The sequence below is a fragment of the Streptomyces sp. NPDC017993 genome (assembly GCF_044328065.1).
Taxonomy (GTDB): Bacteria; Actinomycetota; Actinomycetes; order Streptomycetales; family Streptomycetaceae; genus Streptomyces.
This window is the reverse complement of sequence record NZ_JBIRGO010000003.1, coordinates 57324-114994: the sequence shown is the minus strand read 5'-3', so window position 1 is coordinate 114994 and position 57671 is coordinate 57324. Positions and strand designations below refer to the sequence as shown.

Annotated in this window: 40 protein-coding genes and 1 pseudogene (2 of these 41 cut by a window edge); 13 read left to right on the top strand and 28 right to left on the bottom strand. The window is 70.7% G+C overall.

Features of this window, described 5'->3' with window-relative positions; translation table 11 throughout:
- Positions 1-343: the beginning of a M16 family metallopeptidase gene (locus tag ACH4FH_RS05835; RefSeq protein ID WP_398554781.1), read on the bottom strand. It extends 1010 nt beyond the left edge of the window; the window shows 343 of its 1353 coding nt (coding positions 1-343); it begins with the start codon at positions 341-343; the stop codon falls past the left edge of the window.
- Between the two features lie 264 nt (positions 344-607).
- On the opposite strand from ACH4FH_RS05835, the gene ACH4FH_RS05830 reads away from it, so the two are divergent.
- Positions 608-3055: a DNA topoisomerase (ATP-hydrolyzing) subunit A gene (locus ACH4FH_RS05830; protein ID WP_398554496.1), complete on the top strand. Its 2448-nt coding sequence runs from the start codon at positions 608-610 to the stop codon at positions 3053-3055.
- A 40-nt stretch (positions 3056-3095) separates the two neighbouring features.
- Here the strand turns inward: ACH4FH_RS05830 and ACH4FH_RS05825 are convergent, their stop codons facing one another.
- Together ACH4FH_RS05825 and ACH4FH_RS05820 are read right to left on the bottom strand one after the other, a co-directional pair.
- On the bottom strand, positions 3096-4274 hold the full coding sequence (locus ACH4FH_RS05825; protein WP_398554495.1) for a CobW family GTP-binding protein: 1179 nt from the start codon (positions 4272-4274) through the stop codon (positions 3096-3098).
- Positions 4275-4698: 424 nt separating this feature from the next.
- Entirely contained in the window at positions 4699-5874 is a 1176-nt protein-coding gene (locus ACH4FH_RS05820) for a citrate synthase/methylcitrate synthase (protein ID WP_398554494.1), read from the bottom strand.
- A 115-nt stretch (positions 5875-5989) separates the two neighbouring features.
- Between ACH4FH_RS05820 and ACH4FH_RS05815 the strand changes: the two genes are divergently transcribed.
- From ACH4FH_RS05815 to ACH4FH_RS05800, 4 genes are all read left to right on the top strand, one after another.
- Complete coding sequence (locus tag ACH4FH_RS05815; protein ID WP_398554493.1) at positions 5990-7237, top strand: citrate/2-methylcitrate synthase; 1248 nt, start codon at positions 5990-5992, stop codon at positions 7235-7237.
- 104 nt (positions 7238-7341) lie between these two features.
- Positions 7342-8349: a sucrase ferredoxin gene (locus tag ACH4FH_RS05810; RefSeq protein ID WP_398554492.1), complete on the top strand. Its 1008-nt coding sequence runs from the start codon at positions 7342-7344 to the stop codon at positions 8347-8349.
- An 800-nt stretch (positions 8350-9149) separates the two neighbouring features.
- Positions 9150-10865, top strand: a complete 1716-nt coding sequence (locus tag ACH4FH_RS05805) for an ATP-binding protein (protein WP_398554491.1) — start codon at positions 9150-9152, stop codon at positions 10863-10865.
- Positions 10862-11536, top strand: coding sequence for a response regulator (locus ACH4FH_RS05800; RefSeq protein ID WP_398554490.1), 675 nt, complete (start codon positions 10862-10864; stop codon positions 11534-11536). Before ACH4FH_RS05805 ends, ACH4FH_RS05800 begins: the two co-directional genes overlap by 4 nt.
- Before the next feature lie 75 nt (positions 11537-11611).
- Here ACH4FH_RS05800 and ACH4FH_RS05795 read toward each other — a convergent pair whose 3' ends face one another.
- From ACH4FH_RS05795 to ACH4FH_RS05785, 3 genes are all read right to left on the bottom strand, one after another.
- Positions 11612-13216: a cation acetate symporter gene (locus ACH4FH_RS05795; protein ID WP_398554489.1), complete on the bottom strand. Its 1605-nt coding sequence runs from the start codon at positions 13214-13216 to the stop codon at positions 11612-11614.
- Positions 13213-13707, bottom strand: coding sequence for a DUF485 domain-containing protein (locus ACH4FH_RS05790; protein ID WP_398554488.1), 495 nt, complete (start codon positions 13705-13707; stop codon positions 13213-13215). The genes ACH4FH_RS05795 and ACH4FH_RS05790 overlap by 4 nt, the downstream gene beginning before the upstream one ends.
- Positions 13708-14004: 297 nt before the next feature.
- Complete coding sequence (locus ACH4FH_RS05785) at positions 14005-16125, bottom strand: type IIA DNA topoisomerase subunit B (protein ID WP_398554487.1); 2121 nt, start codon at positions 16123-16125, stop codon at positions 14005-14007.
- A 445-nt stretch (positions 16126-16570) separates the two neighbouring features.
- On the opposite strand from ACH4FH_RS05785, the gene ACH4FH_RS05780 reads away from it, so the two are divergent.
- Positions 16571-16801, top strand: coding sequence for a hypothetical protein (locus ACH4FH_RS05780; RefSeq protein ID WP_398554486.1), 231 nt, complete (start codon positions 16571-16573; stop codon positions 16799-16801).
- A 120-nt stretch (positions 16802-16921) separates the two neighbouring features.
- On the opposite strand, the gene ACH4FH_RS05775 is transcribed toward ACH4FH_RS05780, so the two are convergent.
- The 7 genes from ACH4FH_RS05775 to ACH4FH_RS05745 all read right to left on the bottom strand — a co-directional run bounded on the left by ACH4FH_RS05775 (position 16922) and on the right by ACH4FH_RS05745 (position 27395).
- A complete protein-coding gene (locus ACH4FH_RS05775) occupies positions 16922-17731 on the bottom strand; it encodes a S1 family peptidase (RefSeq protein WP_398554485.1) in 810 nt (269 codons plus the stop codon).
- A 137-nt stretch (positions 17732-17868) separates the two neighbouring features.
- Positions 17869-19425: an RNA polymerase sigma factor gene (locus ACH4FH_RS05770; RefSeq protein ID WP_398554484.1), complete on the bottom strand. Its 1557-nt coding sequence runs from the start codon at positions 19423-19425 to the stop codon at positions 17869-17871.
- A gap of 396 nt (positions 19426-19821) precedes the next feature.
- Positions 19822-20763, bottom strand: coding sequence for a FadR/GntR family transcriptional regulator (locus ACH4FH_RS05765; RefSeq protein WP_398554483.1), 942 nt, complete (start codon positions 20761-20763; stop codon positions 19822-19824).
- A gap of 174 nt (positions 20764-20937) precedes the next feature.
- A complete protein-coding gene (locus ACH4FH_RS05760; RefSeq protein ID WP_398554482.1) occupies positions 20938-22893 on the bottom strand; it encodes an ATP-binding cassette domain-containing protein in 1956 nt (651 codons plus the stop codon).
- A 186-nt stretch (positions 22894-23079) separates the two neighbouring features.
- The gene (locus ACH4FH_RS05755; protein WP_398554481.1) at positions 23080-23844 is read right to left on the bottom strand and encodes an NUDIX domain-containing protein; all 765 of its coding nucleotides are present in this window, start codon (positions 23842-23844) and stop codon (positions 23080-23082) included.
- Between the two features lie 47 nt (positions 23845-23891).
- On the bottom strand, positions 23892-25898 hold the full coding sequence (locus ACH4FH_RS05750) for a glycogen debranching N-terminal domain-containing protein (protein WP_398554780.1): 2007 nt from the start codon (positions 25896-25898) through the stop codon (positions 23892-23894).
- A gap of 225 nt (positions 25899-26123) precedes the next feature.
- On the bottom strand, positions 26124-27395 hold the full coding sequence (locus ACH4FH_RS05745; protein ID WP_398554779.1) for a DUF4192 domain-containing protein: 1272 nt from the start codon (positions 27393-27395) through the stop codon (positions 26124-26126).
- Between the two features lie 608 nt (positions 27396-28003).
- On the opposite strand from ACH4FH_RS05745, the gene ACH4FH_RS05740 reads away from it, so the two are divergent.
- Both ACH4FH_RS05740 and ACH4FH_RS05735 read left to right on the top strand, forming a co-directional pair.
- Positions 28004-30166 carry a RecQ family ATP-dependent DNA helicase gene (locus ACH4FH_RS05740; RefSeq protein ID WP_398554480.1) on the top strand — a complete coding sequence of 721 codons (2163 nt, stop codon included), beginning with the start codon at positions 28004-28006 and terminating at the stop codon, positions 30164-30166.
- Between the two features lie 247 nt (positions 30167-30413).
- Positions 30414-30965: pseudogene (locus ACH4FH_RS05735) on the top strand (hypothetical protein); the annotation flags it as partial.
- Between the two features lie 893 nt (positions 30966-31858).
- Here the strand turns inward: ACH4FH_RS05735 and ACH4FH_RS05730 are convergent.
- The 5 genes from ACH4FH_RS05730 to abc-f all read right to left on the bottom strand — a co-directional run bounded on the left by ACH4FH_RS05730 (position 31859) and on the right by abc-f (position 37181).
- Positions 31859-32509, bottom strand: coding sequence for a hypothetical protein (locus tag ACH4FH_RS05730; protein WP_398554479.1), 651 nt, complete (start codon positions 32507-32509; stop codon positions 31859-31861).
- Positions 32510-32576: 67 nt separating this feature from the next.
- On the bottom strand, positions 32577-33278 hold the full coding sequence (locus tag ACH4FH_RS05725; RefSeq protein ID WP_398554478.1) for a ribonuclease HII: 702 nt from the start codon (positions 33276-33278) through the stop codon (positions 32577-32579).
- Positions 33279-33835: 557 nt separating this feature from the next.
- Positions 33836-34744, bottom strand: coding sequence for an ADP-ribosylglycohydrolase family protein (locus tag ACH4FH_RS05720; RefSeq protein WP_398554477.1), 909 nt, complete (start codon positions 34742-34744; stop codon positions 33836-33838).
- A gap of 11 nt (positions 34745-34755) precedes the next feature.
- Positions 34756-35415, bottom strand: a complete 660-nt coding sequence (locus ACH4FH_RS05715) for a histidine phosphatase family protein (RefSeq protein ID WP_398554476.1) — start codon at positions 35413-35415, stop codon at positions 34756-34758.
- Between the two features lie 137 nt (positions 35416-35552).
- Positions 35553-37181: a ribosomal protection-like ABC-F family protein gene (gene abc-f, locus ACH4FH_RS05710; RefSeq protein WP_398554475.1), complete on the bottom strand. Its 1629-nt coding sequence runs from the start codon at positions 37179-37181 to the stop codon at positions 35553-35555.
- 293 nt (positions 37182-37474) lie between these two features.
- Between abc-f and ACH4FH_RS05705 the strand changes: the two genes are divergently transcribed.
- Positions 37475-38188, top strand: coding sequence for a TetR/AcrR family transcriptional regulator C-terminal ligand-binding domain-containing protein (locus ACH4FH_RS05705; RefSeq protein WP_398554474.1), 714 nt, complete (start codon positions 37475-37477; stop codon positions 38186-38188).
- A gap of 9 nt (positions 38189-38197) precedes the next feature.
- On the opposite strand, the gene ACH4FH_RS05700 is transcribed toward ACH4FH_RS05705, so the two are convergent.
- Positions 38198-38803: a YdbC family protein gene (locus tag ACH4FH_RS05700; protein WP_398554473.1), complete on the bottom strand. Its 606-nt coding sequence runs from the start codon at positions 38801-38803 to the stop codon at positions 38198-38200.
- An 820-nt stretch (positions 38804-39623) separates the two neighbouring features.
- Between ACH4FH_RS05700 and ACH4FH_RS05695 the strand changes: the two genes are divergently transcribed.
- Positions 39624-40145 carry a TerD family protein gene (locus tag ACH4FH_RS05695; RefSeq protein ID WP_398554472.1) on the top strand — a complete coding sequence of 174 codons (522 nt, stop codon included), beginning with the start codon at positions 39624-39626 and terminating at the stop codon, positions 40143-40145.
- A gap of 302 nt (positions 40146-40447) precedes the next feature.
- On the opposite strand, the gene ACH4FH_RS05690 is transcribed toward ACH4FH_RS05695, so the two are convergent.
- Positions 40448-41020, bottom strand: coding sequence for a CGNR zinc finger domain-containing protein (locus ACH4FH_RS05690; protein ID WP_398554471.1), 573 nt, complete (start codon positions 41018-41020; stop codon positions 40448-40450).
- Positions 41021-41230: 210 nt separating this feature from the next.
- Here ACH4FH_RS05690 and ACH4FH_RS05685 point away from each other — a divergent pair, with 210 nt between their 5' ends.
- Positions 41231-42610: an MFS transporter gene (locus tag ACH4FH_RS05685; protein WP_398554470.1), complete on the top strand. Its 1380-nt coding sequence runs from the start codon at positions 41231-41233 to the stop codon at positions 42608-42610.
- Positions 42611-42667: 57 nt separating this feature from the next.
- On the opposite strand, the gene ACH4FH_RS05680 is transcribed toward ACH4FH_RS05685, so the two are convergent.
- A complete protein-coding gene (locus ACH4FH_RS05680; protein ID WP_398554469.1) occupies positions 42668-45544 on the bottom strand; it encodes a vitamin B12-dependent ribonucleotide reductase in 2877 nt (958 codons plus the stop codon).
- Positions 45545-45665: 121 nt separating this feature from the next.
- Positions 45666-46205 carry a transcriptional regulator NrdR gene (gene nrdR / locus ACH4FH_RS05675; protein WP_398554468.1) on the bottom strand — a complete coding sequence of 180 codons (540 nt, stop codon included), beginning with the start codon at positions 46203-46205 and terminating at the stop codon, positions 45666-45668.
- A gap of 531 nt (positions 46206-46736) precedes the next feature.
- Between nrdR and lexA the strand changes: the two genes are divergently transcribed.
- Complete coding sequence (lexA, locus tag ACH4FH_RS05670) at positions 46737-47537, top strand: transcriptional repressor LexA (protein WP_398554467.1); 801 nt, start codon at positions 46737-46739, stop codon at positions 47535-47537.
- 190 nt (positions 47538-47727) lie between these two features.
- Here lexA and ACH4FH_RS05665 read toward each other — a convergent pair whose 3' ends face one another.
- The 5 genes from ACH4FH_RS05665 to ACH4FH_RS05645 form a co-directional block, all read right to left on the bottom strand.
- Positions 47728-49758, bottom strand: coding sequence for an ATP-dependent DNA helicase (locus ACH4FH_RS05665; protein WP_398554466.1), 2031 nt, complete (start codon positions 49756-49758; stop codon positions 47728-47730).
- Between the two features lie 41 nt (positions 49759-49799).
- Positions 49800-51566: an IucA/IucC family protein gene (locus ACH4FH_RS05660; protein WP_398554465.1), complete on the bottom strand. Its 1767-nt coding sequence runs from the start codon at positions 51564-51566 to the stop codon at positions 49800-49802.
- Between the two features lie 188 nt (positions 51567-51754).
- On the bottom strand, positions 51755-52456 hold the full coding sequence (locus ACH4FH_RS05655; protein ID WP_398554464.1) for a GNAT family N-acetyltransferase: 702 nt from the start codon (positions 52454-52456) through the stop codon (positions 51755-51757).
- 120 nt (positions 52457-52576) lie between these two features.
- Positions 52577-54610 carry an IucA/IucC family protein gene (locus ACH4FH_RS05650; protein WP_398554463.1) on the bottom strand — a complete coding sequence of 678 codons (2034 nt, stop codon included), beginning with the start codon at positions 54608-54610 and terminating at the stop codon, positions 52577-52579.
- Entirely contained in the window at positions 54607-56001 is a 1395-nt protein-coding gene (locus tag ACH4FH_RS05645) for a diaminobutyrate--2-oxoglutarate transaminase family protein (protein WP_398554462.1), read from the bottom strand. The genes ACH4FH_RS05650 and ACH4FH_RS05645 overlap by 4 nt, the downstream gene beginning before the upstream one ends.
- A gap of 278 nt (positions 56002-56279) precedes the next feature.
- Here ACH4FH_RS05645 and ACH4FH_RS05640 point away from each other — a divergent pair, with 278 nt between their 5' ends.
- Positions 56280-57470 carry a trypsin-like serine peptidase gene (locus ACH4FH_RS05640; protein WP_398554461.1) on the top strand — a complete coding sequence of 397 codons (1191 nt, stop codon included), beginning with the start codon at positions 56280-56282 and terminating at the stop codon, positions 57468-57470.
- A gap of 137 nt (positions 57471-57607) precedes the next feature.
- On the opposite strand, the gene hflX is transcribed toward ACH4FH_RS05640, so the two are convergent.
- A protein-coding gene (hflX, locus tag ACH4FH_RS05635; RefSeq protein ID WP_398554460.1) for a GTPase HflX crosses the window boundary here: on the bottom strand, positions 57608-57671 show its 3' end. It continues 1424 nt past the right edge of the window; the window shows 64 of its 1488 coding nt (coding positions 1425-1488); its start codon lies off the right edge, out of view; the stop codon is at positions 57608-57610.

The following is a 57671-nucleotide window of genomic DNA, read 5'->3' as shown; positions in this document are numbered from 1 at the left end:
GCCAGAGCGCGAGCTCCAGCTCGTGGGCGGGCATGGTCTCGAAGTAGTTGGTGCGCTCGAAGCTCGTGGTGCCGTTCAGCGAGCCGCCCGCGCCCTGGACGAGCTCGAAGTGACCGTTGCCCTTCACCTGGGCGGAGCCCTGGAACATCAGGTGCTCGAAGAGGTGAGCCAGGCCGGTACGGCCCTTGACCTCGTGGCGGGAGCCGACGTCGTACCACAGGCAGACGGCTGCGACGGGCGTCAGGTGGTCCTCGGAGAGCACCACGCGCAGGCCGTTGGCCAGCCGGTGCTCGGTCGCTGTCAGGCCGCCGGAGCCGGCTTGTTCTGTGGCCGTGTGACCCATGGGCATGTACGTCCCTTCGATCCGCTTGCGAGGAAGTTCTGTCACTGTATGCAAGCGCGTCGGCATCTGGCGAAGTTCCCGATCGACAGGCCCCGTACGAGGGCTCCGCGCCGCTCCCTCGTCGGCCGAAGGGGGAGTCGCGGTCGGCGTTGTCAGTGGGGCGGTCCACAATGGTCCGCGTCAGACCAGGCAGACTCACCGGTTGATCCCCAGCTGGTTGATCCAACATCGGCAGTAGACGCAGCAGAAGGAGCCGCAGCCGCGATGGCCCGCCGCAGCACGAAGACCCCGCCGCCGGACGACTTCGAGGAGAGGATCCTCGACATCGACGTCGTCGACGAGATGCAGGGTTCCTTCCTCGAGTACGCGTATTCGGTCATCTACTCCCGCGCCCTGCCGGACGCCCGCGACGGCCTCAAGCCCGTGCACCGCCGCATCCTGTACCAGATGAACGAGATGGGCCTGCGGCCCGAGCGCAGCTACGTCAAGTGCGCCCGAGTGGTCGGCGAGGTGATGGGTAAGCTCCACCCGCACGGCGACGCCTCCATCTACGACGCGTTGGTGCGCATGGCACAGCCGTTCTCGATGCGGCTGCCGCTGGTGGACGGCCACGGCAACTTCGGCTCGCTGGGCAACGACGACCCGCCCGCCGCGATGCGGTACACCGAGTGCCGAATGGCCTCGGCGACATCGCTGATGACGGAGTCCATCGAAGAGGACACCGTCGACTTCAACCCGAACTACGACGGCCAGGAGCAGGAGCCCGTCGCCCTGCCCGCCGCCTACCCCAATCTCCTGGTCAACGGCGCCACCGGCATCGCCGTCGGCATGGCGACGAACATGCCGCCGCACAACCTCGGCGAGGTCATCGCCGCCGCCCGCCATCTGATCAAGCATCCGGGCGCGGACCTCGACACCCTGATGCGCTTCGTGCCGGGCCCGGACCTGCCGACGGGCGGACGGATCGTCGGCCTGGGCGGCGTGCGCGACGCGTACGAGAAGGGCCGTGGCTCGTTCAAGATCCGCGCCACGACCACGGTGGAGAACGTCACGGCCCGCCGCAAGGGCCTGGTCGTCACCGAACTCCCCTTCACCGTCGGTCCCGAGAAGGTCATCTCCAAGATCAAGGACCTGGTCGGCGCGAAGCGGCTGCAGGGCATCGCGGACGTCAAGGACCTCACCGACCGCGAGCACGGCCTGCGGCTGGTGATCGAGATCAAGAACGGCTTCAACCCGGAAGCCGTCCTGGAACAGCTCTACAAGCTCACCCCGCTGGAGGAGTCCTTCGGCATCAACAACGTCGCGCTGGTGGACGGCCAGCCGCTGACCCTGGGCCTCAAGGAGCTGCTGGAGGTCTACGTCGACCACCGCTTCAACGTGGTGCGCCGGCGCAGCGAGTTCCGCCGCGGAAAGCGGCGCGACCGCCTCCACCTGGTGGAGGGGCTGCTGACCGCCCTCGTCGACATCGACGAGGTCATCCGGCTCATCCGCTCCAGCGAGAACAGCGCGCAGGCCAAGGAGCGGCTGATCGAGCGGTTCTCGCTGAGCGACATCCAGACGCAGTACATCCTCGACACTCCGCTGCGCCGACTGACCAAGTTCGACCGCATCGAGCTGGAGTCGGAGCGCGACCGTCTGCAGTCCGAGATCGAGGAACTGACCCGGATCCTGGACTCGGACACGGAGCTGCGCAAGCTGGTCTCCGGTGAGCTGGCCGCGGTCGCGAAGAAGTACGGCACGGAGCGCCGCACGGTGCTGCTGGAGTCGTCGGGCGCCTCACCCGCGGCGGTGCCGCTGGAGGTCTCCGACGACCCGTGCCGCGTGCTGCTGTCCTCGACGGGCCTCCTGGCGCGCACGGCCACCAGCGAGGTGCCCTACGACACCGACGCCAAGCGCGTCAAGCACGACGCGATCGTCTCCGCGGTCCCGGCGACGACCCGCGGCGAAGTGGGCGCGGTGACATCCACGGGCCGGCTGCTGCGGATCGCGGTGATCGATCTGCCGCAGCTCCCGGACACCGCGACGGCGCCCAGCCTCTCCGGTGGCGCACCACTGGCCGAGTTCCTGACCCTGCAGGACGGCGAGAGCCTGATCTGCCTGACGACGCTGGACGAGTCCTCTCAGGGCCTGGCGATCGGCACGGAACAGGGCGTCGTGAAGCGGGTGGTGCCCGACTATCCGGCCCACAAGGACGAGTTGGAGGTCATCAGCCTCCGCGACGGCGACCGCATCGTGGGCGCGGCGGAACTGCGCACCGGTGAGGAGGACCTGGTCTTCATCACGGACGAGGCGCAGCTGTTGCGCTATCAGGCCTCGCAGGTCCGGCCCCAGGGTCGGCCGGCCGGCGGCATGACCGGCATCAAGCTGGGCGAGGGCATGAAGGTGATCCACTTCTCCGTCGTCGACCCGGCATCCGACGCCATGGTCTTCACGGTCGCCGGTTCGCACGGCACCTTGGACGACTCCGTGGCGACCGCCAAGCTGACCCCGTTCGACCAGTACCCGCGCAAGGGCCGCGCGACAGGCGGTGTGCGCTGCCAGCGGTTCCTGAAGGGCGAGGACTGTCTGACGCTGGCGTGGGCCGGTGCCGCACCCGTCCGGGCGGCGGACGCGAAGGGCGCTCCCCTGGAGCTGCCCGAGGTCGATCCGCGACGTGACGGCTCCGGTGTGCCTCTGACGAAGCCGGTGGCCGCGCTGGCAGGACCGGTGTAGTCACCGTGCCGGCCCGCGCCGTACGGCGCGGGCCACCGTGTCACTCCTCGCGGGAGGCCACGTACCGCAGAACGCCCCACATGCTGTCCTCCGATGTGGGGCGTTCCGGCGTTCCGGGACCAGCGCCGTTCTCCTGCGAACGCTCCTCACGGCAGCCTGAGAGCTCCTTGCGCAGCGCCGCGGCGTCGATCCCGCTGCCGATCAGGACGAGTTGAGTGCTGCGCTCCTCGTCCCGGCCCCAGGGCGAGGGATAGAAGCGCAGGAAGTCACCGACGGCGTGCACGCTGAACTTCTGCCGGTTGCCGGGGACATCGAAGTGGACGAAGCCCTTGATCCGGTAGAGGCCGGTGGGCCGACTGTCGAGAAAGTCCATAAGTCGACGTGGGTTCATCGGCTCACCGGAGGTGAACTCCACGCTCTGGTAGGCGACGTGAAGGTGAGCCGCGTGGGTCGCGCCTGCCGGGTCGTCGGCGTGGTGGGTGCAGCCGTCGTGCTCGGTGGGATCGCAGTGGTCCGCGTGGGAGGTGCCTCGGCTACCCGGGGCGGCGTGGAGTTCCGCTGCGGTTTCGCGCAGAAGGTCCTCGAAGGACAGCTGACGCACGGCCGCGTCGTGGTCCTCGCCGGCGCCGCGGTCGAAGAACAGCTCCGGGTCGATGCGCCCGTACGTGGCGCTCATCACCGGCCTGCCGGGGGCGAGGTCCGCGAGGGTAGCCATGAGTTCCTGGCGCGCCACCCCGTCGATCCGGTCGGCCTTGTTCAGCACCACAAGGTCGGCGATGCGCACATGCCGGTCCAGTTCCGGGTGGCGGACGCGGGTTGCCGCGAACTCGGCGGCGTCGACCACCTCGACCAGTCCCCCGTACACGATCCGCTCGTTCTCGCTGGCCAGGATCATGCGGATCAGTTCCTGGGGCTCCGCCAGCCCGCTGGCCTCGATGACGATCACGTCGATACGGGCGGCGGGGCGGGCGAGCCGCTCCAGATAGGTGTCGAGTTCACTGGTGTCGACCGCGCAGCACAGACAGCCGTTACCGAGCGAGACCATCGAGTCGACCTGCCCCGCAACGGTCATCGCATCGATCTCGATACTGCCGAAATCGTTGACGATCGCCCCGATACGGGTGCCGTCGCCCGCGGCGAGCAGGTGATTGAGAAGGGTCGTCTTGCCCGACCCGAGGAAGCCCGCAAGCACGACGACCGGGATCTGTTGCGTGGCCAAGGGGCGCCTCCATGGTGCGGGTGGCGAGCCGCGCGGACCGGCGGCGAACGAGCTGTCGATCGTAACGGAACGCGGCACGGCAGAGCCGCGCACGGCGGGCGGTAGCAGGAGCGAGGGGCTCTGGGCGTTACGGGCGGGCGCCAGGCGAGCGGACGGCTGCGGGCGCGGGGGTGCCGGGGTTGGGTGCCGGGTGCCGGGCGGAGAGTGCGCGGCTGAGGGCACGGGCCGGAGAGGAGCCTAGGCGGAGCGGGACGGAGCCGGCCGGGTAGCGGGTAGCGGGTAGCGGGTAGCGGGTAGCGGGTAGCGGGGCGAACTCACGGCGCCTGGCCGGGGCGCCGCATCGCTTGAGGCTGCGCATGGATCGGTTCCGCCGTCTCCTCGCCCACCACCGCTGATGGCGACCCCGCCGCAACACCCTCCACCGTCAGCCAGTAGCGCCGCCCGACGCCGGCACCGGCTGCGGCGGGGGCGGACCGACGTACCGCGCCGCCGGTCGAATGATCTTCGAGTCCCGGGCCTGCTCCAGGATGTTGGCGCTCCAGCCGACCACGCGGGCCGCACAGAAGGTGGGAGTGAACATCTCACGCGGCAGACCGCACAGCTCCATGACGACGCCCGCATAGAACTCCACATTGGTGTGCAGCTCACGTCCGGGCTTGAGGTCGGCCAGCAGCGCCTCGACCCGCGCCTCCACCTGGACCGCGAACTCCACCAGCGGGCCGCCGAAACCCTCCGCGATTCCGCGGAGCATCCGGGAGCGCGGGTCCTCGGTGCGGTAGACGGGGTGGCCGAACCCCATGATGCGCTCGCCTCTCAGCACCCGGTCGCGGATCCACGTGTCGATGCGGTCCTGTGTGCCGATGGCGTCGAGGGTGTCCAGCGCCCGGCTCGGTGCGCCGCCGTGCAGCGGACCTGAGAGAGCGCCGACGGCTCCTACGAGGCAGGCCGCGACGTCAGCTCCGGTGGAGGCGACCACTCGGGCCGTGAACGTCGAGGCATTGAACCCGTGGTCGACGGTGGAGATCAGATACGCCTCGATCGCCCGTACACGCTCCGGATCGGGCTCCTGACCGGTGAGCATGTAGAGGTAGTTGGCCGCATGGCTCAGATCCGCGCGGGGCTCGACCGGTTGCTCCCCCTGACTGAGCCGGTGGAGCGCAGTGAGAAGCGTAGGGACGGCGGCACAGGCGGCGAGCGCGTCCGCACGGCGGCGGTCGTCGTCGATGTCGTAGAGCGGGCGAAAGCCGGCCGACGCACCGAGCAGGGAGAGAGCGGTACGCAGCCCGGCGAGCGGGCCGGACAGCGCTCCCGCCTGGGCGAGGCCGGGCAGCGCGTCGCGGAGGGCCACCGGCAGCGCGCGCAGGGCCGCGGTCTCGGCGGTGAAGGCAGCAAGCTGTGCCGCGTTCGGCAGCTCGCCGTGGAACATCAGGTACCAGACGTCCTCGAAAGTACGGGTCGCGGCCAGTTCCACCGCTGAGTACTGGCGGTAGTGGTAGAAGCCCTCAAGGCCCCGGACGTCACCCAGCTCGGTCTCGGTGACGATGACACCCGCGAGCCCGCGGGGCGCGTCCATGGGTGTGTTCGCCTCAGTGATCGGCATGGCAGCTCTCCTCGCTTCACCCACCTGCAACATTGATCCGACTGTCTATGCTTGACTGAATGCTTGTCAATATTGAGTGAATCAACATAGCTGTCCTGATGGATACGGTGGTGGCATGGCGGATCAAGACGCGACTGGCGACACAACCGGCTCACGGCTGAACACTCGGGAGGCAGCCGACCGACTCGGGGTGAAGCCCGAGACGGTGTACGCATACGTCAGCCGCGGCCAGCTGACCAGCCGACGAGAACCGGGCGGTCGGGGCAGCACCTTCGACGCCAAGGAGGTGGACGCGCTCGCACGACGCGGCAACCGACGCGAACCCTCCGGCTCCGGCGGCGAGTTGACCGTCCGCACAGGTATCACGCTGATCGACAGCGACCACTGCTACTTCCGCGGTGTCAACACCTCAGAACTCGCCGCCCACTACGGGTACGAAGAAGTCGCCGAGTGGCTGTGGACGGGCGAAATGCGCCGAGGCATTCGCTTCACCGCGCCCCCCGACGCACTCACCGCGGCCCGCCGCGCCGTCCAGGCGTTGCCGGAGCACAGCGGCCCGATGGACCGATTGCGGGTAGCGGTGATCGCCGCCGCGGCCGCCGACCCACTGCGGTTCGACCTGTCCGAGGACACCGTCCTCGATACCGCCCGCAGCCTCATCCCGACCTTGGTCGACGCCCTGCCGTCCCAAACCAATACGCAGCCCGACGCTGATTCCCTCGCCCCACGGCTGTGGTCTCGCCTCACCACCGCGCCGGCCGACCCTGCCGCCCTCCGCGTTCTGGATGCGGCATTGGTGCTACTCATCGACCACGACCTCGCCGCCTCGACACTCGCGGTCCGGGTCGCCGCGTCGGCACGTGCCCACCCGTACGCGATCGTCTCCGCCGGGTTCGGAGCACTGGACGGCGCGCTGCACGGCGCAGCGAGCGGGCTCGCCCATCGGATGCTGCACGAGGTCCTGGAGCGGGGCAGCGCAGCCGCGGTAGTCGCCGATCACCTACGGGCGGGGCGTCGGGTGCCGGGCCTCGGCCACCGCCTCTATCCGGGGGAGGACCCTCGGGCGCGTGCCCTCTTCACACTATTGGAGGACGTGCCGGGGGCGCTTCCAGCGCTGCAAGCCGCTCGCCAGGTGATTGCCACCACGGCCCGGCACACGGAGCTCCATGCCAACGTCGACCTCGCCCTTGCTGTGCTCACAGTGTCCGCGGAGATGCCTGCCGAAGCCGGCGAAACGGTCTTCGCCATCGCCCGCACGGCCGGCTGGATCGCACATGCCTTGGAGGAGTATGGAGAGCGCCCTCTGCGTATGCGTCCCAGCGGGCAGTACCAGGGCCCCCGTCCACCCCAGCCCGTGCCGTGACGCCGTGACGCAGGCAACCGCCGCTAGCCCGGGACGCGACGCTTGGTTCCTCTGCGCGGCCTCCCGTCCGCCGACCTCGGACGGGACGAGTTAGGCTCACCTTTGTGAGCACCTGCGCTACCGCTTCCCGTGAATCGGCCGAAATGTTGGCCGGAACTGCGGCCACCGCCCGGACCTGGCTCTTGATCGAGCAGACCGGGCCCTGGGGAGCCAAAGCGCTGACGGACAGCCACCTCGACCCTGACATCGGCCGGGCCCTGGAGGCCGCGACAGAGGGCACGGACGTACGCGTCGCCCTGATCCGCCGGCCCGGACGCCATGCCGACTGCCACGGGGCTCCCCGGCGCCGACTGTTCCTCGCGCACACGGCTCCCGGCCGCTCCTGGATCCGGACGACCACCGTCAACGACCCGAGAGCGGCTCTCGAACTGGACTTCGCCGCTCTGGGCGCAGGGGACCACGGGGGCCTGTGGGAGCCGTACACCGGCGAACCGCTGGTGCTCGTCTGCACGAACGGCAAGCGGGACCGCTGTTGCGCCCTCCTCGGCCGCCCTCTGGCCGCCGAGCTCTCCCGGAGCGGAACCGAGGCGTGGGAAGTCACCCACATCGGAGGCCACCGGTTCTCCCCCACCCTTTTCGTTCTCCCCTACGGCTACGCCTACGGACGAGCCTCGGCACATCTCGTCAAGGATGCTGTGGAAGCGGCGCGCGACGGACGGATCACGATCGACCACTGCCGGGGCCGCTCGGCGTGGGACAGGCCGGCCCAGGCCGCTGACCTCGCCGTCCGCGAGCTGCTCCGGGAGGAGCGGGCGGACGCACTCGACGTCGTAGGGACCGACACGGTGCGGCCCGAACCGCGGCTGCCCCACAGCTCGGCGCCCGAGGACGGGCCGATCACCTCCGGGCCCCCCACGTGGTCTGTTTCCGTCGCGCATTCCGACGGCCGGGCCTGGCGCGTCACGGTGGAGCAACGGTCCGACGGTGCTCCGGCGCCCGCCAGCTGTGGTGCGCCGCTCGGCCCACCGGCGTGTATGACCGTCTCGGCCATCACCTCGATCTCGGGAGCCTCCGCTGCGCTCCCCGCCCCTGCTCCCCTTCCTCTCGGCTGACGCCGAGGGCTCATCATTCGGCTCTCCCTCTCGGGACCGGCAGCGGCAGGCCTCCCTGCGAGGCATGACGCCCGCCCCCAAGCCGCATGCGAATGCCATGCCGATCGCCACTCCCCACGTCACCGTGAGCCCCAGCCCGAGCATCGGCCCCACAGCCCGTAACGCCGCAATCGGGCCGGCAGCACCCCGCCCCATCGCCCCTCGGCTCCTACGCTTCGGGTCCTCCGTCAACCACATAACCGCACCCCTCCGTCAGCCACGCATGTCCGGCTCCGCGGCACGACCCAGCTCCGCGAACAGCAACCGAGCACCACAGCCAACCCTGGTCACCCCGCACCGCAGCGACGTTCTTCACCACACCGCTCAGCAACGCCACCAGGTCGTGCTTTCGCCGGTCCGCCCAAAGTAGCTTCGGCACCACGCCTCCAACATCACTCTGCGAGGCTATGCGCGCACGATCCGCAGCCGAAAGCCCTGTGGATAACCTTGCGACCTGCCCTTCCCACCTGGCACGCGACGCGTCGCGCCGCGGCCACGCTCCGAAGTCGAAGCGGAAGGAACTACCGACCCGGCCGCCACCCCGCTTACTGTTCGTTCATATGGGCGAGACGCATGGATCAGCCACGCGCCCGAGCGCTGAAGAGCCCTCGGGCCCTTCGCCGATTCCCCGCGACGTAGCACACTCAGCCCTCACGGCCGGCGGACGCAGCACCACCAGCGCCGCCGACGTACGTCGCCGCAGCCGGCCTTTCGCAGCCCCTTCGCAGCACGACAGCAGGCGCCGAACGGCCTGGCTGCCCATGACGCGGCCCCGCCTGGGCTGGCCGCGCCGCGTCTTCTCCCAAGTGCTGATGATGCAGCTGGCCATCGCCACCGGGGTCACCGCTCTCGCCACGGGCTTGTTCCTCGCCCCCCTGAGTGCCGAACTCGACGATCAGGCGATGCGCCGCGCCCTCGCCATCGCTCAGACCACCGCAGCCCAGCCGCGCCTCGACGACGCCCTGGAGGCCTCTCGTCCTTCGCGCCACGGCCCCGTCCAGAACGAGGCAGAGCACATTCGTGCCGCTACCGGCGCCGAGTACGTGGTGATCATGGACGAGCGCGGGGTGCGCTGGTCGCACACCGACCCGGACGAGATCGGCCGCCACGTCTCCACCGATCCGAGTGCAGCGCTCTCGGGCCAAGAGGTCATGCAGATCGACAACGGCACCCTCGGCCGCTCCGCCCGTGGCAAGGTCCCTCTGCGCGACGAGGAAGGCAAGGTTGTCGGCGCGGTCTCGGTCGGCATCGCCTACGAGAGCGTCCAGGAACGGTTGCTCTCAACCGTCCCCGAACTGCTCGCCTACGCGGGCGGGGCGCTCGCCGTGGGCGCGCTGGCCGCCTATCTCGTCTCCCGTCGACTCCAGCGCCGCACCCACGACCTGGCCTTCTCCGACATCTCGGCCCTGCTCACCGAGCGCGAGGCAATGCTGCACGGCATCCGTGAGGGTTTCGTCGCGCTCGACAAGCACGGCCGGATCCGCCTGATGAACGACGAGGCACAACGGCTGCTCGACCTGCGAGCCGAGGACACCGGCCGGCCACTGGACGAGACACTGCCACCTGGCCGGACGACTGACGTACTGGCCGGCCGGGTGTCCGGCGCGGACCTTCTTGCCGTCAGCGGCCAACGCGTGCTGGTGGCGAACCGCATGCCCACCGACGACGGCGGCGCTGTCATTACGTTGCGCGACCGCACCGAGCTGGAGCGGCTGGGGCGCGAGCTGGACGGCACCCGCGGCTTGATCGACGCGCTCCGCGCCCAGGACCACGAACACGCCAACCGGCTGCACACGCTGCTCGGGCTCCTCGAGCTCGGGCTGCACGAGGAAGCCGTGGAGTTCGTGACCCAGGCGGTGGGTGTGCACAGAGCGACCGCGGAACAGGTCACGGAGCGCATTCACGACCCCTTGCTGGCGGCCCTCCTGGTCGGCAAGGCCACCGTCGCCACCGAGCGCGGCGCCTCTCTGTGTATCTCCGCCGACTCTCATCTCCCTGATCGCCTGATCGATCCGCCCAGCCTCGTCACCGTGCTCGGCAATCTCGTCGACAACGCCCTGGACGCGGCGGGAGGTGGACGTGACGCGCAGGTGGAGGTGGAGGTCCGGGCCGATGGGCGGACCGCCATCATCCGCGTGAGCGACAACGGGCCTGGCGTGCCCGAAGCCCGTCGCGCCGAGATCTTCACCGAAGGCTGGACAACCAAGGAGCCACCCGCTCACGGTCAGCGCGGGATCGGCCTCGCGCTCGTACGACGTCTCGCGGAGCGCTACGGGGGTAGCGCCGAGGTGGGCGAGCGCCCGGGGGGTGGCGCAGTGTTCACTGTCACCGTGCCCGATGCACTGTCCGAAGACCTTTCCACGACGCGGGACGCGCTCCGCCGCGAAAGGCTCGTGGACACCGGTACAGGGGCTTCGGACACCGATGACACCCGGGGCATTCATCGCCCCGAAGATGCCACGGGGGCGGGCGGATGATCGACGTACTGGTCGTGGACGACGATGTACGGGTCGCCCAGATCAACGCGGCGTATGTCGCGAAGGTCGCGGGGTTCCGCGTCAGTTGCCTCGCCCACAGCGCCGCCGAGGCGCTTGCCGCCCTCGACGCACACCACGTCGACCTGATCCTCCTGGACCACTACCTGCCCGACGAGACAGGCCTCCAACTGGTGGGCGACCTGCGTCGAAGCGGCCTGCTCACCGACGTGATCATGGTGACGGCGGCCCGCGACATCGCGACCGTTCAAGCAGCGATGCGGCACGGGGCACTGCAGTACCTGGTCAAGCCCTTCACCTTCGCGGGCCTGCGCTCCAAGCTGGAGGGTTACGCCGCCCTGCACCGCACGTTCGAGGGAGGCGGCCAGGCGGAACAGTCCGAAGTCGACCGCATCTTCGGAGCATTGGGGGGCGTCAACGCCGGCGCCGCCGAACTGCCCAAGGGGCACTCCACCGCCACCGCTGACCGTGTGCGCTCGGTGCTGCGCACTGCAGAGGCCCCACTGTCCGCGCAGGACGTCGCACTCCAAGCGGGACTGAGCCGGCAGACCGCACAGCGCTACCTCAAGCTCCTGGAACGCACCGGCAGAGTCCGTCTCACGCTCAGATACGGCGAAACTGGCCGCCCCGAGCACCGCTACGAGTGGACCTGAACGCCGACAGCGCCCCCGGCTCCGTCCCTTCCCCCGCAGCCAGCCAGACACGACGCGCCAGTTGGCGTAGGGCCCCTAAGCCGCCCCCGCCCCCGTGAGCGCCCGCACCTCGGTCTCCGCGTGCCGCGCTTCATCCGCGGCCTCCGGGGAGAACACCGTGCCAAGCCATCCCATCAGGAAGCCCAGCGGAATCGACACCACTCCGGGGTTCTGGAGGGGAAAGAACGCGAAGTCCAGGCCCGGGAAGATCGACTCCGGGCTGCCCGAGACCACCGGCGACAGGACGACGAGCGCCATCGCCGGGATGAGGCCACCGTAGACCGACCAGACCGCGCCACGCGTCGTGAAGCCGCGCCAGAACAGGGCGTACAGCAGAACCGGCAGGTTGGCCGAAGCGGCGACGGCGAAGGCCAGGCCCACGAGGAAGGCGACGTTCAGGTCCTGGGCGAGCAGTGCGAGGCCGATGGCGACGGCTCCGACACCCACCGCTGCCACGCGTGCCACAGCCACCTCACCGCGCTGCCGTTGCTGGGCCGTACCGCCGGGGCGCCGCAACGAGGCGTACAGATCGTGCGCCACTGAGGCGGAGGAGGCGAGCGTGATGCCGGCGACCACGGCCAGGATGGTGGCGAAGGCGACCGCGGCCACCACGGCGAACAGAACCGTTCCTCCGGTCGAACCGGCACCGCCTCCGAGGTCCATGGCGAGCAACGGCACCGCGGTGTTGCCTGCGGTGTTGGATGCACGGACGGCATCGCTGCCGAGCACCGCGGCGGCACCGAAGCCCAGCACGATGGTCATCAGGTAGAAGCCGCCGATCAGGCCGATGGCCCAGACGACGGAGCGGCGGGCGGCGCGTGCCGTCGGCACGGTGTAGAAGCGGGACAGGATGTGCGGAAGCCCCGCTGTCCCCAGGACGAGGGCGATGCCGAGACTGATGAAGTCCAGCCGTGAAACCCAGCTGCCGCCGTACTTGAGACCGGGGGCGAGGAAGTCCCTTCCGTGGCCGCTGCGTTCAGCTGCGGTGTTGAGCAGCGTGTTGATGTCCCCGTGAAAGCGGACCACCACCAGGACGGTCAGTGCGACGGCACCACCCAGGAGAAGCACCGCTTTGACGATCTGGATCCAGGTGGTGGCGCGCATGCCGCCGAAGGCGACGTAGACCACCATCAGGGCGCCGACACCGATCACCATCCAGGTGCGGGCCTGCGCCCCCGCGCCGCCCAGGAGCAGCGCAACGAGGCTGCCGGCGCCGACCATCTGCGCCACCAGATAGAGCACCGATACGGTGACGGACGCGGCTCCTGCAGCGATGCGGACCGGACGTTCCTTCATCCGGGCGGCGACGACATCCGCGAGGGTGAATCTGCCGCAGTTGCGGACCAGTTCGGCGACGAGGAAGAGCACGACAAGCCAGGCCACCAGGAAGCCGACGGAGTAGAGCAGGCCGTCGTAGCCGAAGAGGGCGATCAGCCCGGAGATGCCGAGGAACGATGCGGCGGACATGTAGTCGCCCGCGATGGCGAACCCGTTCTCCATCGGGGAGAAGAGTCTGCCGCCCGCGTAGAACTCTTCCGCGGAGCCCTGCCTGCGGCGGCTCACCCAGGTGGTGATGGCGAGCGTGACGGCGATGAACGCGCTGAACAGAACCAGCGCCAGGTTCTGGTGGTCGCCGGTCAACGGATGTTCCCCCCGGTCAGCTCCTGGGTCTCCCAGCGGATGTCGAGGGCCGCGCTGTCCCGGCGCAGCCGCGCGTGCCGTGCGTACGCCCAGGTGAGCAGAAAGGTGGTGGCGAACTGTCCCAGGCCGGCGAACATGGCGACGTTGAGCGCGCCGACGATGCGGTGGGCCATGAGGCCCGGTGCGACGGTCGCCGCGATGACGTAGGCGAGGTACCACGTGAGGAAGAGGGCCGTGGCGGGTACGACGAATCCTCGGTAGCGGCGGCGCACTTCCTGGAACGCGGCGCTTCGCTGGACCGTCAGATACACCTCGTCGTGCGCCGCGGATCGCGGTGACGGCACCGGGGTGGGCGCCGTGTTGCGTCCCGCATTCCTCTCGTCGGCCGCATCGTCCGACTCGCCCCACCCGGAGGCAAGAGGGTCGTACCAGGGGTCGTCCAGCCGCACGGCTCCTGGCTCCCCGACCACATGGCCGTCCTGCTTGTCCACGGAACACTCCTTGTTGCACGGGCCTGTTGACGATGCGCCCCAAGGATGGACAGAAAGGAAGATCCCGGACTCTTCATTCCGAATGCTTCACTCCATCAGGTGATGGACGATCCGGGCAGCCGAGAGAGGTCGTGACGGTATGCGCAACGGGTCACCTGAATTCGGCCCCGCCCAGAGCCGGGCCCCTACGCCTCTCGGACCAGGCCCAGCCCCCGGCAAGTCGATGGGGCGGAACGAGCGACGGGCGCCCCTCCACCCCGGTGGGTGGACAGGCGCCCGTACGGAACCGCGGTCGGCTCAGGTGTCGATGCGCGAACGGTCGAGGGTGGAGGCAGAGTTGGTGATGAACTCCTTGCGGGGGGCGACCTCATTGCCCATGAGGAGGTCGAAGGCCTTCTCCGCCGCTTCGAGATCGCTGATGTTGATGCGCCGCAGGGTGCGGTGACGCGGGTCCATGGTGGTTTCGGCGAGCTGGTCGGCGTCCATTTCACCCAGGCCCTTGTAGCGCTGGATGCTGTCCTTGTAGCGGACGTTCTTGCGCTGCAGCTCCAGCAGCGTCTGGCGCAGCTCATTGTCGGAGTACGTGTAGATGTACTTTTCCTGGCCCTTTTTGGGGTTGGTCAGCTCCACGCGGTGCAGGGGCGGAACAGCGGAGAAGACCCGGCCCTGTTCGACCATCGGACGCATGTAGCGCTGGAAGAGGGTCAGCAGCAGACAGCGGATGTGGGCGCCGTCGACGTCCGCGTCCGCGAGGAAGATGACCTTGCCGTAGCGCGCAGCGTCGATGTCGAAGGTCCGGCCGGACCCGGCTCCTATGACCTGGATGATCGAACCGCACTCGGCGTTCTTGAGCATGTCCGAAATCGACGACTTCTGGACGTTAAGGATCTTGCCCCGAATCGGCAACAGCGCCTGGAATTCCGAGTTGCGCGCCAGCTTCGCGGTGCCCAGTGCCGAGTCGCCCTCGACGATGAAGAGTTCACTGCGGTCGACGTTGTCGCTGCGGCAGTCGGCGAGCTTGGCCGGTAGCGACGAGGATTCCAGCGCCGTCTTTCGGCGCTGCGCCTCCTTGTGCTGCCGGGCGGCGATGCGCGTGCGGGCCGCGGCCACGATCTTCTCCAGGACGGAGCGGGCCTGCTGCTTGGCGTCCCGCTTCGTGGAGGTCAGATACGCCTTGAGCTCCTTGCTCACCACCTGGGCGACGATGCGGGAGGCGGCGGACGTGCCGAGCACCTCCTTGGTCTGCCCCTCGAACTGCGGCTCCGCCAGCCGTACGGTCACGACGGCGGTGAGGCCCTCCATGGCGTCGTCCTTGACGACGTCGTCCTCGGCGACGCGCAGCAGCTTGCTCGACCGGAGCACCTCGTTGATCGTCTTGGTGATCGAACGCTCGAAGCCGGAGACGTGCGTGCCGCCCTTGGGCGTCGCGATGATGTTGACGAAGGACTTGACCGTCGCGTCGTAGGCGGTTCCCCAGCGCAGCGCGATGTCGACGCCGAGTTCCCGGGTGACTTCGGTCGGTGTCATATGACCGCGGTCGTCGAGGACCGGAACGGTCTCCTTGAAGGTGCCCTGGCCGGTCAGCCGCAGGACGTCGCAGATGCCCTTGTCCTGCGCGAGGTACTCGCAGAATTCGCTGATGCCGCCGTCGTACCGGAAGACCTCCTCCGACTTGCCGGCGCCATCGATGCCGCGCTCGTCGCGGACCACGAGGGTGAGGCCCGGCACAAGAAACGCCGTCTGGCGTGCGCGGGAGTAGAGCGTCTCCAGGGAGAGCTTGGCGTCCTTGAGGAAGATCTGCCGGTCCGCCCAGTACCGGACGCGGGTGCCGGTCTTCGCCTTGGTGACCCGCTTGCCCTTGAGCAGGCCGTTTCCCGGGTCGAAGGGGGCGTCCGGGCCCGACTCGGTGAAGATGCCGGGGACGCCGCGGCGGAAGCTGATGGAGTGGGTCTTGCTGTTGCGGTCCACCTCGACGTCGAGTCGCGCGGAGAGCGCGTTGACGACCGAGGCGCCGACGCCGTGCAGGCCGCCGGAGGCGGCGTAGGAGCCGCCGCCGAACTTTCCGCCGGCGTGCAGCTTGGTCATCACGACCTCGACGCCGCTGAGCCCGGTCTTGGGCTCGACGTCGACGGGAATGCCGCGGCCGTTGTCGCGGACCTCCACCGACCCGTCGTCGTGGAGGATCACCTCGATGTGGTCGCAGTAGCCGCCCAGCGCCTCGTCGACGGAGTTGTCGATGATTTCCCACAGGCAGTGCATGAGGCCGCGACTGTCCGTCGAGCCGATGTACATGCCAGGGCGCTTGCGGACGGCTTCCAGGCCCTCGAGGACGAGCAGATGCCGCGCGGTGTAATTGGATCCGTCCCGGTCTGCCCCGGTCAGCACTGCGGTGGACGGCACGGACATCTCGGCGGTCACGCGGTTCGCTCCTCGCTGAATTTCTGGCAGTCCGCATTCCGCGGACTCTGTTGTGGCGGTGGTCGCCGGTCAGAGGGTACCGAGGCCTGGTAGAGCCGATGTGACGCCACCCATGAGGTTGGCCATGGTAGTAGAATTTCGCTCGTGCGTTCGATCCCTCGAAGGGGTGACGTCGGAGTGACGTGCACATCACGTTCCCTTCCAGGCATGAACCATTTAGGCTCCGGGCACGTCCTCATCAACAACCCGGCAAGCCGGCCGGGCGGACGGACCCCCCAACCCACGTGAATAGACCACCAAGCAATACGGCTCATTCGCCGCCACCCGGCAGCACCCGGCCTCTCGGAAGAACTTTTTTCGAGGAAAAGGCACGAGCGGGAACGTTTTCGGCCTGGTTGGATGTTGACCCTGGTACGACAGCTCGTCGAGCTAGAGAAGAGGCGACGTGACTACTGTTCTGACACCCGCGAGCCCGCTGACGGCCGCTGACCGCTGCGACCGCTGCGGCGCCCAGGCATACCTGCGCGTCGTCCTGATGTCCGGCGGAGAACTGCTCTTCTGCGCCCACCACGGTCGCAAGTTCGAGCCAGAACTCAAGAAGATCGCCGCGGAAATACAGGACGAGACGGAGCGGCTGACCGCCCCTCCGGCGTCTGCGACCGAAGAGGACCGCTGACACATCGCATCCACGACGAGCGAGTAGCGGCCTAGGGCCGTGCTGCGGGCGGTCTCCCCGGACACCACCGGGGAGACCGCCCGCACTCGCATGTCCGAAAACGCCTGGTCGTCCGCTTCCTCAGCCTGCTCCGTGAGCCGACACCGCCGGGAGCATCGACGAGGCACGTGTGTAGACCCCGGGATTGCCGGCCTGACCGCAGCCGGTCCCCCACGACACCACTCCCACCAGGCGCCCCTGCACCACCAGGGGCCCTCCGCTGTCCCCCTGACAGGCGTCGCGCCCCCCACTGGGCTCCCCGGCGCAGAGCATGGACGCGGCCTTGTACGTGCCGTCTGCGCTGCCTGGATAAGCCCGCGCGCAGACCGAGTCCTGCAGCACATTGACGCGTGCCGCCCGCAGCCGTGACGCATAGCTGCCCTCCCCCGTGGTGTCCCCCCAGCCGTAGACCTCGGCGGCGCCGCCCGGCCGGTAAGCGGCGTCGTCCCGGCCGGCTATCGAGATCGGCCGGTTGTGGACCGGCTTCTCCAGCGTGAGGACGGCCATGTCGCCCTCATTCGTCCAGCTGTTGTAGCCAGGGTTCACCCAGACCCTCGCGGGCTTGATCTCCTGGCCGCCGCCGCGCGCGAGGTCGTCACGCCCGATCACCACGCGTAGATCTCGGACCTGGCGCCAGGGCACGCCCAGAACCTCCTTGCTCAGGCAGTGCGCGGCCGTGACCACCGTTGAGCGCCCGACGAGCACGCCCCCGCAGAACTGACCGGAGCGCTCCGCCCCGAATCGGTCGTGGGAGGAGAGAGCCACCGCCCATGGGCTCTGTGAGATCGGTACCGGCTTGCCGCCCACCACCGATCCGTCCGCGGCTGCCGAGGTCGGTGTGGCGAGGATCAGCGTGAGAGCTCCGAGGAGGGCGTGGGCGGACGGGCGCATACGGACTCCTGACTCTGGGACAGTGGTCGCCCACCCAGCGTGACCCAAACGGCGGCGCCCCGCACCCCGGACGGCCGCGAGCCCGGCCCCTCCACCGAGGAGGGACCGGGCTCGCGGCGTCGTCCGTGCCGGTTCGGCTAGTCGAGGTAGTCGCGCAGAACCTGCGAGCGCGACGGGTGACGGAGCTTCGACATCGTCTTGGACTCGATCTGACGGATCCGCTCACGCGTGACGCCGTAGACCTTGCCGATCTCGTCCAGCGTCTTGGGCTGGCCGTCGGTGAGGCCGAAGCGCATGGAAACCACGCCGGCCTCACGCTCGGAGAGGGTGTCCAGCACCGAGTGCAGCTGCTCCTGCAGAAGCGTGAAGCTGACCGCGTCGGCCGGGACGACCGCCTCGGAGTCCTCGATGAGGTCACCGAACTCGCTGTCGCCGTCCTCGCCGAGCGGGGTGTGCAGCGAAATCGGCTCGCGACCGTACTTCTGGACCTCGATGACCTTCTCAGGGGTCATGTCGAGTTCCTTGGCCAGCTCCTCCGGGGTGGGCTCACGACCCAGGTCCTGGAGCATCTGGCGCTGGACGCGCGCGAGCTTGTTGATGACCTCGACCATGTGGACGGGGATACGGATGGTGCGGGCCTGGTCGGCCATGGCGCGGGTGATGGCCTGGCGGATCCACCACGTCGCGTAGGTCGAGAACTTGTAGCCCTTGGTGTAGTCGAACTTCTCGACCGCACGGATCAGACCGAGGTTGCCCTCCTGGATCAGGTCCAGGAAGAGCATGCCGCGGCCGGTGTACCGCTTGGCCAGCGAGACGACCAGCCGGAGGTTGGCCTCCAGGAGGTGGTTCTTGGCGCGGCGGCCGTCCTGGGCGATGATCTCCAGCTCACGCTTGAGCTTGGGGGCGATCTTCTCCTCGGTGGCCAGCTTGTCCTCGGCAAACAGACCCGCCTCGATGCGCTTGGCGAGCTCGACCTCCTGCTCGGCGTTGAGGAGCGGGACCTTGCCGATCTGCTTGAGGTAGTCCTTGACCGGGTCGGCGGTGGCGCCGGCCGCGGCGACCTGCTGCGCGGGGGCGTCGTCCTCGTCGTCGTCGGACAGGACGAAGCCGGCGTTCTCGGTGCCCTCGGCGGCCTCGGGAGCCTCGCCCTTGCCGGGCGCGGGGGTCTCCTCGGTCGCCTCGTCGTCGAGCAGCTCGTCGACGTCCTTCTTGGACGCGGACTTCTTCGCCGTGGCCTTCTTGGCCGTGGTCTTCTTCGCGACCGTCTTCTTCGCGGTCGCCTTCTTCGCCGCTGCCTTCTTCGCAGGCGCGGACTCGGGCTCACCCACCGGCTCGTCCCCCACAGGGGCGGCTGCTGCGGCGGTGGCCTTCTTCACCGTGGCGGCCTTGGCCGCGACGGTCTTGGTGGCGGTGCGCTTTGCCGGACTCTTCGCTGCGACGCTCTTGCGGGTGCGCTTGGGCGCCTCTGCGGCACTGACCATCAGCGTCACACCCTCCTCGTCGAGGATCTGGTTGAGGCTGCGCAGAACGTTCTTCCACTGGGTTGGCGGAATCTGGTCAGCCTCGAAGGCCCGACGCACGTCATCGCCGGCGATCTGCCCATCTGCCTTTCCCCGCTCGATGAGCGCCATCACAGACTCGGACTCGGCGATCTCCGGCGGGAGCGTACGGGATGTGCTGGCCGACACGAACAACCTCTCGGAACGATGGAAACGGCTTCCGACCCCGTCCACAGTGCGGATCGGAGCCGACGACCGCCGGTGGGGATGGAACCGACGGCGCGGGGGTAACCGGGGAGTTGAACAGCGTCACGAACGCCGTCCGCATTCCCTCCTCGGCTATCACCTCTTTAGTCATCGCGCTTCCCTGAAGAGCGTTACGCCCAATCTGCGTGGCCCGAGTCACACCTCATAACGACCCCTTCCCGGTCATATGACATGCAACCCTCCCAAGACCCCATTGCCGGATCCGGCGAGGCTCCGGATCCGGCAATCCTGCGCCTTCGACGTGTACGGCGGCCCGCCGCGGAGGCCCGCATGGCACCGCGACCGCGCGGTGCCTACGCTCCGTGCACGCCCGTATGCGGGCCTTCAGTGCTCGCGCGGCGCGGGGACCACGTGGTCCACGGGCGCCCCGGAGCCCTGACCGCCGGGCTCGCCATGGGCGGCGAGCAGCTGACGCATCGCGGCCTCGGCTGCCGTGGCGTCACCGGAGCCGATCGCGTCGACGATCCGCATGTGCTGGCCGACGGACGTCTCGATGGGGCGCTCGCAGCCACCGGCCGGGCCTCCGGAGACGTGCAGGGCGCTGGAGACGATGCCGGAGAGGTGCTCGAGCATGCGGTTGCCCGCGAGCTGCAGCAGCAGGGAGTGGAACTCGGCGTCGGCGCGGGTGAACGTCATGGTGTCGCCCTGGGCGGCGGAGTGGCCCATGATCTCGACCATGTCGGTGAGCCGCTGCTGCACGTCCTCCCGTCCGTGGCCGGCGGCGAGGCGGGCGGCGAGCGGTTCGATCGTCCAGCGCAGCTCGCACAGCTCACGGCGCTGGTCGTCGCGCTGGGGGCCGTAGGCCCGCCACTCGATGATGTCGGGGTCGAGGAGGTTCCAGTCGCTGACCGGCCGGACGCGGGTGCCGACGTTCGGGCGCGCGCTGACGAGGCCCTTGGCCTCAAGGACGCGCAGCGACTCACGGACGACGGTGCGGGAGACCTCGAAGCGCTGGCCGATCTCCTCCGGGACGAGCGGACGGTCGGCGCCGAGATCGCCGGAGACGATCATCTGACCCAGCTGCTGGACGAGTTGGCCGTGCAGGCCGCGGCCTCGGCTGCCCGCCGCGCGGCGTCCGGACCGGCCGATGTCGGCTTCGGGGCTGTCCCAGACCTGCGAGACGCGCTCGGCTCGATTCGCGCCGGCGGCGTTGGCAGCGGCGTTGGCGCCGCCGGCGTAGGGGTAGCGGTCAAGCTCGCCCGGGCCTGCGAGGCCGGTGTCGCCGGGGCGAGCCGCGGTCATCATGGTGTGCGCAAGGGTACTCACGCATCTTTTGTCGGCGACACCCTGAAGACCCTTGAGGTCTTTGGTGAAAAGCACACGAAAGGGTGATCGCCCGTCATCTCGTAATTGACGCTTTATCGGAAAGAAATGCCCTCTCTGTGGCGAATTGCGGGCAGTGGAGGCCACAACGGCGTCGCGAAACGGGCGCGTGGACGCTCAATGTGTTCGACTGCGCCGCATCGTGAACGCATATGCGCAGACGAGAGCGGTCAGCGACAACGCCATTGCGCTGCCGACGGGTTGAGTCGCAAGGCGGAGCAGAACCGATACTCCGTGATCGATTCCGGAAGGCCACTGAACGGGAGCCGACACCCGCATGCGGCCGGGCAGTCCGACAAGGGAGCGGGCCGCAGGCTCGGCCGCCACGCGCTGCACCAGCGGGACGACCAGGACGGGGACGGCGAGGACCGCCGCCAATCCCATGGAGGTGGACCGGAAGACGCAGGCCGCCAGCACGCCCGCCCAGGCACAGCCGACCAGGAGGCCGATCCACCCCGCGGCGAGCACCGGCCACTCGGCGACGCTGTTGAGGGAGTCGGGCCCGAACACGAAGCGGGCCGACACCTCGTCAGCGGCGAGCACGCCGAGCCCGAGCGTCAGCGCGCAGCCGCCGCTGACGAGGAGTTTGGCGACGAGCAGCCCCAGGCGCCGGGGAACGGTGCCGATCTCCGGAGCCAGCGCCGGGTACCGGAACTCCTGGCCGAAGGCGAGCGCTCCGAGCAGCCCCGCCCCGAGGGCGGCCGGAGGGAAGGGCAGTTGACGGGGCCAGCCCGTCAGCACTCGGGACATCGGGGCATCGCCGTGGCGGGCCAGCAGGAGGGCCAGAACGAGCGACACGAGCAGGGAGACGACGACGGCCGCAAGGCCGGTGCGGTCGGTCGCCGTGCGGCGCAGTTCGTAGCGCAGGGGCCAGGCCGGGCCCGGGGCGGGCAGGCGGGGGATCGCGAGGCGCTCGACGAACGGCGTCGAGGTCCGCACCGGACGGGGCGCAGCTGCCGGGGACTCGACGAGCGGGAGGGTGTGGGTCTCGGAGTGGGTGCCGGTGCCGGTGCCGGTAGGGGTGGCGGAGGAGGCGGCCCCAGGGGGCGCCAGCGACGTTTCGGCAGGCGCGTCCCGGGGCGGCTCCGGGGTTGTGGGGCTGATGTCAGGCGCCGGCGGGAGCTCGTCGACAGGGCGCGGGCGGCGGCCGTCGGCACGGTGGAGGGTGGTGACCGGCGCCGTGTCACCGACCTCGTCTGCGAGCTGGTGCACGAGGATTCCGTGCCGGAAGGCGGCCTCCCCCACCGCGGCGCAGCTACTGCCGTAGACGGCGATGCGGCTGCCGCTCTCCCGTACGACCTCGATGGCGCGGCCGACTGCGGGATCCGTGGCGGGGTGGGCCCGTTGGGATTCATCGACGAGGAGGGAGGCGAGGCGGTCGGCCTGCGGGGAGCGGACGACGACCCGGGGGCGCAGGCGGGTGCGCGCGAATTCGGCGGCTTCCTGGTCGGCGACGAGCCGGCCGTCCTCGATGGTGACGACGCGGTCGGCGATCCGGGCGGCTTCCTTGGCGCTGCGGGAGGTGAGGAGCACGGCGCCACCCTGGGCGGCGTAGCCGCGCAGCAGGCCGTGCAGCCAGGCGCGCTCGCGTGGTGAGACTCCTTCGGCCGGTTCGTCGAGGAGGAGCGTGTGAGGGTCGCCGATGAGGGCCGCGGCCAGCGCCAGTCGGCGGTCCATGCCGCGGGAGAGCTCCCCCAGGCGCTGGTCGGCGAGGCCGCTGAGGCCGACGAGGTCGAGCACGTCGTCGGCGCGGTCGGCGGGTACGCCGGCGGCGGCGCTGAGCATCCGCAGGTGCCCGCGGGCGGTGCGGGAGGGGTGCCCGGGGACGTCACCGAGGACGAAACCGAGTTCGCGGGCGGGGTTGGGGACGCGGTGCAGCGGGCGGCCGCGGAAGAGGGCGACGCCTCGGCCGTATTCGAGCTGCAGCATCAGGCGCAGGGCGGTGGTCTTACCGGCGGCCGCGGCGCCGTGCAGCACGGTGACCCGGCCCGGGCGCGCTTCGAAGGTGAGGTCGTCGACGGCGGGCGGCAGTTCGCCACGGGGTTCGCCGGTCAGCCCGATGGCCTGGATCATCGCGTTCCTCGCGGTGCGTGAGACCGTTCAGAAGCAGCGGGGGGTACGAGTGGGCTCACCCACCCAAGGTAACCTATATGCCCTATTTGCCCGTATCTACCGGCTTTTGATGGGTCGTCGTGTCCCGGTGCGGCAGCACCCTTGCCCAGCACGGCATGCCGCGCGGTGAGCCGCTCGACGGTCGGCTCAGACCTCCGGGCGCAACATCGGCGGGTTGAGCAGCGTGGCGCCGCCGGCCCTGAAGAGCTGGGCAGGGCGCCCTCCCTGACGGGTCGTCGTGCCGCCCGTGGGCACCAGGAAGCCGGGAGTGCCGGTCACCTTGCGGTGGAAGTTACGGGGGTCGAGTGCGACGCCCCAGACCGCTTCGTACACCCGGCGCAGCTCACCGACGGTGAACTCCTGAGGGCAGAAGGCGGTGGCCAGTGAGGAGTATTCGATCTTGGAGCGCGCCCGCTCGACACCGTCGTCGAGGATCTGCGCGTGGTCAAAGGCGAGCGGGGCCGCCTGATCGCTCTCGCGGGCGAGTGCACCCTCCTGGTCCAGGAGGGTCTCCACCGGCGCCCAGCGCGCGCTGTGGGCGTCCCCACCGGCCCGCGGTGCCGGTAGGTCGGGCGCGAGGACGAGGTGCGCGACACTGACGACCCTCATCCGGGGGTCGCGCTTGGGGTCGCCGTAGGTGGCGAGCTGTTCGAGGTGGGCGCCGTACGCGGGCGGTGGCGCCGTAGGGTCGTGGGCGTGCAGACCGGTCTCCTCCGAGAGTTCCCGGGCTGCGGCCTCCTCCAGGTCCTCGTCTGCCCGGACGAATCCTCCGGGCAGAGCCCAACGGCCCTGAAACGGCGGCTCACCACGGCGCACGGCCAACGCGCACAGAGCGTGGCGCCGCACGGTGAGCACGACCAGGTCGACAGTGACGGCGAACGGCGGGAAGGCCGACGGGTCGTAGGGAGGCATGGCGTGATCATAGTCGTCCGCCTGACGATAAACAGGTCCTGAGGGTCTTACGACCCCAGTTGCAGGCCATCCGCTGCCGCCTCCACCACCCCCATTCCCAGCCTGCTGATCCGCACGGCGAACGGCTCCTCGGCGATGCGAAGGCCGGTGAACTGCATCGCGCCGAGCGGAGCGCCGGCGAGCGGGCGGACGGCCACCGTTCCGGCGGGGACATCCGGGCGCAGCCCGGCCTGGGCGATCAGGATCTGTACGGCGCCGGCTGCTGCGACCGCAGCGGGACGGCAGGCCGCGGGATGCGGGATCGGGGCGCCGTCCGCGGTGCGCTGCTCTCCTGCGTACATCTCCGGGAGTCGGTGGCCGAACGCCGCTGCCGCGTCGAGGATGCCGCGGGTCAGGGCGCCCGCTTCCTTCTCGTGGCCGGCCGCGGCCAGCCCTGCGGCGGCGACCGCCGTCTCATGAACGCGTACCGCGCCGCTGCGGTGGCCGAAGGGGTTGTAGCCGCTCTCCTTCGCGCCGAGTCCACGCAAGCCCCAGCCGGAGTCCAGCGCCGGGCCGCCGAGCAGCCTGGCCAGTTGGCCGGTCTGTGCCGCGTCCAGCAGGCCGGGAGCGAGGCTGCCGCCGCCGAGCAGGCCGGTGTCGAGGAGATGGGCCGCGGTGGAGCCGAGGTGCGGCAGCGGGCGGCCGTCGCGGGTGAGCTGGGCGGCGGGACGGCCACCGGAGCGGTCCTCCAGCCAGAAGTCGCTGCGAAAGCGGGCGCGGAGGGCTGCGGCATATTCGCGCAGCTCTGCCCCACCGGGTCGTCCGAAGTCTTCAAGGAGATCGGCGCCCAGCAGGGCTGCACGGTGGGCGTGGGCCTGGGTCTCACAGCGGTACGGGCCGTCGGGTGCCGGGTCGGGGACGTATCCGCAGCGGCCCGTTGTGGGGGCCGTGGTCGCGGAGCGCAGCCAGGTCAGACAGCGCTCTGCTGCCGGCAGCAGCCGCTCGGTCTCCCGCTCGGGCAGGCCCCAGCACCGGGCCTCCGCGAGAACGGCGGGGAACAGCAGGGTGGCTTCGACGCCCGTGCAGCTTGCGGGTGCGTGCGGGCCCGCGTCCCGGAGGGTGCCGGGAATTCGGCCGAAATCGCGCCCTGGCATGGCCTGTTGAGTGCGGGCGAGCACGCGCAGCGTGCCAGCTGCCAGCCGGGTGCCCAGCGGCAGCAGCATGCGGGCCGTCCACAGCGCCTCGGCCGGTGCGAGACCGCACCGCCACGGGAATCCACCGGCGACATAGACATCGGTGGGGGTGTCAGGGTCTCGCAGCAGCAAGCCGCGAAGGTCGTCGAGGCTGCCTGCCAACAGTGCGTCGGCCCGCTGGTCCTCACACTCCAGCTGGGCGGGTGACCAGGGACACGGCGGTCGGTCGCCGCGCGGACGCAGGACGGCCGGGCTGGTTCGCGGACTCGGGATGGACGGGACGAGCCGCCGGGGGCGGCCCGGGCAGGGGTCGGCGGGTGGTCGAGCGGGGTCGTGCTGCAGGACGGCGCGCAACTCGATGGAACATTGGCCGCCTGGCGGCAGATCGAGTTCCCAGCACAGCAGTCCCGCCGATGCCAGGGCGGCCTGGGGCGAGGGCACGGCGCTGACCACCGCGTGCGCCCCCGCCCCGGACCAGCGCAGGCCCGAGCCGTGCACCGCGGGCCGCAGCTCCGGCCCGGGGAGGCCCGCGGCGACGGCACCGAGTTCGGCGAGGTCCGTACCGAGCCGAATCTCGACGGGCAGACGGACCCGCTGTACGGAACTGCTGTGGAAGGTGATGCGCTCGATGCCGTCGGCCGACCGCACCCGCTCCATCCGGATCTCCGGGTCCGGGCCGCGCTCGCCGGTTCTGCGGATCGTCCCGACGAACCGTGCGCGGTCCGCGCCGATCAATCGCCCCTGGACGACGAGCGGTTCACCGCCCGCGACGCGCACTTCACAGTGGGAGAGGATCCGCCTGCCGTCGCGGTAACAGCCTTCCAGACCTTCTCCGGTCAGCTGCCCGGAGGCAGGTGAGACGGCGACGGCCGGTAACGCCACACAGATGAGTGCGGAGTGGACGGGCTGTGGCTGGAGGGCCCGGGACGGCGCCGGACGCCGTACGCCGGGCGGCCGAAGGGCCGGCTGAGTGGTGGGGACCATGCCTGGCACGCTCTGCGCTCCCTGGTGACGACGAGACTGCGTCTGCCTGCGTACTTCCTGCTTACTCACCTGAACGGCTCAATCGGCGCCCAGGTCACGCCGACCCCGTGGGAGACCGCTCGTTCACCACCTGCTCCGGTCTCCGTCCCGGCCTGCCCGGCGCCTGCCGCGTCCGTCTGTCGTACGGGTGCCGGGGCCCGTGGCGCCGCGGGCCCCTCGGGGGCGGTCGGCGGCACCGGTGCGCACGGACCCGTGCCGTGCGCCGGGCCGGGGAGCCTCCTGGGCCGCCGCCTCCGGCCCCGCGCCGGGGCCGTCGGTCTCCTCCTCGCGCTGTTCGCGCAGACAGCGGCGCAGTGGCTCCGGATCGAGGCCGTCGTTGATGGCACGGTGCAACAACTGGGCGAAGAGGTAGTCAGGGTCGATGCTCAGGGCGCGGCCGAGGGCAACACGCGCCGAGGGGGCGTCCTCGGTGGCCCAGGAGACCCATCCGGCGAGGGTGAGGGGAGGCACCGCGTGTTCGACGTAGCCACCGGCGCAGCGGCGGGCGAGTGCGCGCCAGAGGCGGAGAGCGGCCGCGGCGGCCGGGCCGTCCATCCACTCCGCTGCGCGGTCGCGGGTCGTTCGGTCCTGGAGGCCGAGGATGAGGTCGGCGGACTCCCCGTCGGTGATCAGAGCGTCGTCGCAGGCGTCCCTGGCGCGGTTGCTGCCCGACGGCGTGTCCTGGCGGAACCGGTGGATCATCGCGCCGGCCAGGTCGAGGGTGTCCCGTCGGACGACCGCGGCGCCGTCGCGGCGGAGCATGCGGGGAACGAGGGCGGCTGCGGCGGCGTCCAGGGCCTTCTCCTGTTGGGCTGCCCGGCGTCCGGTCCGCGGTGTCAGCCGGGCCTCCATCTCCTTGAGGGATCCGCGTACCTGCATGCCCGCGTACGCGGCGGCCGCTGCCATCACGGACGTGCCGGGCATGACCAGGGGGGTGCCGTCGGCGGGGCAGCAGCGGAAGTCCGGGCAGCAGTAGGACCAGTAGCGGCCGTTGGAGAGGCACAGGGCTTCGAGGACAGGTACCTCCAGGGCTCCGCATGCGGTGCGCAGCCGCTGGGCGAGGGGGCGGAGCCGGTTCTTCACGTCCTGGCCGCTCTCGCCGGGCCTGGGCTCCTGGCAGAGGAAGACGAGGATGCCCGCGGGCCGGTGTTCCGGGTCCTGACCTGCCGGAATCAGGCAGTCGGCGAGCTGGGCGGCGATGTCGGGCCACTGCGTGGTGTCGGTGGGGATGCCGAGCCTGACGCGCCCGCCGAAGCGTCCTCGCTCGCCGTGGAGAGCCACCAGGATCACGCTGTCGTCCGGGTAGAAGCCCATGAGATAGGGCAGCGCGTCGGCCAGTTCGGCGGGGCCGCGCAAGGTGACCTGGGCTTCGGCCGTGGGGCCCTGGGACGCGTCGACGGGGTCGGACGCGTGCTCCGCTTTCGGGGCGTCGGAGGGGTGGAGAGAGAAGCCCGGAGGGCTGCAAGGAGCGTCGGGAGTGCTGGGCGGCGGGAGAGCGGCGGGAGGACTGATCGGGTCGGCGGAGGTAGTGGCGTGGGGCCGGTGCGTCGGGTCGAGCGGGCGGGTCGGGCTGATGGGGCGAGGCGGGTGAGGGGTGTCCGAGGGGTGAGGGGTGTCCGAGGGGTGAGGAGGGCGAATGGGGCCGGCCGGGGGTGAGGAATCTGCGCCTTCGTTGGCGACGGAGGATTCTGTGGCGCCCGAGGCGCTGTCGGGGGACGTGTCGGCGGTCCGGCCGGTGCCTGGGAATTTGTCGCCGGCCGCGCCGGTGGTCGGGCTGCTGATCGAATCGGTGGCCGGGTCGGTGTTCGTGGGCTTCGGCGGTTCGTTGTGCGGATTCATGGCTCGAAGATCCCGCGGTCTGCCACTCCGCCGCGACCCCTGTGGATAACTCACGGGTGACGCCGTTTTCCACAGGTTCGGGTCGGAGTTCGCGCGTTGTCAGTGGCATCAGGTTGCATGGGGGCATGAGCAACGAAGACCTGCGTGCCTCGGCCGATGCCGTCCTGACCCGACTCGTCGGGGATCCCAGCGGCGAGGCCCGGCTGCGCGAGGATCAATGGCGGGCGATCGAGGCGCTTGTCGCCGACCACCGCCGTGCTCTGGTCGTGCAGCGCACGGGCTGGGGAAAGTCCGCCGTGTATTTCGTCGCGACGGCGCTGCTGCGAGAGCGCGGCAGCGGCCCGACCGTGATCGTCTCGCCGCTGCTCGCCCTCATGCGCAACCAGGTCGAGGCGGCCGCGCGTGCCGGTATCCGCGCACGCACGATCAACTCCTCGAACACCGAGGAGTGGGACACCGTCCAAGCCGAAGTGGCGGCCGGCGAGGTGGACGTCCTGCTGGTGAGCCCCGAGCGGTTGAACAACCCGGATTTCCGTGATCAGGTCCTGCCCAAGCTGGCCGCGGCCACGGGCCTCCTGGTCGTCGACGAGGCGCACTGCATCTCCGACTGGGGCCATGACTTCCGGCCGGACTACCGGCGGCTGCGCACGATGCTGGCCGACCTCCCACCGGGGGTTCCGGTGCTCGCCACGACCGCCACCGCCAACGCCCGGGTGACGGCCGACGTCGCCGAGCAGCTGGGGACGGGCGAGGGCGCCGAGGCTCTGGTTCTGCGCGGGCCCCTGGACCGGGAGAGCCTGAGCCTGGGCGTGCTGCCGCTCCCGGACGCCGCGCACCGACTCGCCTGGCTGGCGGACCATCTCCACGATCTGCCGGGCTCGGGGATCATCTACACCCTCACCGTCGCGGCCGCCGAGGAGGTCACGGCGTTCCTGCGGCACCGCGGTCACACCGTGTCCTCGTACACCGGCAAGACGGAGAACGCCGACCGACAACAGGCCGAGGACGATCTGCTCGCCAACCGGGTCAAGGCGCTGGTGGCGACCTCCGCGCTGGGCATGGGCTTCGACAAGCCCGATCTTGGATTCGTGGTGCACCTGGGTTCCCCGTCGTCCCCCATCGCCTACTACCAGCAGGTGGGACGTGCGGGACGCGGGGTCAAGCATGCCGAGGTGCTGCTGCTGCCCGGTCGCGAGGACGAGGCGATCTGGAAGTACTTCGCGTCGCTGGCGTTTCCGCCGGAGGAGCAAGTGCGCCGGACCCTGGACGTCCTGGCGGCCGCTGACCGGCCCGTGTCGCTGCCAGCCCTTGAGCCGCAGGTCGAACTGCGCCGCTCACGCCTGGAGATCATGCTCAAGGTGCTCGACGTCGACGGCGCCGTGCACCGCGTCAAGGGCGGCTGGACTGCCACCGGCCGTCCGTGGTCGTACGACGCGGAGCGCTATGCCTGGGTGGCCCGCCAGCGGGAGACCGAGCAGCAGGCGATGCGGGACTACGCCACGACCACGGGCTGCCGGATGGAGTTTCTGCGACGCCAGCTGGACGACGAGGCAGCGGTGGCGTGCGGCCGTTGCGACAACTGCGCGGGCGCACGGTTCACCCTCGAGGTGTCCGCCGCTTCGCTGGACGCGGCGCGCGGTGAGCTGGGGCGCCCGGGTGTGGAGGTGGAGCCGCGGCGGATGTGGCCGACAGGGCTGCCGGCCATCGGAGTCGACCTCAAGGGTCGTATTCCGGCGGGGGAACTGGCCTCGACCGGCCGGGCCCTGGGGCGGCTCTCCGACATCGGATGGGGCAACCGCCTGCGGCCGATGCTCGCGCCGCAGGCTCCGGACGGCCCGGTCCCCGACGATGTGTCAGCCGCTGTGGTCACCGTGCTCGCCGACTGGGCCAAGGCCGCGGGCGGGTGGGCCTCGGGGGCGGCGGACGCACCGGCCCGCCCGGTGGGCGTCGTCTGCCTCGACTCCCGCACCCGCCCACAGCTGATCCGTTCGCTCGCCGAGCGGATCTCCACCATCGGCAGGATGCCGTTCCTGGGGACGGTGACGTCGAGGGAGGACGGCACCGACAGCAGGATCCCCCGCAGCAACAGCGCGCAACGGCTGCGCGCCCTGCACGGTGCGCTGAGCGTGCCCCCGGAGCTTGCCCAGGCTCTGGCATCGGCCGGCGGACCCGTGCTTCTTGTGGACGACTACGCCGACACCGGATGGACGTTGGCCGTGGCCGCGCGGCTGTTGCGCAAGGCAGGGGCCGAAGGGGTGTTTCCGCTGGTCCTCACCGTTCAGGGATAGTCGGCCACGGCGAGATGGTGGGCGGCCGTGGGCTTCGGAGGCCCATTGGACGGGAAGGAATATAGACGGCGCACCGGGCGATTTCGGGTCGCGCAAGCGAATTGCTCGTTGCCGCAAGCGTGTGCGACCGCAAGAATTGAAGTCGCTTCCCCGTACCTGCCGTTCGCGGTCAGGCAGGGCTGTGTCGCGGTGCGCCTTCGTGCCCGGCAACCGCCCGATGCGTGGATGCGTAGACGAAGGGAGGACCGTGGCCTTCGGCTTCGCCCCGTCCACGAATGTGTCCCCGCCCGCATCCACCGATTCTGCCGCCCGACTCAGCCGGATGCTGGAGCCCGCCGAGTGGGCCTCGGCAGGCATCCCCCTGCTCCGCAATCCCCGTGAGGTCGTCGCCGCCCTGCACGAGCGGCACCTTCCGGAGCCGTCGACGGCAGTGGTGGCCGTCCTTGATCCTCAGGAGCGGTTGACGGCGAGCGCCTCGTTCACCGAGCCCTCGGTCGCTCCGGACGGCTGGCAGTTCCGCAATGCGCTGCTGGCCCATCTGCGCCGGGTCATCCCGCACGACCTGCGGTTGCGCGCCCCGGTCCGTACGGCCGTGCTGCTCTACTGCCGTGAGGGCGAGCTGCGTTGGACTGAGGCGGACGGCGCGTGGATGTGGGGCCTGCGCGACGCCTGCACGCTGCACGGGCTTCGGTGCGGGGCGTACATCACGCTGACGCGGGACCGCTGGCAGGTGCTCGGGGAGGACCGGGGCGGCCGCCGCCCCAAGCTGTCTCCCGCTCCGCTTCCGTCCCTGACAGCACCCGGGGCTGCGTCACGGAACGAGCCACGTGCCCAGCGACGCGCGGAAAGGCGGGCGGAGACGCGCCGCGGTGAAGCGCGGCGTGCGGTGTCGCGACGCGGTGAGCCGCAGGGCGTGGGGTCACGGCGAAGCGAGGCACCGCGCACGGAAGGTGGCGGCACCGAAACAGGCCGCACGGAATCAGATCGCACGCCGGCAGGTCATGCGGATCTCACGGAACGCACGGAACGCACGGAACGCACGGAACAAGGCCAGGCGGTTCACGCCGCCTCAGGCCGCCCGGGCGCGCCGAGGGTGGTCTCGCCGCGCTCTGCGGCGAAGCCGGCGGACGCGCCACCCCGCCCGGTGGCGCCGCCTGCTGCAGGGGAGCAGCGCATTCCCGCTGCTCGCAGCGGTGCGTCGGGGCACAGCGGAACCCCGGATGGAGCGGAGGACACGGGGCGGAATGCGGAAGGGGACGCCTCTCCGCCGTTGCCGGCCGAGCCACGGGGGACCGACAGTCGGACCACGTCACGGCGGACGGGCAGCGGCGCACCGGAGGCGCGTCGGCACACGGCGGCCGGCTGCGGCGGGGCCAGGTAGCCGAGCGCGGCCTCCGGCAGTCAGCGGCTCGAAACTCAGGACCGGGGAGCACGCAGGAGGCCCGTCAACGCCCCACGCCCAAGCGATCTTGCGTCGTGTTGCACCGGCCAGGCGGCATCCGGATATCCGCGCACCCGGATGCCGTGACGACTGGATCTCAGAGCCCGCGGACATCCGCCACACATGCGCACCGGCGCGTGGACCTGCAGATCTACGGCCCCCCCCCACGCACACCGGCGCACACGTCTGCGGACATGCCAGCGAGCCCGGCCGGCCTCAAGGGCCGGCGGGCTGCTGGGAGTTGTGGACTGTCAGGCGTTCGCACCGAGGACGGCGTTGATCCGCTGCGGGTCACCGCAGACGATCAACAGGACGCCCGCGCGGGTCAGCGCCGCGGGCAGGGCCGTGGCGGTGACATCGTCCGTGCCGCCGTTGACGGCGACGATCACGACGGGCCGCCCGGTGGCACGTCCGGCCGCGGCGTCCGCGTAGAACACGTCGTCCGCGGCGTCGTGTTGGGCCCAGTAGGCCGCCTCACCGAAGGACAGCTCGTGCGCCGCCCACGGGTGGGGGTCACCGGTGGTCAGCACCAGGATCTCGCCCGGCGCCCGCCCGGAATCCAGCAGCAGATCGACGGCCTCATCGGCGGCGTCGACCGCGCCACCGGCGGGGGCCGGAATCAGCTGGAGCTGGGCTCCTGCGGCGGGGCCTGCGGCACTCGCGGCGGGTAGCTGGGAGCCGGTGCGCTGCGCCGGCGGAGCGGCGACGGGCCCACGCGGCGGGGCTGCGGGTCCGGGCTTGCCCGGACGGACGCCGGCCGCGGGGGCGCCACGCGGAGGTGCGGGGCGGGGACCTGGACCGGGAACGGGACGGGGGGTCGGCGCGGTACGGCCGGCGGCCGGAGTAGCGCGGGGACCCGGGACACTCTCGTGAATCTGAGGCTCCTCGGGGATGAGAGGCATGAAGGGATGTCTATCAAACGTAGGTGCGGGACATGACAGCGGGTACCGCATTCATGGCCCGCACCGCTCAGAAGTCGAAGCCGAGTTGGCCACCGGCCTCCAGAGCGGCTGCTTCGGGGGTGACGCGCACCTTCTTCAGGTGCCGCCACCGGGGCAGGGCATCCATGTAGGACCACGACACTCGGTGGTGCGGCGTAGGACCGTACTCCTCCAGGGCGATGCGATGGGTCGGCGAGGGGTATCCGGCGTTGGCCTCGAAGTCGAAGGAGCCGTATTGGAGGCCGAGTTCGGCCATCATCGCGTCGCGTCGCACCTTGGCGATCACCGACGCGGCGGCGACCGCGACGCAGGACTGGTCACCCTTGATGACCGTTCGGACCCGCCAGGGCGTGCCCAGATAGTCGTGCTTGCCGTCGAGGATGACCGCGTCCGGACGGACCGGCAGCGCCTCCAGGGCGCGTACGGCCGCGAGCCTCAGCGCCGCGGTCATTCCCAGGGCGTCGATCTCCTCCGGGGAGGAGTGCCCCAGGCCGTAGGACGTGACCCAGTCGCCGAGAACACCGCAGAGTTCATTGCGGCGCTTGGGTGTCAGCAGCTTGGAATCGGTGAGTCCGGCGGGCGGGCGACGCAGACCGGTGATGGCTGCGCAGACGCTGACCGGACCGGCCCAGGCTCCCCGCCCGACCTCGTCGATACCTGCAACGATCTTGGCACCGGTCGTGGCGCGCAATGATCGCTCGACGGTGTGGGTGGGAGGCTCGTACGGCATGGCGCCAGCAAGGTTACGCCTATTCGGCGCAGCCGTCCGCATCGGATCCGCACCTGGCACCAAACCGTTCGTGCGACGGCTTCCGGCGGGACGGAAACGGAAGCTACCAGCAGGTACTTCCGGAGCGAGAACGAGAGGGAGAGCGGGGCGGGAGCCGGGATGGCGCGGGGCGCGACCTATGGCCTGGCTCCAGGGCCTGCACCGGGGCCACCGGGCGGAGGAACGGCCGAGGGGCGGCGCGCTCGGAAGCGACTCCAGCGCGCGGACATGAAGTCGCCGTCCCGCGACGCCCGTTGGGTGGACGCGCTGAACCGGCGACAGACGCCCAGGGCCGTTGCGGTAGGCCCGGCTGTGACTCGCGTGGCTCGCGCGACCTGGGTGACTCGGGTGTGTGGCTCTTGTGGATCAGGTCCACGACTCCCGGGCCCGACTCAGTCGAGACCGGTACCCCGGCGGCTGGTCGCCGGTCCGGCCGGTCCGACCAACGGCGGTCGCCCGGCGGTGCGTGGTCAGTCGGCAGCGTGGTCAACCGACAGTGGGATCAGACGGCGGTGTGTTCAGACGGCGAGGGGTGGGGTCCACGCCGGGAGCGGCTCCGTGCCCTCCAACCATGCCTGTGGCGGGGCGCCACCGCTGCTCGCCGCGACGATGCCGCCGACGATGGCACAGGTGGTGTCCACGTCACCGCCGGCCTGTGCGGTGGCCCAGAACGCCTCCTCGTAGTTGCCGAGGTGGCGTGCGGCGGCCCAGAGGGTGAAGGGCACGGTGTCGTGGGCGCTTGTGCGCCGACCGCAGCCCAGGACGGCCGCGACGGTGCCGGAGTCCGCGTAGTCGAGCATGTCGCGGGCCCGGCGCAGCCCGGCCTGTACGGCGCTGCGCGGAATCAGCTCCATCACACCGGCGAGCAGTTCCTCGGGGCCGAGGCCGCGGGACGGGTCGGCCGCCAGGGCGGCTGCGGCTGCGACGGCCATCGCGCCGACGACGGCCTCGCGGTGCTGGTGTGTGGTGTACGCGGAGATCTCGGCCTGGTGGGTGGCCTGCTCGGGGTCGTCGGCGTACCAGGCGCCGAGCGGGGCGATGCGCATGGCGGCACCGTTGCCCCATGAGCCCTGGCCGTTGAAGAGCTCGGACGCCAGCTCACGCCAGTCGCCACCCTCGCGGATCAGCCGGAGCATGCGGTTGACTGCGGGACCGTAGCCACGGTCGAAGTCGTGGCGGTCGGCGAACGAGCGGGCCAGCGCGTCCTGGTCGATCCGGCCGTGGCTGGTGAGCACGGCAAGGACGGAACAGGCCATTTCGGTGTCGTCGGTCCACTGCCACGGGGCGGGCGGCAGTTCGCGGCGCTTGAGGGCGGGGTAATGGGCGGGGACGAAGAACTGGGATCCGAGGGCATCGCCCACGGACAGTCCGCGCAGGCTCGCTAGGGCCCGCGCACAGCGGTCTGCGTCACGGTGGTCGGCGGTCATCGCTGTGCACTCTAACCGGTGACGCCATAAGGCTCGGGTTTACACCAGCGCTCAAATGGCCGATCGAGCGCATAGCGGCCGTCGGGCCCGAGCAGCAGGGTCCGCCACTCCGCGTTGCCCGGATTGGACAGCGATTCGAACTCCGCCACCGTCCAGTGGAACCACCGCATGCAGAACAGGCGCATGGTGAGGCCGTGCGTGACGATCAAGACGTTCGGCGGGTGATCGGGATCCTCGAAGCTGCGCCACAGGCTCTCCAGGAACGCCCCGACCCGGTCGTAGACGTCCGCGCCGGACTCACCCTGGGCGAAGCGGTAGAAGAAGTGGCCGTAGGCGTCGCGGTACGCCTTCTGACGCCGTACGTCGTCACGGTCCTGCCAGTTTCCCCAGTCCTGCTCGCGCAGCCGCGGCTCCTCCCGGACCCGGACCTTGTCCGGATTCAGCCCGAGCTGCTGAAAGGTCTGGTGGGTGCGGCGGTAGGGCGAGACGTAGGCGGAGATCCGTTCGTCGCCGAACATCTCCCGGAGCGGACCACCCGCCTCTGCCGCCTGGCGCATCCCCTTCTCGGTGAGGCTGAGCGCGTGATCGGGTTCCCGCTCGTACACGGTGTCGTCGAGATTCCCTTCCGACTCGCCGTGGCGGATGAGAACGATGCGTCGGGGCCGGGCCATGAAGCCACCCTAAATCGCCTGCCCTGTACATGCCGCACCCGGCCGCGGCAGCGATCTCCCCTCCCGGCGATACCTCCCTTCCTCCCGCCTCCTCCATTCCGTGGGTCATCGTCGAGGCTGCGCGCCCGACGCGGCGGTCAGCCCGCGATGTCGGCCGGCCGTCCGTCGCGAATCTCGTACCGGCGGCCGCCGAAGCGTTGCCGCAGCAGGCGGTCGTGCGAGACGAGGACCACGGCGCCGGGCCATGCGGCCAGGGCCTCTTCCAACTCTTCGACCAAGGCGAGGGCCAGGTGGTTGGTCGGTTCGTCGAGGAGCAGCAGATCTGCCGGACGGGCCAGCAGCCGGGCCAGCGCGAGCCGGCGTCGCTGGCCTGCCGAGAGCGCCCCGACGGGCACGTGCAGCTCACGATCACGGAACAGCCCGAACGACATCAGCAGGGCGGCGACCTCTTCCCTGTCACCGGTGAGCCCCCGGCCGAACGCGGCCAGCAGCAACTCTGCAGGTCGGGAGACCGGTATCTCCTGGGCGAGGTAGCCGATCTGTCCTCGGCGTGTGACTGTGCCGCTGTCCGGTGCGGTGAGGCCCGTCATGACGCGGAGCAACGTGCTCTTACCCGCGCCGTTGGCGCCGTGGATCAGTATCCGTTCCCCGGCGGCCACGGAAAGGGCGTCCACCGCCAGCCGGTTCCCGACCCGCACGCCGTCGAGGTGGACGAGCGTCCCCTTGGGCGCGTCACTCTCACCAGCGAGCCCTGCCGCCTGGAAGCGGAGTGGATCCGGTGGGCGCGGGACGGGTTCCTCGCGCAGCCTGCGCAGCCGCTCCTGGGCATTGCGCACCCTGCTGGAGACGGACGCCTGGACGCGGCCCTTGTGCCGGTCGTAGGCCATCTTGTTGCCGTCTTTGATGAGCCGGCCCTGGGCGACGCTGTGTGCAGTGCCGGTCGCGAAGGCCGTGAGCTGTGCGATCTGCTCCTGCCAGCGGACGTGGTCTTCTTCCCAGCGCCGGCGGGCGGCTGCTTTGGCCGCGACGAAGGTGCCGTATCCGTCGCCGTAGCGAACGATCTCGCCACGGTCCGCGTCGACCTCGACGATCGCGGTGGCGATGCGTTGGAGGAAGAGGCGGTCGTGGGAGACGGCGAGGACGGTGCCCGGGTGGGCGAGCAGGGCGTCTTCGAGCCAGCGGAGGGCGGCCGTGTCGAGATGGTTGGTCGGTTCGTCGAGGAGCAGGACCTCGGGCGACGCGGCGATCAGGCAGGCGAGCCCCAGCCGGGCCTGCTCCCCTCCGGACAGACTGCCGAGTGAGCGGTCATGAGCGACGTTTCCCAGCCCCAGGCCGTGCAGCGCCTTGTCGACGCGGGCATCGGCTTCATAGCCGCCACGCAGCTCGAAGAGGGTGAGCAGATCGCCGTACTCCGCCAGTTCCTCGGCCGTCGCGCCGCCGAGCCCGGCCTCCAGTGCGCGCAGCCTGCTCTCCATCTCCCTGAGGTCCGCCAGGGAGGAGTCGATCGCGTCCTGCACGGTGTGGTCCGGCGGAAGGTCGGGAGTCTGCCCGAGGTAGCCGGCGCCGCCGTCCGCCCGGCAGACGACATGGCCTTCGTCGGGCTGCTCGACGCCCGCGATGATGCGGAGCAGCGTCGACTTCCCGGCGCCGTTCTCGCCCACGATCCCGATGCGGTCGCCGGGTCGTACGGAGAGGGAAACCCCGCCGAACAGCAGGTGGTCGGCGTAGGACTTGGTGATGTCGTGCAGCGAGATCTGAGTGGGCAATCAATCCTCCGTGGAGATCGCTCGGGCAAGTACGCACGTACAGGTACGGATAGGTGTGGCAGGCGCGGCCGGTGGGGCCCCGCGGCGGTCCGCCGGTGCGGCGCACGCATCCGGCGGGCCCAGGGGCTTGAAGAGAAGGGGGCCGAAGAGGTTGAGGGCGTCGAGGGGAATAAGCAGGAAGGGAGTTCACGCGCTCACGGCGCGCCCATAAGGAGCGGAACGGCAAACGCAACCAAAGTTGCGTTACCCTGATGATGGCACACGCCACCCGTCTAACGCAACGGGAGTTGCAATTGTCTGACGAAGCCACACCCGCGACCCGAGCGACCGAAGCAACCACTGCCCCCGCGCCCGCCCCCTCCCCCGGCACCCGGCGCCCCGGCGGCCGTACCGCCCGCACCCGGGCCGCTGTCCGCGACGCCGTCCTGGCCGGCCTCACCGAGCACGGCTATCCGGGCCTCACTGTCGAGTACGTCGCCGAGCACTCGGGCGTGCACAAGACGACGCTCTACCGCCGCTGGGGGGACATTGAGGGCATGGTGGCTGATGCCCTTGACCTGGCGGGCGAGGACAGCTGGGTCCCGCCCGACACCGGCTCGCTCGACGGCGATCTGCGCGCCCTGGCCCGCGAGGTGGTCGAGTCCTTCAACGATCCGGCGGTGTCCGCTTCCGTCTCCGCGATGATCGCGGCCGCCTTCCAGTCGGAGCGGGCCGCCATCGCCCTGCGCGCGTATTACACCGAGCGGTTCGCGCGCTGCGAGACCATCGTGGAACGCGCCGTAGCCCGTGGGGAGTTGCCGGATCGAGCGGATTCCGCCCCCGGGCCGGCGACCGACGCCGGCGGCCTCGTCCGGTCCGTCTCCGCACCTCTCTTCTTCCGCCTGTTCATCACCCGGGAGCCGGTCGACGCGGCGCTCGCCGACCAGTCAGCGGCAACAGCGCTGGCCGCCGCCCGCGCCGGGGTGTTCAGCGCCGGCGGCGCGCCCGCTCTCGGAGACGGCTCCTGACCAGGGCCGTCACACCGTCCACGACGGTTCGAGCTGCACCACGTCGCCCGCGATCGCCTGCACGTCCGCGGCTATCTGTGCCCGCAGCGCCAGTCGTTCCACCCGCTCGGGCCGGTACTTCCCGCGCTCGGCGGCGGACTGCCACAGGGACAACACCAAGAACTCCTCCCCCGGCGCCCGCCCCAGCATCCCCCGGAGCATTCCCGGCGACCCCGCCATCGCCGGGTTCCAGACCTTCTCCTGCATCAGCATGAAGTGATCCACCCGGTCCTGGCGTACCTGGCAGTGCGCCAGGCGCAACACATCGGCATCGCCGAACGCCGGCCGGAATCCGACCTTCACATCGAATTCGTGCTCAAAGAGACGCACTTGGGCGTCCTTGTGAGTGCCGACCTGGGCGGCGGCCAGCCGGTCGTGGGAGCGCGCCATGAAGGAGTCGTAGAACGCCCGGCTCTCCCAGAAGGCGACCAGGTGCGCGACCCCGGGCCGACTGCGGCTCCACCCTCCGCCCTGCCCTCGAAACCCCGGCTCACCCAGCAGCCCCGCCCATTTCCGCTGCCCCCGCTCGAACCCTCGACGGTCCACAACGGTGAGGCGAATCCACTTGACCAGCACCGCGCCATCGTAAGGCCCTGAGGCCGCACGGCATCACTGCGCGTCACACGCCGACAACCCTGAACTGCCGTACGGTGCCGGGCCGATGGGCGTAAGCAACCCCAGCCGACGTTCGCACTACGCCGACGCCCCCAGGTACGGGTCCTCCCGAAAGGCGGCGGCAACCGGGTGGTCAGCCCGCCCTGGCCGGAATTCTGCGCCCCAACCATGCCGCTCTGCGGTCAGGTTTTCACCCACCTCGTCGCCGAGGCCGGAACGCCCCGGAACTCGATCGCGCGGCGCCCAGGCTCCTCGCCCTCTCCGAGGGTCCGGCCTCCACGTCCTGATGGCCCCTCCCAGCCCGCTGCGCCGGCCACCGACGTCCTCGATGATCTATCGGCCGCCTCTAGGCATACCGGGCAACTGACGCCACACCAGGACTTCACGCATGGAGACCCTCAGCCACGCGGCCGGCGTTGCGTGCCCGCCTGGGGACAGCCGGACAGTTGACCGGCCGGCCAGCCGGACAGGCGCAATCAAGCCACCCCGCCCTACCCTCTCCACGCAACCCCCATGCGGATCGGCGCACTTCAGCCCACCCGACGAGCCGTCCGGCGTGGCACGATGGTCAATCAACGGGGAGTCTTGGGGAGTTGCCCGCGCCACCGCGCGGGCGGGACCCCGCATTTCCAGGATCCCTCCGGCAGCCTGCCGACGATCGGGCCGTACAGCCCCCTCGGCGCCAGGCAGGACCGGCCGCCGGGCCGTGCGAGGAGCCGATTCCACGCAACCGGCCGACCGGTTCGACGCATGTTCGAACACACAAAGGAAGGGAAGCCCGGTGAGCACGCTCAACAAAGGGATCGAGAAGGTCGAGGTCACGCTCAAGTGGGACCCCAGCCCCCTCGGCGCGCCGGATAATGACCTCGATCTCGTCGCCGCGACGTACACGACGGACGCCCCGCACGGCGACCCGTCCTACCTGGTGCACTTCGACAGCCGGTCGCCCGACGGCACCATCGCGCTGAACCGGGACAGCCGGACGGGCCAAGGATTCGGCTTCGACGAGGTCATGACCCTTGAACTCGGTCGGCTGGCCGACACGTACACGCGTGTGGTGGTGGGAGTAGCCATCCAGCAGCGCGAGGGCCGGAAGACCTTCGGCGCCATAACGAACACCCGCGTCCTGGTCCGCGAAGGGCACACCGACCTGGCAGAGAACGACTTCGCCGATGTCGCGGACGCGACCGCCGCGAGGGTCGCCGTCTTCGCGCGGGACGAGCACGGCGAATGGCGATTCCACGCGGAACTCCGGGGCTTCGACACCGACCCCGACGAGTTCGCCGGGCTGATGGGCAGCTGACCCGGAGCAAACTCACCCGGCCGACGGTCCCCTGGCCCACGCGGGGAGACGGCCGCGGAGTGGCAGCGCGCCGTCGATCGACGGCAGAGGGCACGCGGATCCGGCAGGAGCAGCGCCTCGCCGACCGTCAATTTCCGGCCGGGCCACACACTTTGGCTTAGGTCGGCAGGCACCGCGACGGCGGGGGAGGAAGCTTCAGGGCTCTCCTCCGCCGCTCAGGCCCGAGCGCTTGCCTCACCCTCGAACCCCTGGGAACCCTGAGAGCCTGGGAGCCCAGGGAGCCCTCACACTCCTCTCGCCCCTCAGCCCTCCCGCTGACGCCGGCGATGTGCCGCGACGCGCTCCCGTGAGGCGCAGGCCGTCGAGCAGTAACGGCGGGCGCTCCCCGGGCCGGTGCCCAGGTAGAGGGTGGAGCAGCGGGAGGAACCACATGCGCCCCAGGGGACGTGACCGTACTCGGTGAGGATCTGGGCCAGCGCCAGCGCTCCGGCTGCGAGGAACCAGTCGGCCCAGCTCGCGTCGTCGCCCCGGTCGACATGCAGGTGCCAGGCGTGGCCGTCGTGACGGGAAAGGCGCGGACGGGCACCGCATTCGGCGAGCAGGTCATTGAGGGCCTGCGCCGCCCGGTCCGTGTCGGTCTCGGTCAGCACACCGGTGATGCGGATGACGGCACTCCGCAGGCCGTCGGCGTCCTTGCGCGAGAACGACCGTTCGGTGAGGTCGTCCGGGCTTTCTCCGTGCCGGGCGAGCAGCTCGGCCATCGCCTCCCGGGGCAGCTCGGGGTCCGCGCGGACCGCGTTCGCCAGGTCGATCAGCCGCTGGGCGGGCCGAAACCCCTGCCCCTCGCCGGTCTTCTTTTCCCTGTCACCACTCATGCGCCGCCCGCCCCTTCGTCCCCTCAGAGGCCCACGCCTCTGTCGCGCCACGGTCGTGCGTGCCGTCAGCCACCAGCCGTGCGCACGTCGCCCTCACCCCACGCCCTCCACAACTTTCAGCACATCCCCTCCTCACCCCGCGCCCTCTACTGTACCGTCCGTAACGCCTTATTGTTTGAAGCCGTTACAGGCTAGAGGGGTGGACGACTCATGCCGAGACAAACCACCCCTTCCGCCTGTCCCACCGGCCCCACCCCTTCCACCCGCCCCACCGCTTCCGCCCGCTCCACCGGCTTACGGCGCTATCTGGCCACAGCCTTCTCGGCCAGGCTGGCAGATGAAGGCGTGCCCCTGGCGTTGGTACTGCTGACGCTGCAACGCACCGGCAGCGCGGCCCAAGGCGCGTTCGTCCTCACCGCGTGGATGGCGCCCCATGTGCTCGCCGCACCCCTCGTCGGCGCCACGGCGGGCCGGTTGCGGCGCCCCCGGCTCTTCTACTGCGGCGCTCTGGGTGGCTTCGCGGCAGCCGTCGGGGCTCTGGCGACGCTCGTCGGGCGCGCTCCCACGCCGGTGACACTGACCGTCGCCGTCCTAGGGGGCACCTGCGGCCCCGCGGTCTCGGGGGGCCTGTCCAGCCTGATCGCCACGCTGGCTCCGGACGGCCCACCGCGAAACCGTGCCTACGCACTGGACGCCGCGGTCTACAACGCCGCCTCGGTGGCCGGGCCCGCCGCCGTCAGCGTCCTGGCCGGCACGATGGCGCTCGGCCCCGCGATGGGCCTGCTCGCCGGGGCGGCGGCCTGCGCCGCGGCGCTGGCCGCAACGCTGCCCTTCGGACCGGCCCTGCCCGGCGCGGAGGACGGCGCAGTACCCCGCAGCACACTGCGGTCAGATGTGGCAGCGGGCCTGGCGGCTGTCGGCCGCGTCCGTGAGCTGCGCGCGATCACCGCCGGCACCTGCCTGGCGTTCGTAGGCATCGGCGGCCTGACCACGACGACCGTCCTGCTCGGCGACCACCGAGGCCAACCGGGCAGCGGCGGCGTCCTGATGACCGCCTTCGCCTGCGGGGCGCTCGCAGGAGCCCTGGTTCTCGCCACATGGCCGCCGGCCCTCCCGGTGCCGCACCTCGCCACCGCCGCCCTGTTCGGCACCGGATTCGCGCTGGCCGGAGCAGCGCTCGTCCCGTCCCTGACCGCCTGCGCGGCACTGTTCGCCGTCGCAGGACTCTGCGACGGCCCCCTGCTGACCGCGACACTGCGCATCCGGGCAGCCCACGCCCCACCGGCCGTGCGCGCCCAGGTCTTCACTCTCGGTGCCGGCCTGAAGATCACCGCGGCCGCCTGCGGAGCGGCACTCGCCGGACTGGCCGCCGCACTGCCCCCTCCGGTGCTGCTGCTCGGCATCGCCGCGCTGCAGATTTGTGCGGGGTTGCTCTACGTCGCCATCCGGGGGCGTACGGACGGTAGTGCCCCCGGCCTCAGCGCAACGGCAGGGCGGCACGGGCGTCATCCGGCCGCCCTGCAACCCCCGCCGCTCCCCCGCCCCGGCGCAGGCCCGGACCCCGAACGCCGAAGCGGGGACCGACAGTAGGTCGGTCCCCGCTCCCCGGTCATCTCAGACCGGTACGGCGCTCACAGGGAATCGCGCTCAGCTGCAGCCGCTCGTCGAGCCGCAGCCCTCGCACAGGTAGCAGCTGCCGGCCCGCTGCATCTTCGTGCCGCAGGAGAAGCAGAGCGGTGCGTCGGCGTTGATGCCCAGCTGCATCTCGACCAGTTCCGCGTTGGTGTGCGCCTGCTTGGGTGCCGGCGCGGCGGCGTCCTCGACGATCTTCGCCGCAGGGGTGTCCTGCTGCGGCGCCTCGGCCTGCAGGTGCGCGGACTGGGCCAGCCCCTCCACGTCGACCTCGTCGTTCGGCTCGTACGAACCGGTGTCCAGGTGACGCTGGCGCTCCTCGACGGAGTGGATACCGAGCGCGGAACGGGTCTCGAAGGGCAGGAAGTCCAGCGCCAGGCGGCGGAAGATGTAGTCGACGATCGACTGCGCCATCCGCACGTCCGGGTCGTCCGTCATGCCGGCCGGCTCGAAGCGCATGTTGGTGAACTTCGAGACGTAGGTCTCCAGCGGCACGCCGTACTGGAGGCCCACCGAGACCGCGATGGAGAAGGCGTCCATCATGCCCGCGAGGGTCGAGCCCTGCTTGGACATCTTCAGGAACACCTCGCCCAGACCGTCGTCCGGGTAGGAGTTGGCGGTCATGTAGCCCTCGGCGCCACCCACGGTGAAGGAGGTGGTGATGCCGGGACGACCCTTCGGCAGGCGCATGCGCACCGGGCGGTACTCGACGACCTTCTTCTCGGCCGGGGCCTCGGCCTTGACGGCCTCCGGCTCCTTCTTCTTGGCCGAGAGCGGCTGGCCGACCTTGCAGTTGTCGCGGTAGATCGCGAGGGCCTTCAGGCCGAGCTTCCAGCCCTCGAAGTAGACCTCCTCGATCTCCTCGACGGTGGCGGTCTCCGGGACGTTGACCGTCTTGGAGATCGCGCCGGAGAGGAACGGCTGCGCGGCCGCCATCATCCGGACGTGGCCCATGGCGGAGATCGAGCGGACACCCATGGCGCAGTCGAAGACCTCGTAGTGCTCGGTCTTCAGGGCAGGGGCGTCGACGACATTGCCGTGGTCGGCGATGTGGGCGACGATCGCCTCGACCTGCTCGGGCTGGTAGCCGAGCCGCTTGAGCGCCTTGGGGACCGTGTTGTTCACGATCTGCATGGAGCCGCCGCCGACGAGCTTCTTGAACTTGACCAGGGCCAGGTCCGGCTCGACGCCCGTGGTGTCGCAGTCCATCATCAGGCCGATGGTGCCGGTCGGTGCGAGCACCGACGCCTGCGCGTTACGGAAACCGTTCTTCTCGCCGATGCGCAGCACGTCCTGCCATGCCTCGGTGGCCGCCGCCCAGACCGGGTTGTCCAGGTCGTCCATGCGCACCGCGGTGGCGTTGGCGTCGGAGTGCTGCTTCATGACGCGCTTGTGGGCGTCGGCGTTGCGGGCGTAGCCGTCGTACGGGCCGACGACCGCGGCCAGTTCGGCGGAGCGCTTGTAGGAGGTGCCGGTCATCAGGGAGGTGATGGCACCGGCCAGCGCGCGGCCGCCGTCGGAGTCGTAGGCGTGGCCGGTGGCCATCAGCAGGGCGCCGAGGTTGGCGTATCCGATGCCCAGCTGGCGGTAGGCGCGGGTGGTCTCACCGATCTTCTCGGTGGGGAAGTCCGCGAAGCAGATGGAGATGTCCATCGCGGTGATGACCAGCTCGACGACCTTGGCGAAGCGGTCCGCCTCGAAGGTCTGGTTGCCCAGGTCGTCGTCGCGAAGGAACTTCAGGAGGTTGAGCGAGGCGAGGTTGCACGAGGAGTTGTCCAGGTGCATGTACTCGCTGCAGGGGTTGGACGCGGTGATGCGGCCCGACTCCGGCGAGGTGTGCCAGTGGTTGATGGTGTCGTCGTACTGGATACCGGGGTCGGCACACGCCCAGGCCGCCTCCGCCATCTTGCGGAAGAGACCCTTGGCGTCGACCTCCTCGATGACTTCACCGGTCATCCGGCCGCGCAGGCCGAACTTCGAGCCGTTCTCGACGGCCTTCATGAACTCGTCGTTCACACGGACCGAGTTGTTGGCGTTCTGGTACTGGACGGACGTGATGTCGTCGCCGCCCAGGTCCATGTCGAAGCCGGCGTCGCGCAGCGCGCGGACCTTCTCCTCCTCCTTCACCTTGGTCTCGATGAAGGCCTCGACGTCGGGGTGGTCGACGTCGAGGACGACCATCTTCGCCGCGCGGCGGGTGGCGCCGCCCGACTTGATGGTGCCCGCGGAGGCGTCGGCGCCGCGCATGAAGGAGACCGGGCCGGAGGCGTTGCCGCCGGAGGAGAGCAGTTCCTTGGAGGAGCGGATACGGGAGAGGTTCAGGCCGGCGCCGGAGCCGCCCTTGAAGATCATCCCCTCTTCCTTGTACCAGTCCAGGATCGACTCCATGGAGTCGTCCACGGAGAGGATGAAGCAGGCGCTGACCTGCTGCGGCTGCTTGGTCCCGACGTTGAACCACACCGGCGAGTTGAAGCTGAAGACCTGGTGCAGCAGTGCGTACGCCAGCTCGTGCTCGAAGATCTCCGCGTCCGCCGGGGAGGCGAAGTAGCCGTGGTCCTCGCCGCCCTTGCGGTACGTCTTGACCACACGGTCGATGAGCTGCTTGAGGCTGGATTCCCGCGTCGGCGAACCCACCGCGCCGCGGAAGTACTTGCTAGTGACGATGTTGACCGCGTTCACCGACCAGAAGTCGGGGAACTCGACGCCACGCTGCTCGAAGTTGACCGAGCCGTCGCGCCAGTTGGTCATGACGACGTCACGACGCGCCCACTCCACCTCGTCGTACGGATGCACGCCGGGGGTGGTGTGGATGCGCTCGATGCGCAGACCCTTGCTCGCCTTGCTGCCCTTGGCGCGGGAGCCTCGTGCCGGGCCGCTCGTCGTCTCTGTCATTCCGCCTCCCTATACGGGCAAACGCCCATATGTGCACACTCATTCCGTGGCACGGTGTATGTCTTGCATATGCCGGGGCGCCTGCTCTAGCCCCGACCAGGTTCTTGGTTGCGCGCCGAACTCAGTCGGCGGCGGTGGCGGTGCCGACGGCGAGGGCGCCGGTCGGGCCGTCCGCCTCCCCGTCGCTCCCGCGGTGCTGACCGGGCGGTCCCAGCTCGCGCTGCTCCCGCAGCTCGGCGATGGCCGCCTCGAAGTCGTCGAGCGAATCGAAGGCGCGGTAGACCGACGCGAAGCGCAGGTAGGCGACGAGGTCCAGCTCCTGAAGCGGGCCCAGTATGGCGAGCCCGACGTCATGGGTGGACAGTTCGGCGCTGCCGGTGGCGCGCACCGCCTCCTCGACCTGCTGGCCGAGCTTGGCGAGGGCGTCCTCGGTGACCGGGCGGCCCTGACATGCCTTGCGCACTCCCGCGATGACCTTGTTCCGGCTGAAGGGCTCGGTCACGCCGCTGCGCTTGATCACCATCAGTGACGCGGTCTCGACGGTCGTGAAGCGGCGCGAGCAGTCGGGGCACTGGCGGCGCCTGCGGATCGACGTGCCGTCGTCCGTGGTGCGGCTGTCGACGACCCGGCTGTCTGGGTGCCTACAGAAGGGGCAGTGCACGGCTCCACCCTCCTCACCCTCGAAAACGGACGTACGCCACCGAATCCGGCGTACGACTGAATGACCTCCGACCAGCCCGTTCGGGCCCTTCGGAGCAGCCTCCAGCATAGGCGATCCCCGGAGCCTCGGAGGACCAGGCACCACAACTTGTAGGCGGTGAATCGCATTCAAGCACTAGATGTGGTGTCGGGCCGCTTATAACTGCCTACCGCGTGTCGCGGCGGAGGCGGGCCCGGGGGTCGCCCACGAGGGTACGGGAAGCCACCCGGTCGGCGGGCCCCAGGGGCCGTGATGACAGAATCGGCGGCGGCACGGCGGGCGGTCGCCGCGCCGTCCCGTCCACGGAAGAAGCGACCGGAGAACTCGGGCGAAAACGCACAACAGAGGCCCGAATTGCCTTTCGGCTATACACCCAGCCTCTTGACCGGGTCAGCCAATCAGCGAATATTTCACTCGAACGTGTGTTTGGCGCAACCTTTCGAAAGCAACTACCGTTGGCTAACTAGGGAGAACATTTCGAGAGGGGCCGACGTGACCACCACCGCAGACAGCGCGACCATCACCGCACAAAGCCACTCCCAGAGCCGATTCGAGCCTCCTCAATCGGCACGGAACACGCCGATGGACGACGCCACGTTGGACTCCGAAGAGCCGAAGCCCGCCCGCTCGCTACCGGGCCGCCCGCCCGGAATTCGCGCCGACAGCTCGGGGCTCACCGACCGCCAGCGCCGGGTGATCGAAGTGATCCGGGATTCGGTGCAGCGCCGTGGCTACCCGCCGTCCATGCGGGAGATCGGCCAGGCGGTCGGGCTGTCCAGCACCTCGTCCGTCGCCCATCAGCTGATGGCGCTGGAGCGCAAGGGCTTCCTGCGGCGCGACCCGCACCGCCCCCGGGCGTACGAGGTCCGCGGCTCCGACCAGACCACCAGCGCGGCCACCGATACCGCCGGCAAGCCCGCGGCTTCCTATGTGCCGCTGGTCGGCCGGATCGCGGCCGGCGGCCCGATCCTCGCCGAGGAGTCGGTCGAGGATGTCTTCCCGCTCCCCCGCCAGCTGGTCGGTGACGGCGAACTCTTCGTGCTGAAGGTCGTCGGTGACTCCATGATCGAGGCCGCGATCTGCGACGGCGACTGGGTCACCGTCCGCCGCCAGCCCGTCGCCGAGAACGGCGACATCGTCGCCGCGATGCTCGACGGCGAGGCCACCGTCAAGCGCTTCAAGCGCGAGGACGGCCATGTGTGGCTGCTGCCGCACAACTCCGCGTACCAGCCGATCCCGGGTGACGAGGCGACCATCCTCGGCAAGGTCGTGGCGGTACTGCGCCGGGTCTGACCCAGCCCTCATACCGAGCCCCGGAACCACTGCGCCGGTTCCGGGGCTCAGTTCTGTCCCGGGGCTCGCTGCTGTCCTGGGGCCGGGGCTCTGCCGCCGGGGCTGCTGCTTCGCGCTCGGGCTGCGCTCCGCACCAGCCCCTTCGTGCCCGCAATTCCCCGCTGGTGACCGCTGCTCCCGCCCGCGACCGCTACTCCCCCGCCTCTGCCACGACCGCCGTCTCGCCTGCCTCGGTGGTTGAGGCCGTCTCGGCCGTCTCGGCTGCCTTTGCGGCCGCGTCGATGGCGGAGAGGGAGCGGCGGACCTGATTGCGGTCAGTGGTGTACCAGAAGTCCGGCATCGACTTCCGCAGGAACGAGCCATACCGCGCGCGCTCCACCCGCGGGTCCAGAACCGCGACCACACCGCGGTCACCGGTGGCACGGACCAGCCGCCCGGCGCCCTGCGCCATCAGCAGCGCCGCATGGGTCGCCGCGACGGCCATGAAGCCATTGCCGCCGGCCTCCTCCACCGCCTTCTGCCGCGCGCTCATCAGCGGGTCGTCCGGGCGGGGGAACGGCACCCGGTCCATCACCACCAACTGGCAGTTCGCCCCCGGAACGTCGACGCCCTGCCACAGCGACAGGGTGCCGAACAGACACGTACGGGCATCCGCGGCGAAGTGACGGATCAGCTCGCCGAGCGTCTCCTCGCCCTGCAGCAGGATCGGCACGTCGAGGCGGCCGCGCAGCGCCTCGGCCGCGGCCTGCGCACCGCGCATCGACGAGAAGAGCCCGAGCGTACGGCCACCCGCGGCCTCGACGAGCTCAGTCAGCTCATCGAGCATGTCCTCGCGGTTGCCCTCCCGGCCCGGCTGCGACAGATGCTTGGCGACGTAGAGGATCCCCTGCCGGGAGTAGTCGAAGGGCGAGCCGACATCGAGCCCCTTCCAGACCGGGATGTCCTCGCCCTGGACGCCTTCGGGGGACAGACCGAGAGAAGCACCGACGCCATTGAAGTCGCCGCCGAGCTTGAGGGTGGCGGAGGTCAGCACGACGGAGCGGTCCGCGAAGAGCTTCTCCCGCAGCAGGCCGGAGACCGAGAGCGGCGCCACGCGCAGGGCCGCGCCGAAACGGTCATGGCGCTCGTACCAGACCACGTCGTATTCGGAGCCGTTCGCGATGCGCTCGGCGACGGCGTGCACGTTCTCCACCGCGGCGAGGGCCTGTTTGCGGACGGCGTCCTCGTCCTGGACGGATTTGTCGCGGGTCGAGCCGAGCGCGGAGATGACCGTACGGGCGGCGTCGCGCAGTGCCATCAGGCAGTAGCCGAGGTCCTCGGGGACCTCCTCCAGGCGGCCGGGCAGTGCCAGCTCCATCAGCCGCTCGAAGGTCTCCGAGGCGGTCTGGAGCTGGTCGGCGGCCTTTTCGTTGACGAGCTTGGCGGCCCGGCGCACGGCGCGGTTGACCTGCCCCGGGGTGAGCTCGCCGGTGGCGACGCCGGTGACCCGGGAGACCAGCTCATGGGCCTCGTCGATGATCAGCACTTCGTGCTGCGGGAGGATCGGGGCGCCCTCGATCGCGTCGATCGCGAGCAGCGCGTGGTTGGTGACGACGACATCGGCGAGCTTGGCCCGCTCCCGTGCGGCCTCGGCGAAGCACTCCGCGCCGTACGCGCACTTCGAGGCGCCCAGGCACTCCCGGGAGGAGACCGAGACCTGGCCCCAGGCGCGGTCGGAGACGCCGGGCGTGAGGGCGTCGCGGTCGCCGGTCTCGGTCTCGTCCGCCCAGTCCCGCAGCCGCAGCAGGTCCTTGCCGAGCTTGCTGGTGGGCGTCGCCTGCTCGAACGGGTCGAAGAGGCCGTCCTCCTCTTCCTGCGGGACGCCTTCGTTCAGGCGGTGCAGGCAGAGGTAGTTCGAGCGACCCTTGAGCATGGCGAACTCGGGCCGGCGGCGCAGCTGCGGATGCAGGGCGTCGACCGTACGCGGCAGGTCACGCTCGACTAGCTGGCGCTGCAGCGCGAGGGTGGCCGTGGCGACGACCACGCGCTCGCCGTGGGCCAGCGCCGGCACCAAGTAGCCGAGGGACTTGCCGGTGCCGGTGCCGGCCTGGACCAGCAGATGGGCATTGTCGTCCACGGCCTCGGCGACGGCCTCGGCCATCGCCACCTGGCCGGGGCGCTCGGTGCCGCCCACGGCGGTGACGGCGGCATGGAGCAGATCGGGGAGGGAGGGCTTCGTCATAGCGCTGCAAGCCTACGCGGGACCACTGACAGCCGGTCCGGTCACGGGGCGTGCAGGGGGTTGGGGACGGTGCCGTGCACAGCGGCGTGGGGGCGGTCGCTGCGGTCCCGGTAGCCGTCGACGTGCAGCCGGTTGCGGTTCAGGCACAGCCGCTCGATCCGAGGAGTGAGTAGGTCGAAGGTCTCGTGCCGCTCCTTGAGCCGGGGGAAGCGCTCGTGGTGGCGCAGGATCTCCGCCCGTACGAGTGACCAGAACTCGGCCTCGGGGACGCCCAGTTGGTCCTCGCACAGCGGTGCGAGGTAGCGGAAGACGCCGACGAAGAGGCCGGAGTGGATGAACTGGGTCAGGAAGGCGGGCGGCTCGGTCAGCAGCACCGTGCGCACATCGTCCGGCATGGACTGGTGCTCGGGCAGTGGTTGCGAGGTGGTGTTCACGTCGTCCACGAAGTCCTTGACGGCGAGCCGGGTGGGAACGTCGTGCGCGTCGAAGACGACGATGGCGTTCTCGCCGTGCGGGGAGAAGACCGTGCCGTACTGGTAGAGGAAGTGCAGCAGCGGGGGCAGCAGCGCGGCGAAGAGACGACGGAGCCAGGCCCGCGGCGCCAGCCCCGAGCGGTGCACCAGCTCCGCGGTCAGGGCGCGGCCGCGGGGGTCGGTCTGCAGCAGTGAGGCGAGGGTGCGGGCGCGCTCACCGGGGTCGAGGTGGCGGCTGACGGGCTCGCGCCAGATACAGCCGAGGAGCTCCTTGAACTGGTACGGGACGCCGGGCAGCCGGTCGTAGAGGGGGTGCTCGACGGTGACGGAGGCGGTCTCGCCGAGCAGGATCACCCGGGTCTCGTCGCGCAGGTAGGGGTCTTCGTCGCGCAGGCCGTGGACCCAGCGGGTGACGGCGGGTGCGGCGAGGGTGCGTTCGGTGGGCAGGCCGCGCCAGACGAGGGTGTTGAGGATGGACAGCGGCAGCTTGACCGTGCGGGCCTGCGGGCGGCTGAAGTTGAGGAAGGTGCGGATCGACTGTTGCGGGATCCGCAGGTCCTCGTCGCTGGGGAGCTCGATGAGGGATCGGTCGGCGAGCTGCGGGGCGAAGAGCGGGGCGATGGTCTCGTCCCACTGCCAGGGGTGCACCGGGAGATAGAGGTAGTCGTCGGGGTCGCCGCCCTGGTCGGTGACGGCGCGGGCGAAGGCGGCGCGGGTCGCGGGGGTGAGTTCCTCGGCGTAGAGGCGGTCGGGGGTGGCGAGGGCGGGGACGCCCCGGTAGTGGGCGAGGCTGTGGTGCGCGGCGAGCCAGGGCAGCCGCTGCGGGGTGCGGGCCTCCGGTGCCCAGCGTTCGGCGTCGGCCGCGGAGAAGCCGAGCCGGCCCTTGTTCGCGACGAGCCAGGGGTGCCCTGTCTGGTGGCCTTCGAGGGTGGCGTAATCCAGGTCGGCGAGGGCGCCGGCGTCGACGGCGGTGGCGTCCAGGCGGGTGTCGGCGGCGAGGGTCGCGGTGAGTTCGCGGATGAGATGGCCGGTGGTGTCGCCGGTCAGGTTCAGGACGGTGTTGTGGGCCTGGGCGAGGAAGTGCAGGGGGTCGGCGTGGGGCGTGATGGAGTCGGGGTCGACGCGCCAGTGTCCGTAGGCGCCGCGCCGGGCGCTGAAGCGGTAGACCAGGTCGTCGGTGACCGGCAGCCGGTACCGGGGAGTGCCGTCCGGGGCGGTGCCGTCGGGCTCGGGGGTGAGGACTTCCTCGTACGCGAACTCCGCCAGGGTCTTGGCGAAGAGGCGGCGAGCGGCGTGCTGCCAGGCGCTGTGCGGTGGCTGGTGCGCAGGAGACAAGGCGGGACTCCTCTGAGCGGGACCGGCCCGGCTCGTGCGGGGACAGCAACCGGGGCGGCACGGTGGACAACAACGGGTGGCGGTGAGATCCGGCGGATAGGTAGACGGTTTGCGGCGGGTTGCGGAGGGCCGCGAGAAGCGGCGGGGTCGGGAACGAGGACCGGGGCCGTCCGTGGACGGCCCCGGTCTCAGAGCTGGTGGCGGTGAGCGCGGTCGCGGATCATCAGGGCCGCACGTTTGTCGGGCAGCTCGATCTCGTCGGCGTAGCGGAATCCCGCGCCGAGGAATGCCGCCACGGACGGGGTGTTGCGCAGATCGGGTTCGGCGATGACGCGTCCGCAGTGCGGCCGGTGGTCGAGGACGAGGTCGGCGGTGGCGCGCAGCAGTGTCGTGCCGAGGCCGCGCCCGCGGTCGCCGTCGCCGCCGATGAGCAGGTGGATGCCGGTGTCCTGGGGCCGGGCCGGGTAGTAGCGGGCGACCGGGTCCAGGTCGGCGCGGTAGATCTCCCAGTAGCTCATCGGCACGCCGTCGAGGACACCGAGGCAGGGCACGCTCCGTCCGTCACCGCGGAGCTGGGTGCGAAGGTGGGCCGCAGTGGTCTCCGGCGGCCCGGCCAGCTCCCAGAAGGCCGCGACCGCAGGATCGTTCATCCAGCCGGCGATCCGGTCCAGATCGCGGTCCAGCTGGACGGGGAGCAGTGCGAACGGCCCGGCCGAGGTGTCAGCCGGGCCCCAGCCCGCCAGGTTGTCGAGCAGCGGTCCGGCGGCCGGGACGCCGGGTGGTGCCGGCGGCCGGACTCCCGCGGCGAACAACGCGCCCCATTCGGGCGGGATGTGCAGGTCGAGGGTGTCGTCGGAGCTTGAGCTGAGGCCGGAATCGGTGGGTGGCACGGCGTCGCTCTCCTCTCGTGGCCGGGCCGCGTGGCCTTGTGGGTCGCGGTGCGGCGGAGGCCGGGGCGGGGTCCGGGGGTCGGTGCCGGGCTGCGGTGCGCACGGCTCGGACTCACTCGTCTAGGGGGCCAGGGGGTTGGGCAGCGTGACGTAGACAGACTGGGTGTCGACGGGGCCGACGAGTTCATCGAGGCCGTGCAGCCGGGTCGCGAGGTTGGCCTTGCAGCGCAGGGTGCGGGCGGTCAGCAGGTGCTCGGGCAGGGTGGAGCGGTGCGCGCGGGGGGCCGCGGCGGCGTCGGCGAGGAAGCGGCGGAAGGCGGCGAGCAGGATTTCCTCGCGGACCATGCGGTGCGCGCCGAACGCGCCGATGAGGCCGAGGACGTTGTTGATCCCGAGGTAGTAGGCGAACCGTTCGTCGGTGACGTCGTCGGCGACGAAGGAGTCGCTGGTCGCGCCGATGCCGGGCAGCCGCCGCTGGAGGTCCGCGCGACGGGACTCGCGGAAGTAGTAGCCCTGGTTGTCGCGGTAGCGGCCGCCGACGGGCCAGCCGTCGGGGTCGAGCAGCACCAGGGTGTTCTGCTGGTGGGCTTCCAGGGCGACGCCGGCCGTGCCGTCGAGCCACAGCACGGGCCGTACGACGGTTTCGAGGTAGCGCAGGAACCACTCGGTGGCGACCGCGCCGATGGTACGGCCGGTGCGGACACCGAGTGCGCTGACGAGACCGGCGAGCCGGGAGCGCATCCCGGGGTGACCGGGCCAGGGCCTCGGCGAGGTGAGCCCGGCGATGCAGACGGCGTCGTCGGTGGTGGTGAACGGGTTGTGGCGGATGACGGCATCGAGCCCTTGGACGGGGGTGCCGTCGGCGCCGTCGACGGCGACATAGGCGGGGTCGCGGACGATGTCGAAGCCGGGGTGGACTGTCTGCCACTGCTCGGCGAGGCCGGTGCGCAGCAGCCGGTGGACCTCGACGCCGCGCTCCAGTTCCTTGCGGAGGTTCTCCCGGCGGGAGTTGGTGATGCGCAGGCCGAGGGAGAGCTTGAGCATGGCGTCCACGTCCGGGCGGTAGACCGTGCGGACCGAGGAGGTGGGGTGCCAGAGGGGGCCGCGGGGGCCCAGGTCGTGCAGCAGGCCGGCGTCGCGGAGCGCGGCGACGTCCGGGCGGTCGGCGAGTTCCCGTGCCTGCCAGGGGTGCACGGGCAGGGGGACGGTGCCGTCGGGGAGCGGGAGGACGTCGCCGGCGAGGCGGGTGGTGAGCTGCTCGGCGGTGACGGGCTTGCCGCGTTCGGTCCAGGCGGAGTCGGTGGCGAGGACGGAGCGGTGCACGGCCATCCAGTGGAGCGGGAAGGCGCCGCGCAGTTCGGGCGAGTAGGCGCCGGTCTCGGCGTCGGTGAGGCCCTCGCGGCTCTTGGGCGTGGGGTGCAGCGGGTGGCCGAAGAGGAGGGATTGTTCCGCTTCGAGGAAGAGCGAGCCGTGGTCGTCGGCGGGGTGGGCACGCCGGTCGGTGATGAAGACGGCGGTGCTTCGGACGGAGTTGGCGACCCGGCCGATCAGCTCGGCGCCGTCGCCGTCGGGCACCTGCCGCCGGCCGCCGGCCGCGTCCGGCCGGGCGGCGCCGTCCGAGGCGGCCTGCTCGCCGTCCGCCCCGGGGGCGCCGCCGTGTGCGGTCCCGCATTCGCCGCCGTACGCGGCTTCGCGGCGCAGCAGTGCGGCGAGGGTGACGGCGTCGAGGGGTGCGGCGTCCTCGGGGGCGCATTCGAGGGTGGGTGCGCCGAGGCGGTGCCAGCCGGTGGGTGACCAGTAGCGGACGGGGACGTGCAGGGCGCTCGCGCTGGCGTGCAGCGGGAGGCGCAGCCGGCCGCCGGCCGGGCGGTGGGTGCCGCTCTCGCGGATCCAGCAGCGCAGGAGGTTCTCGATGCCCGCGGCGTCGGCGGCGACGGCCGGGTCCGGGTGGTCCAAGGGGTCGCCGGGGAGGAAGCCGTCGCCGGGGGCAGTGCCGGGGGCCCGGTAGAGGCCCTCTTCGGCCGGCAGGGGGCATGAGGTGTCCGCGGGGCGCCGTTGCTGGCGCGGGACCGACTCGATCGTGCCCGCGCCCTGGGGGTGGGCGGGGAGCCGCTCGGCGGCCTGGATGCCGTCGGAGCCGGGGCGTTCGTTCATCGGGAGGTGCCTCGCATTGTCGTGGGGGAGGAGCCCGTCGGCACGGGAGTGGTGCGGACCGCCGCCGCGATGGCGTCGGTGAGGCGGTCGAGGATCGCGTCCGCCTGCTCGTCGGTGATGGTCAGGGGCGGCAGCAGCCGGACGACGGTGGACTGCCGGCCGCCCAGTTCGACGATCAGGCCGCGGTCGAGGCAGGCGTGCTGGACGGCGGCCGCGAGCGCGGGGTCCGCGGGCCGTGCGCCGGTGGCGTCGGCATCGGCGTCCCGGTCGACGAGTTCGACGCCGAGCATCAGGCCGCGGCCGCGGACATCGCCGATGCAGTCGTGGGCCGCGGCGAGTTGACCGAGCCGGGCGAGCATCCGGGCGCCCAGCTCCCCTGCGCGCCGGTCCAGTCCGTTCTCGCGGACGTGGGCGAGGGTGGCCCGGCCGGCGGCCATGGCGAGCTGGTTGCCGCGGAAGGTGCCGGCGTGGGCGCCGGGCTGCCAGGTGTCCAGTTCCGCGCGGTAGACGATGACCGCGAGCGGCAGGCTGCCGCCGATCGCCTTCGACAGGACGAGCACATCGGGCACGATCCCGCTGTGCTCGATCGCCCAGAACGTGCCGGTTCTGCCGACGCCGGTCTGCACCTCGTCGACGATCAGCGGAATCCGCCGCGCGGCGGTGACGTCCCGCATCCGGCGCAGCCAGCTGTCCGGTGCGGGGATCACGCCGCCCTCCCCCTGGACCGGTTCGAGGATCATCCCGGCCGGGCGCGGCACCCCGCTCTTCTGGTCGTCGAGCAGGCTCTCCGTCCAGCGCGCGGCGAGTTCGGCGCCGCGCTCGCCGCCGGTCCGGAAGGGGCAGCGGTAGTCGGAGGGGTAGGGCAGCCGGGTCACCGCGGTGTTCCGTGCGCCCCCGGAGGCGGCGAGCGCGCCCTCGGTCATGCCGTGGTAGGCGCCGGAGAAGGCCATCAGGCCGTCCCTGCCGGTCGCGGTGCGGACGAGGGTGAAGGCGGCCTCGACCGCGTCCGTGCCGGCCGGTCCGCAGAACTGGATGCGACCGTTTTCCGCCAATTCCCGTGGCAGGGTGGCGAAAAGCTCGGTGGTGAAGGCGTCCTTGACGGGGGTGGCCAGGTCGAGGGTGTGCAGCGGCGCGCCGGAGTCGAGGACGGCGCGGATGGCTTCGAGCACCACGGGGTGGTTGTGCCCGAGTGCCAAGGTGCCGGCGCCGGAGAGGCAGTCGAGGTAGCGCCGGCCGTCGGCGCCCTCGATGGTCAGTCCCCGGGCCCGTACCGGGACGATGGGCAGCGAGCGCGCGTACGTGCGGGCAGCGGACTCACGCAGGGACTGCCGGCGCAGGATCCCCTCGTGGGCCGACGGCGTGGCCGCCGGTGGTGTTTCGGTCAACGCCACGGCAGTTGTGACCTCCTGCTGATCTGCTCCTGGATGCCGCGGGCCCGTTTCGGGCAGCCCGGCCCTCCCCCGTACGTACCAACGACGCCACGACCGGAGGATCACGGTCGAGCGCAAGATCCGTGCCTCGGGAACCGGGGACCCGGGTGCCGCCGTCCCCTTCGGCACCGGCATAGTGGGGTGCTGCGCCGGGATCTTTAAGGTTCATGACAAGACAAAACGGCGCACTCATCCCGTTTCGCCGAAGCGCAGTTCGAATCATCAGGGGGAGCTCACCCATGCGATCCATACGTCGGCCAGTCCTGGCCGCGGCCGCCCTCACCGCCGTACTGGCGATGACCGCAACCGCCTGCGGGCCGGAAGGTGGCCAGGCGGACGCCAAGGCCACCGAGTCCGCGGCTGCGGACACCACGGGCGGAGGTGAGATCAAGATCCCCCAGGAGATTCAGGACAAGCTCAAGGAGCACGGGTTCGACCTGGACAAGTGGAAGAACGGCGAGTGGAAGAACTGGGACCGCGACAAGTGGCTCCGCGAGGCCGGGGAGTTCATCAACCCGATCATCAAGGACTTCTGGAACCCGGACAAGATCGAGAAGGTCAAGCCGCCCAAGGACCCGAGCAAGCCGGAGGACATCTCCGAGGACCAGGGCAAGACCGACCCTGAGCCGGCCGCGGTCCCCGCTCAGCCCGTCAAGACCCCGTACACCTCCACCGCTCCCGGCGTCGGCCTGCTGCTCTTCAGCACCCCCGAGGGCGAGTCGCGTTGCTCCGCCACGGTCGTCAAGGACCCGGCGCACCCCGGCAAGTCCAACCTGGTGTGGACCGCCGCGCACTGTGTGCACGCCGGCAAGAGCGGCGGCTGGTACCGCAACATGATGTTCGTGCCGAACTTCAACCGGACCGGTCAGACCGCCGACAAGATGAAGACCACGCCCTTCGAGGACCGCGTCCCGTCGGGCAAGTGGTGGGCCGATGACATGGCGACGTCCAACCAGTGGATCAAGGCCGGCGGCGCCGTTCCCGGTGTGCCGATGGCTCCGTACGACTTCGCCCTGATGCACGTGAAGCCGGAGACCGGCACCGGCGGCAAGTCGCTGGAGGAGGTCGCCGGCGGCGCGTACGACGTCGAGTTCAACGCTCCGGCGATGAACAAGATCCCGAGCCTGACCGCTCAGGGCTACCCGGCCGAGGCGCCGTTCGACGGTGCCGTTCAGCAGCAGTGCACCGACAAGCCGACCCGCCTGTCGATGGACGCGCAGAAGCCGACCATGTACCGCATCGGCTGCACCATGACCGGTGGCTCCTCCGGTGGCCCCTGGTTCATCAAGGGCCAGGACGGCAACCCGGTGCTGGTCTCCAACATGTCGATGGGGCCGCGTCCGGCCCGCTGGTCGGCCGGCCCGCACCTGGGTCCCGAGGCCAAGGCCATCTTCGACGCGATGAGCAAGCGGTGGGCCGCCAAGGGCTGATGCCTGACGGTGGTGGTGCCGGGTCCCGGCACCACCACCGGCCCATGATCAAGGCCCGCTCCCGGTCTCCCGGGGGCGGGCCTTGATCATGCGCGTTCTGCTTCGTGTCCCGGGGGGACACCGCTCCTATCGCATCACTACGCCGCCGGTACGAACGGCCGGAATTCGGCGGCCAGCTCCTGGTGGACGCGCGCCTTGAGA

Bases quoted from the DNA above. Each gene is read 5' to 3' on its own strand.
- ACH4FH_RS05830 (WP_398554496.1), top strand. From the start codon at position 608: ATGGCCCGCCGCAGCACGAAGACCCCGCCGCCGGACGACTTCGAGGAG.
- ACH4FH_RS05820 (WP_398554494.1), bottom strand. From the start codon at position 5,874: ATGCCGATCACTGAGGCGAACACACCCATGGACGCGCCCCGCGGGCTC.
- ACH4FH_RS05815 (WP_398554493.1), top strand. From the start codon at position 5,990: ATGGCGGATCAAGACGCGACTGGCGACACAACCGGCTCACGGCTGAAC.
- ACH4FH_RS05805 (WP_398554491.1), top strand. From the start codon at position 9,150: ATGACGCGGCCCCGCCTGGGCTGGCCGCGCCGCGTCTTCTCCCAAGTG.
- ACH4FH_RS05800 (WP_398554490.1), top strand. From the start codon at position 10,862: ATGATCGACGTACTGGTCGTGGACGACGATGTACGGGTCGCCCAGATC.
- ACH4FH_RS05775 (WP_398554485.1), bottom strand. From the start codon at position 17,731: ATGCGCCCGTCCGCCCACGCCCTCCTCGGAGCTCTCACGCTGATCCTC.
- ACH4FH_RS05760 (WP_398554482.1), bottom strand. From the start codon at position 22,893: ATGATCCAGGCCATCGGGCTGACCGGCGAACCCCGTGGCGAACTGCCG.
- ACH4FH_RS05755 (WP_398554481.1), bottom strand. From the start codon at position 23,844: ATGCCTCCCTACGACCCGTCGGCCTTCCCGCCGTTCGCCGTCACTGTC.
- ACH4FH_RS05740 (WP_398554480.1), top strand. From the start codon at position 28,004: ATGAGCAACGAAGACCTGCGTGCCTCGGCCGATGCCGTCCTGACCCGA.
- ACH4FH_RS05730 (WP_398554479.1), bottom strand. From the start codon at position 32,509: ATGCCTCTCATCCCCGAGGAGCCTCAGATTCACGAGAGTGTCCCGGGT.
- ACH4FH_RS05725 (WP_398554478.1), bottom strand. From the start codon at position 33,278: ATGCCGTACGAGCCTCCCACCCACACCGTCGAGCGATCATTGCGCGCC.
- ACH4FH_RS05720 (WP_398554477.1), bottom strand. From the start codon at position 34,744: ATGACCGCCGACCACCGTGACGCAGACCGCTGTGCGCGGGCCCTAGCG.
- ACH4FH_RS05715 (WP_398554476.1), bottom strand. From the start codon at position 35,415: ATGGCCCGGCCCCGACGCATCGTTCTCATCCGCCACGGCGAGTCGGAA.
- ACH4FH_RS05690 (WP_398554471.1), bottom strand. From the start codon at position 41,020: ATGAGTGGTGACAGGGAAAAGAAGACCGGCGAGGGGCAGGGGTTTCGG.
- ACH4FH_RS05685 (WP_398554470.1), top strand. From the start codon at position 41,231: ATGCCGAGACAAACCACCCCTTCCGCCTGTCCCACCGGCCCCACCCCT.
- ACH4FH_RS05680 (WP_398554469.1), bottom strand. From the start codon at position 45,544: ATGACAGAGACGACGAGCGGCCCGGCACGAGGCTCCCGCGCCAAGGGC.
- ACH4FH_RS05665 (WP_398554466.1), bottom strand. From the start codon at position 49,758: ATGACGAAGCCCTCCCTCCCCGATCTGCTCCATGCCGCCGTCACCGCC.
- ACH4FH_RS05650 (WP_398554463.1), bottom strand. From the start codon at position 54,610: ATGAACGAACGCCCCGGCTCCGACGGCATCCAGGCCGCCGAGCGGCTC.
- ACH4FH_RS05640 (WP_398554461.1), top strand. From the start codon at position 56,280: ATGCGATCCATACGTCGGCCAGTCCTGGCCGCGGCCGCCCTCACCGCC.